The 57,671-nt window shown below is 58.9% G+C and carries 48 protein-coding genes and 1 riboswitch (1 of these 49 running past the window's edge); of the genes, 18 read left to right on the top strand and 30 right to left on the bottom strand.

Annotation, left to right across the window (positions count from 1 at the left end):
* Window positions 1–1,407 carry the 5' portion of a 2-succinyl-5-enolpyruvyl-6-hydroxy-3-cyclohexene-1-carboxylic-acid synthase gene (gene menD / locus HMPREF2975_RS01625; RefSeq protein WP_070725361.1) on the bottom strand. Its footprint begins 270 nt before the window's first position, so the window shows 1,407 of its 1,677 coding nt (coding positions 1–1,407); its start codon is at window positions 1,405–1,407; its stop codon lies off the left edge, out of view.
* A complete protein-coding gene (locus tag HMPREF2975_RS01620) occupies window positions 1,404–2,507 on the bottom strand; it encodes an o-succinylbenzoate synthase (protein WP_070725359.1) in 1,104 nt (367 codons plus the stop codon). The genes menD and HMPREF2975_RS01620 overlap by 4 nt, the downstream gene beginning before the upstream one ends.
* Before the next feature lie 26 nt (window positions 2,508–2,533).
* Between HMPREF2975_RS01620 and HMPREF2975_RS01615 the strand changes: the two genes are divergently transcribed.
* A complete protein-coding gene (locus HMPREF2975_RS01615; protein ID WP_070725357.1) occupies window positions 2,534–2,878 on the top strand; it encodes a hypothetical protein in 345 nt (114 codons plus the stop codon).
* Here the strand turns inward: HMPREF2975_RS01615 and argF are convergent.
* Window positions 2,835–3,845, bottom strand: coding sequence for an ornithine carbamoyltransferase (gene argF, locus HMPREF2975_RS01610; protein WP_227469112.1), 1,011 nt, complete (start codon window positions 3,843–3,845; stop codon window positions 2,835–2,837). The genes HMPREF2975_RS01615 and argF overlap by 44 nt on opposite strands.
* A gap of 52 nt (window positions 3,846–3,897) precedes the next feature.
* Between argF and HMPREF2975_RS01605 the strand changes: the two genes are divergently transcribed.
* Window positions 3,898–4,878: a 1,4-dihydroxy-2-naphthoyl-CoA synthase gene (locus tag HMPREF2975_RS01605; RefSeq protein WP_070725408.1), complete on the top strand. Its 981-nt coding sequence runs from the start codon at window positions 3,898–3,900 to the stop codon at window positions 4,876–4,878.
* 99 nt (window positions 4,879–4,977) lie between these two features.
* Here the strand turns inward: HMPREF2975_RS01605 and HMPREF2975_RS01600 are convergent, their stop codons facing one another.
* The 5 genes from HMPREF2975_RS01600 to HMPREF2975_RS01580 form a co-directional block, all read right to left on the bottom strand.
* The gene (locus HMPREF2975_RS01600; protein ID WP_070725356.1) at window positions 4,978–5,634 is read right to left on the bottom strand and encodes a TenA family protein; all 657 of its coding nucleotides are present in this window, start codon (window positions 5,632–5,634) and stop codon (window positions 4,978–4,980) included.
* Window positions 5,631–6,431, bottom strand: a complete 801-nt coding sequence (gene thiD, locus HMPREF2975_RS01595; protein WP_070725354.1) for a bifunctional hydroxymethylpyrimidine kinase/phosphomethylpyrimidine kinase — start codon at window positions 6,429–6,431, stop codon at window positions 5,631–5,633. The genes HMPREF2975_RS01600 and thiD overlap by 4 nt, the downstream gene beginning before the upstream one ends.
* Window positions 6,432–6,560: 129 nt before the next feature.
* Entirely contained in the window at window positions 6,561–7,244 is a 684-nt protein-coding gene (thiE, locus tag HMPREF2975_RS01590; RefSeq protein WP_070725352.1) for a thiamine phosphate synthase, read from the bottom strand.
* Between the two features lie 13 nt (window positions 7,245–7,257).
* Entirely contained in the window at window positions 7,258–8,058 is an 801-nt protein-coding gene (gene thiM, locus HMPREF2975_RS01585; RefSeq protein WP_070725350.1) for a hydroxyethylthiazole kinase, read from the bottom strand.
* A riboswitch (TPP riboswitch) is annotated at window positions 8,048–8,135 on the bottom strand. (Overlaps the previous gene by 11 nt.)
* A 55-nt stretch (window positions 8,136–8,190) precedes the next feature.
* Window positions 8,191–9,663 (bottom strand): L,D-transpeptidase family protein, encoded by a 1,473-nt coding sequence (locus HMPREF2975_RS01580; RefSeq protein WP_083314338.1) that lies wholly within the window; start codon window positions 9,661–9,663, stop codon window positions 8,191–8,193.
* A gap of 127 nt (window positions 9,664–9,790) precedes the next feature.
* Here HMPREF2975_RS01580 and HMPREF2975_RS01575 point away from each other — a divergent pair, with 127 nt between their 5' ends.
* From HMPREF2975_RS01575 to HMPREF2975_RS12715, 3 genes are read left to right on the top strand one after another with little or no spacing between them, the layout of a single operon-like run.
* On the top strand, window positions 9,791–11,107 hold the full coding sequence (locus tag HMPREF2975_RS01575; RefSeq protein WP_070725347.1) for an AMP-binding protein: 1,317 nt from the start codon (window positions 9,791–9,793) through the stop codon (window positions 11,105–11,107).
* The gene (locus tag HMPREF2975_RS01570) at window positions 11,108–11,989 is read left to right on the top strand and encodes a 1,4-dihydroxy-2-naphthoate polyprenyltransferase (protein ID WP_070725346.1); all 882 of its coding nucleotides are present in this window, start codon (window positions 11,108–11,110) and stop codon (window positions 11,987–11,989) included.
* 41 nt (window positions 11,990–12,030) lie between these two features.
* On the top strand, window positions 12,031–12,744 hold the full coding sequence (locus tag HMPREF2975_RS12715) for a hypothetical protein (RefSeq protein WP_070725343.1): 714 nt from the start codon (window positions 12,031–12,033) through the stop codon (window positions 12,742–12,744).
* A gap of 429 nt (window positions 12,745–13,173) precedes the next feature.
* On the opposite strand, the gene HMPREF2975_RS01560 is transcribed toward HMPREF2975_RS12715, so the two are convergent.
* From HMPREF2975_RS01560 to HMPREF2975_RS01555, 3 genes are all read right to left on the bottom strand, one after another.
* Complete coding sequence (locus HMPREF2975_RS01560; protein WP_058237213.1) at window positions 13,174–13,842, bottom strand: histidine phosphatase family protein; 669 nt, start codon at window positions 13,840–13,842, stop codon at window positions 13,174–13,176.
* 97 nt (window positions 13,843–13,939) lie between these two features.
* The gene (locus tag HMPREF2975_RS11870; protein WP_003792170.1) at window positions 13,940–14,038 is read right to left on the bottom strand and encodes a 30S ribosomal protein bS22; all 99 of its coding nucleotides are present in this window, start codon (window positions 14,036–14,038) and stop codon (window positions 13,940–13,942) included.
* Window positions 14,039–14,132: 94 nt separating this feature from the next.
* Window positions 14,133–14,351 carry a helix-turn-helix domain-containing protein gene (locus HMPREF2975_RS01555; protein WP_070725342.1) on the bottom strand — a complete coding sequence of 73 codons (219 nt, stop codon included), beginning with the start codon at window positions 14,349–14,351 and terminating at the stop codon, window positions 14,133–14,135.
* 161 nt (window positions 14,352–14,512) lie between these two features.
* Between HMPREF2975_RS01555 and HMPREF2975_RS01550 the strand changes: the two genes are divergently transcribed.
* The 6 genes from HMPREF2975_RS01550 (at window position 14,513) to disA (ending at window position 22,287) form a co-directional block, all read left to right on the top strand.
* Window positions 14,513–15,586 (top strand): LacI family DNA-binding transcriptional regulator, encoded by a 1,074-nt coding sequence (locus HMPREF2975_RS01550; RefSeq protein WP_070725340.1) that lies wholly within the window; start codon window positions 14,513–14,515, stop codon window positions 15,584–15,586.
* Window positions 15,587–15,809: 223 nt separating this feature from the next.
* On the top strand, window positions 15,810–17,465 hold the full coding sequence (locus HMPREF2975_RS01545; RefSeq protein ID WP_083314337.1) for a glycoside hydrolase family 32 protein: 1,656 nt from the start codon (window positions 15,810–15,812) through the stop codon (window positions 17,463–17,465).
* Window positions 17,466–17,512: 47 nt separating this feature from the next.
* The gene (locus tag HMPREF2975_RS01540; RefSeq protein WP_083314336.1) at window positions 17,513–19,054 is read left to right on the top strand and encodes a TrkH family potassium uptake protein; all 1,542 of its coding nucleotides are present in this window, start codon (window positions 17,513–17,515) and stop codon (window positions 19,052–19,054) included.
* A 40-nt stretch (window positions 19,055–19,094) separates the two neighbouring features.
* Entirely contained in the window at window positions 19,095–19,763 is a 669-nt protein-coding gene (locus HMPREF2975_RS01535; RefSeq protein ID WP_058237217.1) for a potassium channel family protein, read from the top strand.
* 44 nt (window positions 19,764–19,807) lie between these two features.
* Complete coding sequence (radA, locus tag HMPREF2975_RS01530; protein ID WP_070725338.1) at window positions 19,808–21,178, top strand: DNA repair protein RadA; 1,371 nt, start codon at window positions 19,808–19,810, stop codon at window positions 21,176–21,178.
* A gap of 38 nt (window positions 21,179–21,216) precedes the next feature.
* The gene (gene disA / locus HMPREF2975_RS01525; protein ID WP_070725337.1) at window positions 21,217–22,287 is read left to right on the top strand and encodes a DNA integrity scanning diadenylate cyclase DisA; all 1,071 of its coding nucleotides are present in this window, start codon (window positions 21,217–21,219) and stop codon (window positions 22,285–22,287) included.
* Between the two features lie 18 nt (window positions 22,288–22,305).
* Here the strand turns inward: disA and HMPREF2975_RS01520 are convergent, their stop codons facing one another.
* The 10 genes from HMPREF2975_RS01520 to dacB form a co-directional block, all read right to left on the bottom strand.
* Window positions 22,306–23,019 carry a hypothetical protein gene (locus HMPREF2975_RS01520; protein ID WP_141757246.1) on the bottom strand — a complete coding sequence of 238 codons (714 nt, stop codon included), beginning with the start codon at window positions 23,017–23,019 and terminating at the stop codon, window positions 22,306–22,308.
* Between the two features lie 56 nt (window positions 23,020–23,075).
* A complete protein-coding gene (locus HMPREF2975_RS01515; RefSeq protein ID WP_070725333.1) occupies window positions 23,076–23,564 on the bottom strand; it encodes a DUF3180 domain-containing protein in 489 nt (162 codons plus the stop codon).
* A complete protein-coding gene (folB, locus tag HMPREF2975_RS01510) occupies window positions 23,561–25,660 on the bottom strand; it encodes a dihydroneopterin aldolase (protein ID WP_070725331.1) in 2,100 nt (699 codons plus the stop codon). Before folB ends, HMPREF2975_RS01515 begins: the two co-directional genes overlap by 4 nt.
* An 8-nt stretch (window positions 25,661–25,668) precedes the next feature.
* On the bottom strand, window positions 25,669–26,493 hold the full coding sequence (gene folP, locus HMPREF2975_RS01505; protein ID WP_227469103.1) for a dihydropteroate synthase: 825 nt from the start codon (window positions 26,491–26,493) through the stop codon (window positions 25,669–25,671).
* Window positions 26,490–27,059, bottom strand: coding sequence for a GTP cyclohydrolase I FolE (folE, locus tag HMPREF2975_RS01500; RefSeq protein ID WP_058237224.1), 570 nt, complete (start codon window positions 27,057–27,059; stop codon window positions 26,490–26,492). Before folE ends, folP begins: the two co-directional genes overlap by 4 nt.
* On the bottom strand, window positions 27,056–29,161 hold the full coding sequence (gene ftsH / locus HMPREF2975_RS01495; RefSeq protein WP_070725328.1) for an ATP-dependent zinc metalloprotease FtsH: 2,106 nt from the start codon (window positions 29,159–29,161) through the stop codon (window positions 27,056–27,058). The genes folE and ftsH overlap by 4 nt, the downstream gene beginning before the upstream one ends.
* A 54-nt stretch (window positions 29,162–29,215) precedes the next feature.
* Complete coding sequence (gene hpt / locus HMPREF2975_RS01490) at window positions 29,216–29,782, bottom strand: hypoxanthine phosphoribosyltransferase (RefSeq protein ID WP_070725326.1); 567 nt, start codon at window positions 29,780–29,782, stop codon at window positions 29,216–29,218.
* A gap of 136 nt (window positions 29,783–29,918) precedes the next feature.
* Complete coding sequence (gene tilS, locus HMPREF2975_RS01485) at window positions 29,919–31,163, bottom strand: tRNA lysidine(34) synthetase TilS (protein ID WP_070725324.1); 1,245 nt, start codon at window positions 31,161–31,163, stop codon at window positions 29,919–29,921.
* The gene (locus HMPREF2975_RS01480; protein WP_083314334.1) at window positions 31,153–32,040 is read right to left on the bottom strand and encodes a zinc-dependent metalloprotease; all 888 of its coding nucleotides are present in this window, start codon (window positions 32,038–32,040) and stop codon (window positions 31,153–31,155) included. The genes tilS and HMPREF2975_RS01480 overlap by 11 nt, the downstream gene beginning before the upstream one ends.
* A gap of 93 nt (window positions 32,041–32,133) precedes the next feature.
* A complete protein-coding gene (gene dacB, locus HMPREF2975_RS01475; protein ID WP_227469101.1) occupies window positions 32,134–33,567 on the bottom strand; it encodes a D-alanyl-D-alanine carboxypeptidase/D-alanyl-D-alanine endopeptidase in 1,434 nt (477 codons plus the stop codon).
* 173 nt (window positions 33,568–33,740) lie between these two features.
* Between dacB and HMPREF2975_RS01470 the strand changes: the two genes are divergently transcribed.
* Complete coding sequence (locus HMPREF2975_RS01470; protein WP_058237230.1) at window positions 33,741–34,247, top strand: inorganic diphosphatase; 507 nt, start codon at window positions 33,741–33,743, stop codon at window positions 34,245–34,247.
* 21 nt (window positions 34,248–34,268) lie between these two features.
* On the opposite strand, the gene HMPREF2975_RS01465 is transcribed toward HMPREF2975_RS01470, so the two are convergent.
* Window positions 34,269–35,645, bottom strand: a complete 1,377-nt coding sequence (locus HMPREF2975_RS01465; protein ID WP_227469098.1) for a C40 family peptidase — start codon at window positions 35,643–35,645, stop codon at window positions 34,269–34,271.
* A 515-nt stretch (window positions 35,646–36,160) separates the two neighbouring features.
* Here HMPREF2975_RS01465 and HMPREF2975_RS01460 point away from each other — a divergent pair.
* Genes HMPREF2975_RS01460 through HMPREF2975_RS01450 form a run of 3 tightly spaced genes read left to right on the top strand, consistent with a single transcriptional unit; the run spans window position 36,161 to window position 39,851 of the window.
* Complete coding sequence (locus tag HMPREF2975_RS01460; RefSeq protein ID WP_070725321.1) at window positions 36,161–37,531, top strand: O-acetylhomoserine aminocarboxypropyltransferase/cysteine synthase family protein; 1,371 nt, start codon at window positions 36,161–36,163, stop codon at window positions 37,529–37,531.
* 3 nt (window positions 37,532–37,534) lie between these two features.
* The gene (gene metX / locus HMPREF2975_RS01455; RefSeq protein ID WP_083314333.1) at window positions 37,535–38,683 is read left to right on the top strand and encodes a homoserine O-acetyltransferase MetX; all 1,149 of its coding nucleotides are present in this window, start codon (window positions 37,535–37,537) and stop codon (window positions 38,681–38,683) included.
* Between the two features lie 4 nt (window positions 38,684–38,687).
* On the top strand, window positions 38,688–39,851 hold the full coding sequence (locus HMPREF2975_RS01450) for an alpha/beta hydrolase (protein WP_227469095.1): 1,164 nt from the start codon (window positions 38,688–38,690) through the stop codon (window positions 39,849–39,851).
* Between the two features lie 59 nt (window positions 39,852–39,910).
* Here the strand turns inward: HMPREF2975_RS01450 and HMPREF2975_RS01445 are convergent, their stop codons facing one another.
* Window positions 39,911–41,041, bottom strand: a complete 1,131-nt coding sequence (locus HMPREF2975_RS01445; RefSeq protein WP_070725319.1) for a hypothetical protein — start codon at window positions 41,039–41,041, stop codon at window positions 39,911–39,913.
* Between the two features lie 243 nt (window positions 41,042–41,284).
* Between HMPREF2975_RS01445 and HMPREF2975_RS01440 the strand changes: the two genes are divergently transcribed.
* Together HMPREF2975_RS01440 and mscL are read left to right on the top strand one after the other, a co-directional pair.
* Entirely contained in the window at window positions 41,285–41,917 is a 633-nt protein-coding gene (locus HMPREF2975_RS01440) for a hypothetical protein (protein WP_070725317.1), read from the top strand.
* Between the two features lie 34 nt (window positions 41,918–41,951).
* Window positions 41,952–42,365, top strand: a complete 414-nt coding sequence (gene mscL, locus HMPREF2975_RS01435; RefSeq protein WP_058237234.1) for a large conductance mechanosensitive channel protein MscL — start codon at window positions 41,952–41,954, stop codon at window positions 42,363–42,365.
* A 39-nt stretch (window positions 42,366–42,404) separates the two neighbouring features.
* On the opposite strand, the gene HMPREF2975_RS01430 is transcribed toward mscL, so the two are convergent.
* The 6 genes from HMPREF2975_RS01430 to HMPREF2975_RS01405 form a co-directional block, all read right to left on the bottom strand.
* Window positions 42,405–42,614, bottom strand: coding sequence for a hypothetical protein (locus HMPREF2975_RS01430; RefSeq protein WP_058237235.1), 210 nt, complete (start codon window positions 42,612–42,614; stop codon window positions 42,405–42,407).
* 3 nt (window positions 42,615–42,617) lie between these two features.
* Entirely contained in the window at window positions 42,618–46,952 is a 4,335-nt protein-coding gene (locus HMPREF2975_RS01425) for a prevent-host-death family protein (RefSeq protein WP_141757245.1), read from the bottom strand.
* 298 nt (window positions 46,953–47,250) lie between these two features.
* Window positions 47,251–50,268 (bottom strand): beta-galactosidase, LacZ type, encoded by a 3,018-nt coding sequence (locus tag HMPREF2975_RS01420; RefSeq protein WP_070725314.1) that lies wholly within the window; start codon window positions 50,266–50,268, stop codon window positions 47,251–47,253.
* The gene (locus tag HMPREF2975_RS01415; protein WP_058237237.1) at window positions 50,265–51,074 is read right to left on the bottom strand and encodes a carbohydrate ABC transporter permease; all 810 of its coding nucleotides are present in this window, start codon (window positions 51,072–51,074) and stop codon (window positions 50,265–50,267) included. The genes HMPREF2975_RS01420 and HMPREF2975_RS01415 overlap by 4 nt, the downstream gene beginning before the upstream one ends.
* The gene (locus HMPREF2975_RS01410) at window positions 51,067–51,858 is read right to left on the bottom strand and encodes a carbohydrate ABC transporter permease (RefSeq protein WP_227469093.1); all 792 of its coding nucleotides are present in this window, start codon (window positions 51,856–51,858) and stop codon (window positions 51,067–51,069) included. Before HMPREF2975_RS01410 ends, HMPREF2975_RS01415 begins: the two co-directional genes overlap by 8 nt.
* A 280-nt stretch (window positions 51,859–52,138) precedes the next feature.
* Window positions 52,139–53,449: an extracellular solute-binding protein gene (locus tag HMPREF2975_RS01405; RefSeq protein WP_070725312.1), complete on the bottom strand. Its 1,311-nt coding sequence runs from the start codon at window positions 53,447–53,449 to the stop codon at window positions 52,139–52,141.
* Window positions 53,450–53,871: 422 nt separating this feature from the next.
* Here HMPREF2975_RS01405 and HMPREF2975_RS01400 point away from each other — a divergent pair, with 422 nt between their 5' ends.
* Entirely contained in the window at window positions 53,872–57,411 is a 3,540-nt protein-coding gene (locus HMPREF2975_RS01400) for a glycoside hydrolase (RefSeq protein ID WP_083314331.1), read from the top strand.
* A 7-nt stretch (window positions 57,412–57,418) separates the two neighbouring features.
* Here the strand turns inward: HMPREF2975_RS01400 and HMPREF2975_RS12430 are convergent.
* The coding region (locus HMPREF2975_RS12430; RefSeq protein WP_227469091.1) for a hypothetical protein at window positions 57,419–57,671 on the bottom strand (253 nt) is incomplete at its 5' end.

The raw sequence follows: 57,671 nt of genomic DNA, 5'->3' as shown, positions 1-57,671 counted from the left end.
CTGATCGTCCAGAACAATGATCGACAGCGCTCCACCACCGCGAAGCGCCAGTGCCGACGCATCATGGAAAAAAGTCAGATCCCCCATCACCGCGCGCACGCGCGCACCGTTGGCACTGCACCCCCACGCCGTGGCAATCGTGCCGTCAATCCCGGCCAGACCGCGGTTCGACACGACGCTCGCCTGGGCAGGCGTACGGATCGCCAGGTCGAAAGCACGCACAGTGTTCGATGCTCCCAGAACCAGTACGTCGGTTCCAGTGTCGCGCCAGATCAGGTCCGCCACAGTGAGCATAGAGAACTGCTCGGGATCGAGCGCATCATCGGCATACCCTGAACGCTCACGCAGAGAGTCACGCCACTCGCCCCCCTCGCCCAGAGGCACATCACACAGCGAGGGCACAACACTGCTCGCCCTGCCTGCAACATCTGGCCATTCCGTATGCTCGCTGACCACTACGATGCGAATATCATCGCGCGCAAGAAGCCTGGAAACAGGGCGCGACAGCGTCGGTCGCCCCGTCACGATGACCTGCTCGATCTGGCTGAGCACGTCACTGTCACTGAGAATGCTTTGCTGATGCGGAATCCACGCGGAGCTTCCCGTCAGCCCACTGGTCGGCTCAGCGAGCAGCGGGATCCCGGCGCGTTCAGCCCATGCGGCGCTGTCGCGATGCGCACCGTCGCCGGCAATCATCACAGTACGCAGATTCGGATCCACCACCTGCCGCCACGCGACCGGCTCACGCTCACATAAGAAGAAGCGGGTCGCAGAAACGGCGGGGTCACCCTCGTCCATCAGGATTTTCTCAACGTCACCCGCACTGGCAGGTGCAAGAGGATCACGAAGTGCGACATTGAGGTGGACCGGGCCGCGATCGGTGGCTGACCATCCGCGAGCGGCAGCGACGAGGCGTCCAACGCGGGCCGTCAAAGCCCGGTCAGCAGTGGTATCAGCGGGAATGTCACACGTCATCGACACGTGCGAGGCAAAGATCCCCGCCTGCGTCGTCGTTTGCGAAGCTCCCACGGATCGCATTTCGAAGGGACGGTCAGCGCTGACCACGATCAACGGCAGATGGGAATGGTGAGCTTCGGCGATGCCGGCGTGCATCTCGGCAACGGCTCCACCTGACGTCATGATCAGCGCAACGGGCCGAGGCTCATGTGCCGCAGGAGTGAAGTCAGGTGTGGCCAACTCGTCGGCGCGAGACAGGCCGCCTGCAAAGAAGGCGGCATCACGCTCATCGAGCACAATCCACGTTCGGATATCGAGGTGGCGCTCACACGCGTCAAGCGCATAGGCGAACGGGGCTGATCGCGACCCGGGACTGTAGACGAAGTCACGCACACCGTGAGCTGCGAGCGCACGAACGATTCCAAGAGCAAGGCGAAGTGACTGAGTCATTGGCGTTCCTCATTCAGCACGGCGCACATGGCGTCTAATCGGTCGATCCACCTGTCCCGGCATCCGGCCGGCAGGGGGCATGCGTCAATCAATTTCTCATCCACTCTCATGTCATGCACCTGAATTCGGCCTGACTCCACTTTGAGCGGTTCGCGCACGGTGTCAGCAGCGAACAGTTGCGCAGTTGCCAGTCCGCACGCCGTTTCGACAGGCAGGCAAGCCGCCAGTTGGAGGCCGCGCGCCAGCCCAATGGATGATTCGAGGGCGGAGGAGACCACTACTTTGATGCCAGCTCGTTCAGCAATCTCACGTGCTGCGCGCGCCCCTCCCAGCGGGGCAAGCTTGATGATCGCCACGTCGGCAGCGTGGGCACGAATAACGGCATAGGGATCTTCGGCACGTCGGATCGACTCGTCAGCGGCTATTGGCACGTCAACGCGGGCCCGCACGCGCGCCAGCTCTTCGACTGTGCGGCACGGTTGTTCCGCGTATTCCAGGCCACCGGCGCTGGCCGCTGCTTCGTGCAGCGCAGTAATCGCCGCGATAGCAGTGGGCACGTCCCACGCCATGTTGGCATCGATGCGCACATGCGGATCATCGCTGATGCGGGCAAGCTCGCGGGCAACAGCGGCAACGCGTTCACAGTCCTGGTCCACAGTCATCCCCGGGTCTGCCACCTTCACTTTGGCGGTCGCACATCCTCCGCTGGCTTGCACACGCTCGGCTGCCTCAGCTGGCGTTCCGACAGGGATCGTGACATTGACGGGGACGCTGGTGCGCCGGGCCGTGGGCGGCGTCTGCGTTGCAGCTTCGAGGGCGGCCATCAGCCACCGTGAGGATTCAGGCGGGCCATAATCCCAAAACGGCGCCGCTTCTGACCAGCCTTCAGGGCCGTGCAGCAGGAGGCCTTCTCGCTCCGTGACTCCACGAAAGCGCGTGATGAGCGGCGTGTGGTAGATCAGGACGGTGTCGATAGCGTCCAGCGTGCGGCGCGTGGCCGGTGCCAGCTCAGCGATGCGGACCTGTTCGATCGCGCATGAAGCGCCCGATCTTTCGCGAAGCGGATCGCCTGAGATTTGAGAGTGGTCATTATGTAACATCGCAGCCCTCCACGTAGGGTGGGATCATGATTCTGATTGCCTTGCTCTTCGGATTGGTGGTGCTGGCAGCGGCACTGTGGCTGCGTACCGATTCTCCGCGTTCACGATGGTGGCAGAACGCGAACGGACTGGTGGATGAGAAAATGGCGTTCGCCACGATCCCGGGCCTGGCTGGCGTGCTGCTCGGCATCAGTATCCTCGCATTGGGGTCGATGATTCCCAACCCCGCTGGCCGCTGGATTACAGGCGCGGCAGGTGCTCTGCTCCTCATAGCCGGTATTGTCGTCTCCATGATGGCCTTTGGACGAAAGCCGTTGCCGTCGTGGCTCACGCCTTCGTGGTATCACTCCGACCCAAAGCGGCGACCATAACAGCTTTAATCGTGTGCATGCGGTTCTCGGCCTGATCGAAGACGATAGAGCGCGGCCCCTCAAACACCTCGTCGGAAACTTCGATTCCATCCAGGCCAAACTCGTCAAAGATCTGCTGTCCGACGGTGGTCTTCAGATCGTGGAATGACGGCAGGCAGTGCATGAATTTCGCATCGGGACCGGCTTGTGCCATGAGCGCTTCGTCAACGCGGTAGCTGCGCAGCAGGTCGATGCGGTGCGCCCACACATCCTTAGGCTCCCCCATCGACACCCAGATGTCCGTGTGGACAAAGTCGACGCCAGCGACTGCGTCCACATCCTCGGTAATGGTCAGACGCGCACCCGACTCGTCGGACCGTGCCTGAGCCGCCTCGATGACGTCCTGCGGTGGCCATAGTTCCTTCGGTGCAATGATGCGGGTGTCCATGCCGAGGATCGCGCCGTTCACCAACAGGGACCGCCCCATGTTGAAACGCGCGTCCCCGACGTAGGCGTAGGCAATGTCGTGGTCGTCCACGCCCTCGCTGTGTTCTCTCATCGTGAGTGTGTCAGCCAGCATCTGCGTGGGGTGCCATTGGTCGGTCAGGCCGTTGAATACCGGAACGCCTGAGTACTGTGCCAGCGTGTCCACAACTGATTGGTCGTCACCGCGGTACTCGATCGCGTCGAACATACGTCCCAGCACACGAGCGGTGTCCTCGATGGATTCTTTGTGTCCCATCTGTGAGCCTTGCGGATCGAGGTAAACGGTGTGGGCTCCCTGGTCTGCTGCCCCGACCTCGAATGCGCAGCGCGTGCGTGTCGATGTTTTCGCAAAGACGAGGGCGACGTTGCGTCCACTCATGAGTTGTTGTTCAGTGCCATTCTTCTTGGCTGCTTTCAGCGCTGCTGACAGGCATAGCAGGTTGTCCCATTCTTCGCGCGTGAAGTCAAGTTCACGAAGCAGGGATTGTCCGGGGCGCAGCATGGATGACAGATCTGTACTCATGGCTTCCAGATTAGCCGCTAGTGTGGAGGTCATGAGTGCTCTTCCATTTGTGTCCGACACCTTCGATCCTGATCGCTGGCGTGTTGTCGAGGGGTTCGAGGACCTGACCGACATGACGTATCATCGCGGAATTTCGCGCGGATCTTGCGACGGAGCGGCAGCCGGACAAGATCTGCCCTGGGTTCGTATTGCCTTTGATCGCCCAGACATTCGCAATGCTTTTCGACCGCTGACTGTCGATGAGTTGTACCGCTGTCTGGATCATGCGCGGATGAGCAGTGATGTTGCCGCGATCATCCTGACTGGCAACGGGCCGTCTGCCCGTGACGGTGGCTACGCGTTTTGTTCGGGTGGTGATCAGCGTGTTCGAGGCAACGACGGGTACCGCTACGAGGTGGATGGTGCTGACGCGGACGCCGATGTGTCGAGCCGGCGTGAGCAGATCGATCCGGCTCGGGCGGGACGTCTGCATATTTTGGAGGTTCAGCGCCTGATCCGCACCTGTCCGAAAGTCGTGATCGCTGCAATTACCGGGTGGGCTGCCGGTGGCGGTCACTCATTAGGAGTCGTGTGTGATCTGGCGGTCGCTTCCCGCGAACATGCTCAGTTCATGCAAACGGATGCCAACGTGGGGTCCTTTGATGCGGGGTACGGTTCGGCGCTGCTGGCCCGTCAGGTCGGTGATCGGCGCGCACGCGAGATTTTCTTCCTGGCTCGCCGCTATGACGCGGCTGAGGCGCAGGCGTGGGGAGCCATCAATCGTGCGGTGCCGCATGAGGATGTGGAAAACGTGGCGCTGGAGTGGGCGCGCACGGTTGCCGGCAAGTCTCCACAGGCGATCCGCATGTTGAAGTTTGCGTTCAATCTGGCTGACGATGGTCTTGCCGGGCAGCAGGTGTTCGCCGGGGAGGCAACCCGGATGGCGTATATGACGGCGGAGGCTCAGGAGGGGCGTGACGCGTTCCTCGAGCACCGCTCCCCCGACTGGTCGACCTTCCCGTACTACTACTAAAGCCGGCCGGCTGACAGCTGGCCATTCATACTGCTGACGCGTGGCCCGTTGTCGGGTGACCTCACTGCGCCGGCCGACAACTGTCGGTGGCCTCGCGCATTACAGTGGCCACTGCTGACCTGTCCACGCAGCGTCGAAGAACATCCACTCATAGCGCGACGCAACTTCACATGCTTCGGCCATGCGCTCACGACCCGCTTCGTCGCTGGCCTGCGCATACTGGTCCGCGTAGTCCTTTGCGCGCCGTGTTGCTTCCTCGAATTCTGGCCCCGTGTAGGTTCTGATCCAGTCACCGTAGGGGTGTGCGTCCAGCTCATCCTCGGAGTGGACACCCTCGCGGAGCCGATGCCCGACGAAATCGTAGAGCCAAAAGCATGGCAGCACTGCTGCAATGCCAACCCCCTGCGTCTCGGCATGCGTGCTGGCCAGCAGGAATGACATGTAGGCGCGACATGTGGGGTTCATGGTCGCCCCCTCGAGGACATCCACATGCGAGGCGTGCAGCGAACGTTCATCCACCATTGTCTGATGCGCACACCCCGACCAGAACGTCACTTCGTCAGCGTCACTGGCGCCGGCTGCCAGTGCGGACAAGGCGCGCGAATAGTCGATCAGGTACAACGCATCTTGGCGTAGGTACTCGTGGAATGTCTCCAGCTCAAGCGACCCGTCGGCAAGTGCGCAGACAAAGGGATGCTCACTGATCGCGTTGCGCACCGGTTCGATGCGCTGCCATACCTGGTCGGTAAAACTCATGATTCCTCCTTCCACAGGTCGACAAAGTGATGAACGGGACCGTGCCCCCTGCCCACATCGAGCGAGTCGGCAGCCAGGAGCGCGCGCGTCAAGTAATCCTTCGCCTGAGCAATCGCATCAACCCAGGTGTCTGTGCGGGGGCGTCTGGCCGCTATGGCACTGGACAGCGTGCATCCGGTGCCGTGAGTGTTCTGTGTGTCAACACGCGTCCCCTTCAGGAATGTGACCCCGTCACCATCAATCAGCACGTCTGTGGACGTGTCGGTCAAGTGTCCGCCTTTGATGAGGACGCGGGTCATGCCGCGCGCGAGAAGTTCCTTGCCCTGGTCGGTTGCTTCGTCCAGCGTTGTCGCCACATCGCAATCCAGCAGCACGGCTGCTTCGTGCAGATTCGGGGTAATCAGGTCAGCTTTCATGCACAGGTCGTGTACAGCGTCAACTGCGTCCTCGTCAACCAGTCGGTCACCGGAGGTCGCCACCATGACGGGGTCAAAAATCGTGTTCGAAAGGCGTGGCAGATACTCACCGATTGCGGCCGCAAGTTCCGTGCTTGCCACCATTCCCACTTTCGTGGCGTCCGGAGTGATGTCGTCCAGCAGGGTGTCCATCTGTTGGCGCACGAAGTCCACCGGGACGGGGAACACGCCTCGCACTCCTTGCGTCGATTGGGCGGTCAGCGCCGTAATGACACTCATTCCGTAAGCTCCTGAGGCGCTGAACGATTTGAGATCTGCCTGAATGCCTGCCCCACCGCTGGGGTCCGATCCGGCGATTGTTAGGGCTTTGACTGTTTTCATAAAATGTTCTCCTTCATCGCATGGATGATGCATGTGCTGCCATTCGGGGCTTGGATCATGAGCTGGCGGGAGCACTGGGTACATGGCCGGCAAGTGCTGAGTCCCTTCCTCGGGGTCTGAATTGGGTGGTTAGTGACCCGCGCTGCGCAGGCCTTCTGCCCATTGATCTGCCAGTTCGCGTGCAGCTTCGCGCGCGTCGGGTGCTAGGCAAATTGCGGACACGACGGCCGCTCCGTCCAATCCTTCACGTGCCAGCGGTGCCATATCCGGTGCTTTGATGCCTCCGATTGCCACCGACGGCAGGTGTGTGCTGCGTGCGATCTGTCCTGTTCCATCGATGCCATGTTCCTCGGGAGCATCGGTTTTCGTGGAAGTATCACGCACGACGCCAATGCCGATGTAGTCGACGCGCCCCGGGTTCTCTTCGGCTTCCTTCAGTTCCTCAGGGGTGGAGGCCGACAAACCGATGATGGCCTCGGGGCCGATCAGCTTGCGGACAAGGGCAACCGGCAAGTCGGTTTGTCCAACGTGAACGCCTGCAACGTTCGCACCTGCCAGGCGTGCCGCCAGGAATACGTCCACACGATCATTGATCAGGAGTGTGACCGAGTCAGCGACAGCGTCGGCCACTTCCATCACTTCGTTGAAGAAATCCAGTGACTCAGCGTCTTTACACCGAAGCTGCACGCATGTCACTCCTCCGGCGACAGCTTCTGCCACCGTTTGCGCAACGGTGCGTCCCGCAGCGTGGCACATGTCTGCGTCCGTGACAAGATAGATGCTCAGGTCGAGGGATGAGACAGCCTTGTTCATCACTGCCCTGGCCTCACTGCGCGATGATGGTGACGCGTTCAAAGTCCTCATCGCGGAAGTTGTCCAGCGCGTCGAGGAACTCCATTTGGAACGTGCCGGTTCCGCGTGCACGCTCCGCCGCGATTTCCGAGGCCGCCGCATACAGTGCGTGAACAGCAACCAAACCGTCAAGCTGGGTCCGAGCCACAGAGGCGAACGCGCCGGCCAGCGCGCCAAGCGAGCATCCCGCCCCAGTGATGCGGGTCAGCATATCTGAGCCACCCTCGACACGCACGATTGCGTCGGCTGAGACGATCGCATCGGACTTGCCGGACACAGCCACCAACGATCCATATTCGCTGTTGATGTGGCGGGCGGCATCGATGGCGGCGTCCACCGCATCAGCGGAGTCAACACCGCGGCCGCCTTCTCCCAGCCCTGCCAGAGCAATGATTTCCGACGGGTTGCCTCGCACAATTGACGGGCCGAGGGCGACCAGCTGATGCGCGAGCTGCGTGCGCACCGGCAGTGGCCCGATGGCAACCGGGTCAAGAACCCAGCACGTGCCCGCTTCGTTGGCGCTGGTGGCGGACTCCAGCGCGGCTTCGCACTGAGTCGGCGTCGGGGTTCCCAGGTTGATCAGCACAGCATTGGCAATTGCGGCAAAGGGGCCGGATTCGCCGGGAATATCGACCATTGCCGGTGCTGCCCCAATGGCAAGCAGGGCGTTGGCCGTAAAGTTCGTGACCACCGAGTTGGTGATGGCTCCAACGAGCGGGTGGTGTGTTCTGACAGCGTGTAAAGCGTCGACGCATTGGGTATGGAAATTCTCCATCGGACATTCCTTCGTCAGCATTATCTGGACAGGTTCAACGGGTTTGATCTCAGCGTGAAGCACCCCGTGTCACTGATCACAATGCTATCAGGTTTATACGAAAAGGTCGAACTGCAATGATGAGCCTGCTGCTCAGTAGTGTGACACCACCACTGTGCCGACAGGGGCCCAGTTATAGATCCACTGCGCACCATCAACCGGCATATTGACACAACCGTGCGAGCCGCCTTCACCTGACCAGCCAAAAGAGCTGCGTGAGGGCGCGCCGTGCAACGCGTAGTCACCGTGGAAGTATGACACCCACGGTGTGTATGTGCAGTAGTCGTAGCCGGGGCTGCAGCCCATCATCTGGTCCTGATGCTTGAGGTAGATGCGGAACGTTCCGGTAACGGTTTCCCACCCGGGCTTGCCGGGAACCATCGGGATCGGGCCCTGGACAACAGTTGCACCTTCGTAGGCGGTCACTGATGCGTTCGACAGGTCCACGTCGATCCACTTTTCACCAGGAGCTGCCTGATACACCTTGTCGCCAGCACCATCCGCAATCTCGCGGGTGGTGAATTCGGGTTCGGTCTGGTCGTAGTCAAAATCGCCTTCGTAGGCGGTGCCGTCTTTGAGGGCTGCGAGCAGCTCATCGGCCACCTCGCCAGCGTTGTTGACGGTCCATCCGCTCTTACCTGGATCCGCGACCGCGACAACGTCCCCACGCGAATTGACGTTCTTGACACCCTTCGTGGGCTCTTCGTTGGTGGACAGCGCGGTCGATTCAACCCACGCGCGAACCGGTTTCTCATTCCACGTGACATCAAGTGCGCCTGTGTTGGCAGCAGCACCCTTGCCACCAGCTCCGCCCGCGGCGTTCAGATCCGGCAGCGCGATCCACGTCGAGCGTTCACGCGCATCGGGTGAGTAGGTGTGAATACCGTCAGTAATCGATACAGGAATTTCCAGCATCGTGTTCGCCTTGTCTGCAAGTTGCTGAGCAATTTGCGTGGTCACCGTCGGGCTGACGGCGATCATCGGCAAGTCAATGTCCTGGGTAGTCAGCGTGCGCGCAGCTTCATCGCATGCACTGGCAAGCTGCTCGAGGTCGACACTGTGCCCCTCCTGTGCTTCAATCACGCTGAATGCGCCACCGTCTTCGTTGAACTGGATGGAACCTTCGCGTACGGGCTGGTCAACAGAGGCGGAAACTTTCTGGGTCAATGCCTGCGCAGCCGCATCATCTCGCGAGGTCACCACCTGGACATCCCGCGAGGTAAACAGTGAGGAGATGCGTGACAGGATCGAACCGTTGGGAGCGAACACATCATCCAGCGTGGCGTCGGTGTCGATGGTGATTCCCGCTTCTTCCAGCGTCGCGCTGGTCAGCGTACCGTCAACCGTCACATTGATGCTGGCGTGTGAGGCTCGCTCCTGCAGACCTTGGGCAATTTCGTCGCGGTTTTGTCCGGACACGGACTGTCCGTCGACAGTGGTTCGCGGCAAGGCGCGGTCAGCGAAGTAGGCCGCGTACGCACCCACACCGATCACTGCAACGAGCAGTGCTCCTAGTAATGCGATCAGCGCCCATGAGGCTTTCGCTGAGAGCTTCCCAATAGTCATACCTCGATAGTAACGAGGCTATCGGTGCAATTCCATGTCGACTTGCCCACGATCTCATCTCCGCACACGTTAATTGACCGATTGGGCATTACGATGGTTCAGAAAAGCCGTTTGTAAAGGAGGACAAGTGCAGACCCCTCGTGTCTTAGTCGTTCCGGGAGGCACTTCCGTTGGAGCAGCGGCTTTGGCTTACGCCTCGCTCAGCAAACTGGCTGAACAGGCACGCACAGCATCAGACGGCGCCATGGACGAGGCACCCTCGTCGCACAAGCGAACAGTCGTGGTCATGCGTCCTCCCAGCGAGATCCCCCATACGTCCTTGCGCCATCTTCAAACCGATGTGTCACACGCTTTTCCTGAACTACCCGAAGATGTCCGCAATGACCCGGCTCTTCTGGACGGCGTCGACGTGGTGATTCCGACGTCGGGGTCATCAACGGGAACGCCTCACCTCGTTGGCCTGTCCACCGAGGCATTAATCGCATCCGTGCACTCCACTCACGCGGCGCTGGAGGGGCCGGGGCGTTGGATTCTTGCGCTTCCTGCCCATCACATCGCCGGTGCTCAGGTCCTCATGCGCAGTGCAGTCGCCGGTTTCAGCCCGATGGTGGCGGACACGGATTCAGGTTTCCGCCCCGCTGACCTGCTCTCTTCCATCGCGGGTGCCACTCAGGATTCACAGGTGCCAGGGTATCTCTCGCTGGTACCCGTGCAGCTGCGAGCGTGTTTGGATGCCGGTGAGGAAGTTATTCGCGCACTGGCCTCGCTTGCCGGTGTCCTCGTCGGCGGTTCTTCCATAACCAAGGAACTCCTGCAGGCTGCGCGCAACCACGGCCTCCGGGTGGTCACGACCTATGGCATGACTGAAACGGGTGGCGGCTGCGTGTACAACTCGCGTCCCTTGCCGGGGGTAACGGTCCGCGCTGTCGACGTTGACGGGCAATCACGCCTGGCAATTGCCGGGCCCATGCTCATGACAAAGTACCTGGACGGCCCCTCCCCCTTCATTGACGAGGGTGGCGCACGGTGGCTGCTGACAGGTGATATCGGTCGAATTGCCTCCAATGGCGACGTTCAGGTGCTGGGGCGCAGCGATGATGTCATCGTGACGGGCGGCCTGTCAGTGGCACCTGGTCCGGTCCGTGATGCCGTGTTGTCAGCTCCGGGTGTGCGTGACAGTTGGATCCTCGATCTTGAAGACGAACGCTGGGGGCACGTCGTCACCGCCGCGGTGGTGCGCGATAGCTCGCACAGTGCGGATCTGGATTCATGGGCGCGCTCCATTCGCGATCACGTGGGAGCGCGTCTGGGCCGAGCGCAGGCTCCACGCGTTGTCGTACCGCTTCACACACTGCCCATGCTGGAATCCGGGAAAGTTGACCGGAGCCGTGTGCGGGCACTGGTGATGGAACAGATCGAACACGGGGAGCACTGGCGACGCTAAATGGCAACTGTTCAAGACTGGATTGAGGGCGCCCGCCTTCGCACACTTCCGGCCGCTCTTGCGCCCGTGATTGTGGGAACTGCGGCTGCAGCTGAGCTGGATCAGTTGCACTGGGGGCGCGCATTGCTCGCACTGTGTGTGGCGCTGGCTTTGCAAATCGGTGTGAACTTTTCGAATGACTATTCTGACGGCGTGCGTGGAACGGATGACTTTCGCACCGGCCCGCCACGTTTGACGAGCGGCGGCTCGGTCTCTCCGCGCGTCGTCCTGGCAGTGGCGCTGGCTTGTTTCGCTGTGGCAGGCGTGGCCGGTCTGGTTCTGATCGCATTGTCTGGCCAGTGGTGGTTGCTGGTGGTGGGCGTCGCGGCAGTTGCCGCCGCATGGTTTTACACTGGTGGACGCAATCCGTACGGGTATATGGGTGTAGGGCTGTCCGAGCTGATGGTGTTCATTTTCTTCGGGTTGGTCGCAACTGTGGGCACCACATGGACGCAGACTCTGGGTGCTCCCTGGTGGGTGTGGTGTGCCGGAGCAGGCATGGGGTTCGAATCGATCGCCTTGCTCATGGTGAATAACTTACGTGACATTCCCACGGACAGGGCCTCTGGGAAGATGACGCTGGCTGTACGTTTGGGTGATCCCGCTTCGCGAGCGGCGTATTGCGCGCTCCTCGTGGCCGCAGTTGTGGTGCTGGCGATCAGTGTGCATTCCCCGTGGTGGGCGGTGTGTGTGGCCGCTGTTCTGATGGCCGGCACCGTCATTCCCGGTATTCGAATCGTTCTTAGCGGTGCGGTTGGCCGCGATCTGATACGCGCCTTGAAGTACACGGGGATCGCGACACTGGCGTGCGCCGTCATCGTTTCAGTGGCCATCGTCATCTAAGTCGTGTCGAGGCATGGTCGTTCCTGACCTAAAATGGTGGGATGGTTCGTATTCTTGCCGTTGTCCTGTGGATTGCCGTCACTATTTACGCAATCGCTGACTGGGCACGCACTCCTGATGATGAAGTGCCTGGTCGTATCGGCCGTATGTGGTGGCTGACGATCATCGTCATCACGATGCCGTTTATTTCCATCGGGTCAATCGTGTGGATCCTGCTACGAACCATCACGCGCGCCGAATCCGGGGAAACCACGGGGTTGTCGGACTTGACATCAGAATCGAATCCGCTGCGTTCTGGATGGTCCCGGCGACCTGACCGTTCGCAGTCCTCGCAGCGTCGCGAACCACTGGCACCCGACGATGATCCGGATTTCCTGTTCCGCCTGGAACGTGACATTCAGCGCCGCCGACGCGAGCAGGCTCGCAATGAGGAAGCGCACGGAGATCACGCGAAGCCCGTTGACAGCGACTCGAGTTCTCCTGACGAGCCTGGATATCGCGTGCCGCCAGCCGGTTCCACATCAGTTTCTGATTCCGACCAGTCAGATCCGGCTGATTCATTTTCCGAAGAAGCAGACGCGACAGAGCCCGATTCCGACACCGATGCGGATCCAACAAGCCCTGATTCCTCAACCAATGCAGACGCGCCAGGGCCTGATTCCACTAGCGATGCGGGCCCAGCAGGTCGCGATTCCTTCACCGACGAAGATACGTCCGAGACTGGCGACCCGTTGGATGAGGACCCCGAGCTCTAACACTCACTGTCACTCATCACAGACATCTCCGAGCACTCTCGTCTGCTCCGTCTCGCACCATCTGCTCCGTCTCGCCCCTCTGTCCGTTCTCTCCCCATCTGTCACTCCCCTCCCCATCTGTCGATCTCGAGCTCGCTCGCGAGTTCCACACCGATGTGTCGTCACCGTTTGCGCAGTTCAGGCGGGTGCTAGTGAAAATCCCGCCTCGCAGACTGCCTTCAGATCGACAGTTGGGTGCAGAAAGAGACAGGCAGGTGCGGGAGGGGACAGTTGGAGGCAGAGGTACGCGCTAGACCGTTTATTGCGGTGCTGCCGCCCGCGCCTGACCGACTAGACATAGCCACGCACCGCCCGCACTCGAACAGGCCGACATCAAAGGGCCGGTACCGATAGGCTGCCCCAACCAGCCGGATACGCAGATGTCAGTTACTACCGTTTGAGCTGAGCTTCCGACGCACCTGGAGTCATGTCGGCCGCATGAGCCAACATGTCCTTGCATGGTTCGGAATAGTCGAGACCCACCAGCGTCGAGCCGCTGAAATGGAAGCTCGTCACCGATGCCAGGGAACACACACGAGACAGTGGCGAGTGTGCCAACATGCGACCCTGCACGAAACGAGTCAGCGCTGTGATCGGCATTTGGTGAGAAACCACCAACGCTTCATGCCCACGGGCCTTGTCCAGGGCTGAGGAAACTGCCGCACTCATTCGCGACGCAGCATCAGCATAGGATTCTCCCCACGAGGGGCGTAACGGATTGAGATAGAGGTGCCAGTAACGCGGATGCAGTAAGAGTGCACGGTTGGCGTTAATGGGCAGACCCTCGAAAGCTGAATCTGCTTCGATCAGGCGCACGTCCGCCTGGACAGGTACGTCAAAGGCCCGCGCGGTCGGAGCAGCGCTCTGCTGAGCACGTTTGAGTGGCGATGCAATAATGGCCGTGACATCGGCGCCCTCGTCAATGAGGTACTGAGCGACCCGTTCCGCCATCGCGTGCCCGAGCTCAGTCAGGCCGAATCCAGGGAGCCTTCCGTACAGAACACCGTCGGGATTATCGACTTCCCCGTGACGCATCACGTGGATCGTTGTCAGTTCCATGGTTGCCACCCTTCGATGGGTTTGTGCCGCTGGTCGGCTACTCAGGTTGATCAGATATAAAACGAGACCCGACCACGATGGCCGGGCCCCGGTCGCGTCACTTCTTGTTACGACGCTGGTGCCGTGTCTTGCGCAGCAACTTGCGGTGCTTCTTCTTTGCCATGCGCTTACGGCGCTTCTTGATAACGGAACCCATAGGGCCCTCCCTCGTCATTCACAAATTGAATGCAGTCATGATGGTGCATGACAGCTACGGTCTGGGGTACCTCGAAAGATACAACCCCACTATCCTACCCGCTTATTCCACTTTGACGTTCATCGGACCATTGCGCAAGGCCGGCATCGATGATGTGACTCACTGCAGCCTCGGGCACTCTGAAGCTGCGGCCGACGCGAAGAGCAGGCAATTCACCCTTGTTAATCAAGCGGTAGACAGTCATTTTGGACACACGCATGAGATCTGCCACTTCCGCAACCGTCATAAAACGGGGCGCAGGTGAAGAGTCCATTGCGTCTCCCAAAAACAAAGAGGCGGGCAGGTCTGATCACTGCTCCGAGAAGCCTCGAGCCCTATCTTAATGCCATTCAGGACTTTTTCAGCAACTATCGACGAAAAACCTCCTCATCCACTTTCACTCTTTTATATACACAGAGGTTTATTCTGATCCACATGGAAAGCCGCATTACGATCGCTGATATCGCGCAGCATGTCGGGCTGTCCACCGCGACAGTCAGCATGGCGCTCAATAGCGTTCACAAGTCACGCATCCCTGAGGCCACCATTGAACGCGTCCAGCAGGCTGCTCGCCACCTTGGCTATGTACCCAATCTCACAGCGCGTAATTTACGTACCGGCACGACATCGACGGTTGGATTCGTTTCCAGTGGAGTGACCGTTACTCGATTCGCATCGCAGATGATCCGTGGAATCCTCGACACCGCAGACGAGCATTCCTTCTCAGTCCTCATGATGGAAGTCGACCGAAGCCCCGACGGCATGGCGCGCGCACTGAGCGGCCTCAGGTCCCGCGCAGTCGAAGGATTTGCAGTCGGCCTGATGTCCCCACGCCTGGTCTCCTTGCCGCATTTGACGTCAGGATTGCCCGGGGTAATCATTAACGGCCAGGCCGACGGGTGGCATTCGATCATGCCTGACGAGGAAGACGCGGGCCGCCGTGCCATTGCCTACCTGCGAGCGCATGGGCACCGTCGCGTGGCTCTGATCGGGCGCTATCCGACTGAGCCCGCACCCGAAGTATCCATCTGCATAGGAGCTCGCTTGCGCGGTATTGACGCAGGATGCGCTGCGTCAGGCGTACAGATCGTTGATGAGGCTCCTGGGGAAGCATGGGAGTCTCCGCTGGGCTTCGAAGGTGCGAATGCGATCCTCGATCGACTGGATCGCAGCGGCGCAGCGGCCATCGTTGCAGCCAACGACCGAATCGCGATGGGCGTGTACCAGGCGCTCTGTGATCGGAACCTGCGGGTGCCTGACGACATGTCGGTGCTCTCGTTTGACGATGAGCCACTTGCCAACATGATGCGCCCGCCGGTGACGACGCTGCATCTGCCGTACCTGGAGATGGGCGCCCTTGGGATGGAGTTCCTGGTTGACTGTGCCCGCTCACATGGGCGGGCACAGAAGAATGCAGATAATCAGTCATCGCAGTCGGAGCCCCACTCGGAACCAACCCTTGTTCATGTGCCGATCGTGGAGCGGGACTCCGTTCGCACAATTGGGTAGCGCCCTGTGCTGGGCACGGCCTGGCGCCCTCTGCTGGACAATGACTCGCGCCACCAGCGAGGCGGCGCTACCTGGCGCCTTATGTGAGAGCTGCCTCGCAGCGTCAGGTGAACGCTGGCAGGCATCGCCTTGAAGCGCGCCACCGATGCTGTTTACAGTGACGGGGACAGCTTGGATACCTTTTCGCGCCCATTACTGGCGCATCACAGGAGGCTGACACCTGATGAGTACGCCGACGGATTCGCACAGTATCGAGCCGACCAATGAAGGCGCGCAGATCCCCGAACAGGAAGATCACCTGAACGCTGGGAATACGCATGCCTTGGCACACGAGCAGCCTCCCCTGCCCCACGCACCGCTCACCCTCACACACGAGCAGGCGCTGGAACGCGCTGAAAGAGCCTCTGACCAGCTTGAGCGCGCACGCAACGACCGCTGGTACCCCACCTTCCACATTGCTGCTCGAGCAGGGTGGATCAACGACCCGAACGGACTGTGCTACTTCGACGGTCGCTATCACGCGTTCTATCAGCATCACCCCTACGGCTCCGCATGGGGTCCGATGCACTGGGGCCATGTCTCATCTGCTGACCTGGTGACCTGGCAGCGCGAACGAATCGCCCTCGCCCCCAGCATTCCGGCAGATCAGGATGGCGTTTTTTCCGGCTCCGCCGTCGAGGGGCCAGACGGCCTGCTGTATGTGTTCTACACCGGAAATCGCTGGCTTGACGGCCACGCGGACGGTCGCAACGAGCAGACGCAGTGCCTGGCGGTATCCGAGGACGGCCTGACTTTCCACAAGGAAGGCGTCATTATTGACGCCCCTGGCCTCCCGAACTTCCGTGACCCGAAAGTGTGGCGTCAAGGCGACACGTGGTGCATGGTGCTGGGCGCGACCTCTGAAGCTGATCGAGGCCAGGTTCACCTGTATACCTCACCGGACCTGCGCACCTGGAGCTTCGACCGCGTCCTGTTCGAGGATCCTGATCCGCGCGTCTACATGCTTGAATGCCCTGACCTGTTCCCCTTGGGTGGCCACTGGGTACTGTGCTACGGGCCGATGACCAACGCACGCGCATCCGGCTACGCCATGCGTAACGGGCATAACGCCGGTTACGTCGTTGGCGATTGGACGCTGGGCAGCGATTTCCATCCATTGACCGATTACGCCCTGTCTGATTGGGGCTCAAACTACTACGCTCAACAGACCTTCGAGGCTCCTGATGGCCGACGCATCGCACTGGCATGGATGGGAGGATTCACGCTGCCTCTCGCACCCCAGTACAGCGACAACTGGTCCGGCCAGTTCACCGTGCCGCGCGAGTTGACACTCACCGAGGACCTCAAGCTGGCCGCCACTGCCCTGCCTGAACTCAACAGGCTGGAATGTGGTCGGAACACCCTCGGCACTTTTGTTCTTGACGCGAACCGCGACAGGCTCCTGGTTGACGACGGGGACGCATTCGCCATTGACATGGTTGTTGACCTGTCTGCCACCACCTCTGAGCAGGTTGGATTGCGTGTCAACGAAACATCGGACGGATCCTACACGTGGGTGGCGTACGACGATCTGGCGCGCCGCATCGTTGTCGACAGGCGTACGAAGGCAGGAACTGATCGCGGCTACCGCAGCGCCCCCATCGACATGGACGAGGGTGACTCCCACCTGCGGATGACTGTCCTGGTTGATCGCGGATCGGTGGAAGTGTTCGCGGGGCGCAACACGGCGACTCTTTCTGCTTGTGCTTTCCCTTCTGAGGGTAAACGCCGTACCTCGTTGTCCAGCATCTCCGGGATCATCAGCGTTGAGGAGCTGACCGTGCGCCACTTCGACTCCATCTATTCTGATAACGGGTCCAACCCGCGTACGATGGGCTAGCATCACAGTGCTGACCCGCCTCACGTGATCTGCTTAAAGGAGTTGTTATGGTCCGTTCCTCGCGCCCGCACCGGCGCTCGCTGAAACGGATCAACCGGCCGATCACCACTACATTACTCAGACGGCGACGCTCCCCTATTCGACCGGGTGAACCGCCGAGCCTTGAGTCATCATCAGCGGCACCCCTGGTTCGGCGTGTGGACGGCCCACAGCTCACGCTCCTGCGCAAATCAGGCTGGGACCACCTGCGCGAATGGGTTGAGCAGCGAGCGCGCACGTCACCGGCGCGCCTGGCGATCGCCGTGTTCGCCACGATCGCGATAATCATCACATTGCTGTTACTCTTGCCGTTTTCTTCTGCGACGGGACGGCCCGCGTCATTTGTGGACGTGCTGTTTACCGCAGTGTCGGCAGTGTGTGTCACAGGTCTGACAACGGTCGATACTGCAACGCAGTGGTCCTCTTTCGGGCAGGCTGTCATCGCCACCGGTATTGCGATCGGTGGCCTCGGCGTCATGACCCTGGCTTCCATCCTCGGCTTCGCCGTGTCGCGTCACCTGGGGCTCACGCAGCGCATGCTCGCCGCCATGGAAACAAAGTCGTCCGGTATGGGGCAGGTCGGTTCCCTGCTGCGCGCAGTTGTGGGCACGTCGCTGATTGCCGAGGCAATCCTATTCGTCATATTTCTGCCACGTTTCCTGCAGCTGACGGACTCCGTGGCAGGTGCAATCGGACACGCATTGTTTCTGTCGATCTCCGTATTCAATAACGCCGGATTCGTCATCATTCCAGGTGGTCTTGCGCCCTTCGTGTCCGACTGGTGGATGCTGTTCCCCATCGCACTGGGCACGGCTGTAGGAGCGGTAGGTTTCCCCGTTGTCACCGATGTGGTCGCGCGGTGGCGCACGCCTCGCCGCTGGACGCTCCACACTAAATTGACCATCACGATGTACCTGCTGCTGCTGGTAGTCGGCTCAGTGCTGATGGCTCTGACGGAGTGGGGCAACCCGCAAACCCTGGGGCCGCTTGATACGAGTTCAAAGGTTCTCAATGTGTTCCTGGCGGGAGTCAATAGTCGCTCTTCAGGTCTGTCCGCCCTGAATGTGGGCGGTATGCAGCCTCAGACACACTTCGTCCAGGACATCCTCATGATGATCGGCGGCGGTTCGGCTTCAACTGCAGGCGGTATCAAGGTCTCCACATTTGCCGTCCTCATGCTGGCTGTCGTGGCAGAAGCTCGAGGCGATCACGATATTGAAGCGTACGGCCGCCGCATCCCGCACTCAGTGGTACGTCTCGCCGTTGCCGTGGCGCTCATCGGCTCAGCAATGGTGGCGACCGCAGTAATCATTTTGCTGTCCGTGACGAACTACTCCCTGGACGTCGTCCTCTTTGAGACGGTGTCCGCATTCGCCACGGTGGGTCTGTCCACTGGTATCACTCCGACCCTGCCGACTTTCGCCAAGTATGTGCTCACTATCCTCATGCTCGCCGGACGTATGGGCACGATGACGGTTGCTGCAGCTCTGGCACTGCGTGAACGACGCCGCGTGATCAGAATGCCGGCTGAGCGGCCCATCGTCGGATAGGTCTGCCTCGTTCATCCCGACGCTGTGGGACAATACCACTATGGCAGAAGAAAAACCGCTCGCGTCCGGCACGTTGGTGATCGGGCTGGGACGCTTCGGATCAGCCGTTGCCGCCACGTTGGATCGGCTCGGGCACGAAATTCTCGGTGTGGAAAAGGATCCACGACGCGTCCAGCAATTTGCGGGTCGTATCCCGCTGGTTGAAGCTGATGCGTCCAATGCGGAGGCGCTCGAACAGCTCGGCGCACGCGAGTTTGCGTCGGCAGTTGTCGGGATCGGCTCTTCGCTGGAAGCGTCCGTGCTCATCACTGCCAACCTGGTTGATATTGAGATCCCCTCGATTTGGGCGAAAGCCATCTCACGTGAACACGGACGCATCCTCAAACGCATCGGCGCACACCACGTGGTCTACCCCGAATTTGATGCCGGTCAGCGCACTGCGCACCTGGTGGGTGGCCGCATGCTTGACTACATCGAAATGGATAAGCAGGGCTTCGCCATCATGAAGCTGCGGCCGCCTCAGGAAATTCAGGGATTCACCCTGGCAGAGCTGGATCTTCGCGCACAGTACGGCGTCAACATGCTCGGTGTGATGCGCCCCGGTAAGCCCTTCGAATACGCCGACTCGTCCACACGCATCAACCCGGAGGACATCATTATCGTGTCCGGCGATGCGATGCTGCTTGAGCACTTCGCCCACAGGCCCTGAGCGGTAGGTCTCCAGATGCACATGACGACCTTTATCGTGTGACCATGGCGAAAGACAAAACCACCTTCGAATGCACTGAGTGCGGATGGACGTCCCCGAAGTGGGTCGGTCAGTGTCGTCAGTGCCATGAGTGGGGCACACTGGAAGAAGCTGGCCGTCCCTCCGCGCTGCTGCCGGCTACCGCCACGCCTTCGCGTCAAGCTCAGCCCATTGTGCAGGTGGACGCTCACGCCGCTGACTGCCGATCGACAGGCGTCAGTGAGCTTGACCGTGTCCTTGGCGGTGGAATTGTCCCCGGTGCGGTGGTGTTGCTGGCCGGTGAACCTGGGGTGGGTAAATCGACGCTTTTGCTCGATGTTGCCTCACGCGCCGCCACGCTGGCGCGGCGCAATGGTGACGGGCCGGTTCTGTACATCACGGGTGAGGAGTCCGCTTCCCAGGTGCGCAACCGCGCAGCCCGTATCGGCGCACTGGATGATGCCCTGCTGCTTGCTGACGAGGCTGACGTGGCCGTGATCGCCGGTCACGTTCAAGCGCAATCTCCTTCACTGCTGATTGTGGATTCCGTTCAGACGGCTTACTCACGCGATGAGCAGGGTGCGGCAGGCGGTGTCACGCAGGTTCGTGCGGTCACTGCGGCGCTGATCAGGCTGGCCAAGGAACGCAACATGCCTGTGCTGTTGGTCGGGCACGTCACCAAGGATGGCGGCATTGCCGGCCCACGCATTCTGGAGCACCTCGTTGATGTGGTCTGTCAGTTCGAGGGTGACCGGCACAATCGCCTGCGTCTGCTGCGCGCTGTGAAGAACCGCTACGGGCCGACCGATGAGGTCGGATGTTTTGAGCTGACCGATACGGGCATCCGCGGGCTTGCTGACCCGTCCGGCCTGTTCTTGTCATCGAACGGGCTGCATGTGCCTGGCTCGTGCACCACGATCACGCTGGAGGGGCGCCGACCGATGCCATTGGAAGTGCAGGCGCTGGTCGCTGCGAGCGCGGGCGGATCACCACGCAGGACAACCGCCGGAGTGGATCATTCCCGTGTCGCCATGATTCTGGCGGTTTTGCAGGCGCGCCTGGGGTTGGACACGTCGTCGGAAGATGTCTACGTGTCGACGGTAGGTGGCGCGAAAGCCAGCGAGCCTGCGGTCGATTTGGCGTGTGCACTGTCAATCGTGTCGGCCTACCGTGGCGAGCCGCTGAGAGATAACCTCGTCGTTTTCGGTGAGGTGGGTCTGACCGGTGAGGTACGCGCGTGCGTGGGAGTACAACGCAGATTGCAAGAGGCAGCGCGTCTGGGTTTGACGCACGCTGTTATCCCTGCGCGCGGAGCTGACGACGTTCGGCCCGTCGACGGTATCGAAATCTTTCCGGTCAGTGATCTAGCCACTGGCGTTCGTGTCGGACTGCCGTAAACTGCAGGTAGGGTGACTTGAAAGAAGGAAGGTGCGCGATGACATCCGATGAGGCGACGTTGCGTGGCGCGCTTCAGGCGATCGCTCCTGGCACCGCTTTGCGTGAGGGGCTGGATCGTATCCAGCGTTCACACACCGGTGCTCTCATTGTCATGGGGATGACTCCTGAGATTGAAGCGATGTGTTCGGGTGGTTTCGAACTCGATGTCGAGTTTTCCGCCTCGGCACTGCGCGAACTGTGCAAGATGGATGGCGCAGTGATTCTCGAGGCCGATTCATGGCGCATCAAGCGAGCCAACGTTCAGTTGCTTCCTGATCCGTCCATCCCCACCAATGAATCAGGTATGCGTCATCGCACTGCGCAACGCACCGCACGCCAGACTGGCGTGCCCGTGCTGTCACTGTCGGCATCCATGCGTCTGATCTCCATCTATGTCGGCGCACTGCACCACTCGGTCGACGAACCGGAAACACTGTTGTCGCGAACAAATCTGGCTGTGGATACTCTGGACCGCTATTCGCAGCGCCTCGACGAGGTCCTGCAGACCCTGACGATTTTGGAGATGCGCGATTCTGCAACGGTGCGTGATGTTGCCACGGTGATGCAACGCATGGAGATGATCAGGCGCATCACCTCTGAAATCAACGGGTACCTTGAAGAGCTGGGCTCCAATGGGCGTCTCCTCGCCCTGCAGGTGGATGACCTGGTGCGCGGCTCTGCCTCTGAACGTGCATTGGTTTTGCGCGACTACATCCGGCACACGTCAGAAATTGCGCGCGCCGAATCACACCTGTCCACCCTGGAGGGTGACAAGCTGGTCGATCTGACTGCCATTGCAAACGTTCTGGGACTGCACGTTGCCGACATGTCTGACCTGGATAACGCCATTCAGCCGCGCGGCATACGCGCACTGTCGATGGTTCCCCATCTGCCGTGGAGCATCATTAAGGTGATCGCTTCAGAGTTCACATCGTTGTCAGAACTGCGCGAAGCAAGTACGGAAGATCTTCAACGCATTGAAGGCATTGGCCCGTATCGCGCTGGTCTGATCGTGGAGAATCTGGAACGTCAGCAGGCTATGGCACTGTCAGGAATCGTCGGCTGGTAGCACCAGGAACATCGGCACTTACTCATAGCGCACCTCGAACGTCAAGGGTGTCTTTGTCAGGACGCGACCTGCGAATGAGAGTCGCGCCGTGTACCCGCCGGCATCCGCGATATCTGCTTTCCCATCGGAGTCAGTGTCCACGGCCTGGCAGGATGCGTCGTAGATTCGCCCATCCCAGGCTATGTGCCCCGTCCATGACTGATGAGGTCCGAACAGCAATGGGACCTGCCCTGACTGGGATTCACATGAGGTCGTGTCGTATACCGTGTACCCACCTGTGTCGACCAGCAGACCTGCCTGATCGAAAGTCGTGAAGCACTGACGGTTGCTCTTGTTGGTGAACGTGACGTCGAACGAGGTGCCCTGCCCGATCAGGACTGGCGATGCGCCAAGGGCGATGGTGGCCTGAAATGACTGCGGGTCGCACACAGGCACACCGCCGACGGTGGCACCTGACTGTGAACCCTGGCCCGACTGTGCATATGTGTCGCCCGATTGCGCGTGTGCGGTCTGACCGGACTGCACCGCTGTTTGCACCTGCCCTGCCCGCCGGCTTTCCGGTCCGATCGCTCGAGAGATGAGCGTCACAAGGCCCGCGACAAGCGCCACAACGATCAGGAGCAACACCGTGGTCGAAATGATGCGGCGCGGCCACGGATTACGACGGCGACGCACAGATGACTTCATAAATACGACGCTACCGTTCCAGGCTCGATGGGAAGCCGGTGCCACGCCGGTTCGTCACTCATGAGCGTGCCTGCGCGGCGCTTGCAGTGCTCGGTGTGTGTCTACGCGGGGCTTGCTGACCGTGAGGCCTGCGACGCATTTGAATCGTCGTCATCTGACATGTCCACAACACACCAGCGTTCAACAATCAATGCGATCACAGTCAATACCAAGGCCGCCACTGCGGCGACCAGTGATCGCGTCACACACATCTGCATTGCGGGTGCGTCGATGCGCGCCAGGCACGGCAGAAGGATGCCAACAAAAATACCCACAGAACCTGACCCCACATATGCGCAGGAGCGGGCTGTGACGGCCACGCGAGCAGCGGTCAGTGCGTCGATCCTGTCACTCTTGCGTGCGCGCCACCGACGCACCAACACACCGTAGTAGCCCAGTAGTGCGGAGATCAGCAGATACAGGATCGCCAGGAAGTAGGACACCAGAAGGGGTGAGAGCCCACGTTGGATGAGCAGGGAGTTGACCACCGCACCACATACAGCCGAAACCACAGCGATAACGATGAGGTGAGCGACTGACACAGGTTTCATTGAGCCTGTCCCTCATCGCGCCTGATGACAGGGATATGCCCCGTCACCGTCGGTCGCACTGTTCGTCCACGCACCACCGAAGTGGTCGTTGTCTCATCGTCTGGCAGTGGCCCATGTGGGAACTGGTCAGCGATATGTGGATCGAGGATTGAACGGCGCCGCACGGGCGCCTCGTCCGCATCGTCGATAATGCGCGCCGGGGAGGAAGACTGGAAATTCCAGTCCGGCAGCGCAGGAACATGCGCCTTCCCGCGTCGGCTCGTACTCCGAGAGGCTGCGCCTCGTCTACCACGAGTATCGCCCTCAGGCACAGGATCATCGGCGCCGGCATCAGGGTCAGATTCAGCGTCGGTGTAGGCGCGCTTCCCCTCGCCTGAGTTGTGCTCCGAACGCACAGGCACCCACCGTACAGAGCGGCGCCGAAGCAGGGATGAAGGGATCATGATCTCCGATGTGTCCGACATATCCTCACGCGTGGAGGCAACGGGTGGCTCCGGCAATTCGTATCCGCCCTGCTGCGACCCGGCCACTGGTTCGTCGGCGGCAAGCGGCTCATCGGCTGACTCGTTGATTGGCTGGTCGGCCGGCAGGTCGGCTGGCTCGTCGACTGGCGCTTCAGCGGGCACGTCGTCCTGCTCGCGCCTTGCTGCGTCACTGGGCGCAGGCGGCGTTGGTAAAGCGTCGGCTGACACGTCGGTGGGCACGTCGCTTGACGCTTGGGCAGGCGCTTCGGCCTGTTCATGGCGTTCAGAATTGTCGAGGGGCGAGCTTTGCCACTGTTTCCACAGATTGCGCCACAGGACATCCGTACCGGATTCGCTGGGACGCAGCCCGATCTTGGATTCCGGTGGCAACAGATCAAGTTTCGACAGCGGTTCATCCACCTGTGAGGCAAGGACACGATCCGATTCGTCCATGACGCTGGCTGGATCGTCCAACCAGTCTGTCACCGCATCGCGTATTCCGTTGCGATCCGGTGCAGCTAATGCGAGTTGAGCAACGGATGTGGCATTGCCGTGCGCATCCACCAGTTCCGCGAGCGGATCGGCCATATTCCAGGGAACAAGGACAAACGCGCGCTGATGTACGTATGGATGAGGCAGGGTCAGCGTGGGTGTATGGCACGTCGTGCCTTCCACGGTGACGATGTCGATGTCCACTGTGCGCGGCCCCCAGTGTTCGTGGCGCACTCTGCCCAACTCGGCTTCGAAGCCCTGGCACCGTAAGAGCAGCTCTTCAGCGTCGAGCGTCGTGCGTCCAAGCACAACGGCATTCCAGTAATCGCGCTGCGGGGCTGTCCCCTCGTCAATGACTGCCTGAGTACGCAGCAGCGGCGACACGTTATCAACTTCAAAACCGTCCAAGTCAATGAGCTTGCCGACGGCGGCGGCCAGCGTGACGGGCGCATTGCCTTCGTTGCCGCCCAAAGCAAGGACAACGTGACGAGTTTGCGCGGCATCATCCAGTCCGTGAGGCTGGTAGGTGGAGGTGCGACGCGGTGGCAGCACTATCGCGTAGTCCACTCTCCTGTTAGAGCTGCCGGCTGTCTTAGCCTCGCCCGGATGCTCACGTACAGCGGAGGTGTTGTCAGCTACCGGACGCTGCACCAACGATGCGGGCACCGGTGGCAGGGGCGGCAATGTCGGACTGGATTTTTCGAGGGGGCCGCGAGCATCCTCAACTTCATCGGCTCGCTGCAACGTTTCGACATGCAGCGGTGCCTCATCGCACGTGCCGCGGCGAATCGTGACAAGGACATCCGAGAATTGCTGGGCCAGCGGTGCCATCGGCTTATGGACGGTCACTTCCACGCCTTCGACGCGCGGATGCGCCAGAGCGGCATCGGCTACGCGCTGCGCCAGTGTTTCGAGCAGGGACACGGAAGGCCCGGACAAAACGGCGACTGCTTCTTCAGCTATGTCCGCGTAGGACACTGTCTGGTCGATGTCGTCGGAGTGGGCTGCTTCAGTGGTGTCTACCCACAGGGAGATGTCAACGTGGAAAGGCTGTTCTGATTCGCGTTCGGAGTCGAATACTCCGTGCCGTCCGGCTGCGCTCAAGCCTCGTAAGGTGATGATGTCCAGCTTCCGTGCCATCTCTCCTCCTAGCGGCAAGTGCTTCGAACCATCGTGGCATGATCGTCCACGTGATGCACGCGCACCGCCCACATATTCGCCTCAATCGCCTGACGCGTCACCTCAAGGGTAGCTGCGTCCGGCCCGTCTGGATGTGAGTGGGCGAGGAAACGCTTGCGCGACGCTCCGATGAGCACAGGATAGCCGGATTCGTTCAAGCGCTCCATATGGTCGACGATGAGCCATGATTGCTCGTTCGTCAATGAGAATCCTAAACCTGGATCGAAGATGATTCGCTCGGGTGCCACCCCTGCAGCCACAGCCTTGTCGATCTGTGCGCACGTTTCAGCGATAACGTCCTCGACCACATTGGTGTAGTCGAATGATTCACCAGTGGTACCCGGCAGGCCTCTCCAGTGCTGGACGATATACGCGCAGCCGGTGCTGGCCACAACGTCATTCATATCCGGGTCGAAACAGCCTCCCGACACGTCGTTGATAATGGCTGCCCCCGCCTCGCCGGCACGCCTGGCAGTTGCGGCGTGGAGTGTATCCACGGAGACAACGACCCCCTCGGCGGCCAAAGCAGTAATGACCGAGCCGATGCGGTCCCATTCTTCGTCAGCTGAGATGCGCTGAGAGTGCGGCCGTGTTGATTCTCCCCCCACGTCGATGAGGTCTGCACCGGCGTTGAGCATGGCGTGTGCATGATCGAGAGCACGGTCGGTGTCGTTCCACTGGCCGCCATCTGAAAAAGAGTCGGGCGTGACGTTGAGGATCCCCATGACGAGGGTGCGGTCGCTCGGAAGTGTCATCCCATCTGAAAGTATAGGAGTGCGCCCGGTTTCAGTCATGGCCGCCCCCTCATGACCAGCGCCATCATTTCTGAGCGGGTGGCGGCATTGTTCATGACGCCGCGCATCGCTGATGTCACGGTGGAGCAGCCCGGCTTGGAAACTCCGCGCATTGTCATACACATGTGTTCGGCCTCGAGGATGACGGTAACGCCCTGCGGGTGCAGGATCTCCACCATTGCGTCGGCAATTTGACTTGTCAGGCGTTCCTGCACCTGGGGCCGGCGTGCGTACCCCTCAACAAGGCGTGCCAGCTTCGACAATCCGGTGACTGTGCCGTCAGAGGGGATGTAGCCAACGTGGGCCTTGCCGTGGAAGGGCAGCAGGTGGTGCTCGCACAGTGAGAAGAACTCAATGTCACGGACGAGCACCATTTCATTCGTCCCGGTTGTGAAGGTCGTGCGCAAGTGCTCACGCGGATCTTCAGCCAGGCCGCCGACCAGTTCCCTAAAGGAGCGGCCCATGCGTGCAGGTGTGTCTTTCAACCCGTCACGCTCTGGGTCCTCCCCAATTGCCACCAGAAGGTCACGAATTGCCTGTTCGACACCAGCTTGGTCATACATCAGTGCTGCGTCCCCGCCTCTGGGCCGGCTGCTGGGCCCGTCGAGGGTGGTGCCACGGGTTCACCCGCAGTGGTCGACCCCGGCGTCGGGGTTGACGAGGCAGGCTCGCCGTGAGTATCAGGGGCGAGGGTGGGAGCCTGCTGGGTGGGCGGCTCCTCGGTGTTCACGCCGATCGGATCACCAAAACGGGCACCTTCGATCGCAGCGTCCGCCTGGTAGTTCCAGACTTCTCGCTCCGGCTGCTTGATAACAGGTTCGAAGATCTGAGCCAGCTCCTTTTCGTTGAGAGTTTCCTCGTCGAGCAGGCGCTGCGCCAGGTCGTCAAGGACGTGACGGTTCTTCGTCAGGATCTGCCACGCTTCACGCGTCGCGTCATCCAGGAGCCGGCGCACTTCCTCGTCAATGATGCCCGCCAGTGTTTCGGACACGTCGCGTCCTTCACCTCGTCCCATCTCGCGACCCACGAACGGGTCCGTGTTAGACTGGCCGAGTTTGACCAGGCCGACACGATCCGACATGCCGTAATCCGTCACCATCGCACGCGCGGACTGCGTTGCCTTCTCAATGTCATTGGCGGCACCTGTCGAGGGGTCACGGAATACCAGCTCTTCAGCAACGCGGCCACCCATCGAGTACACGAGGTCGTCAAGCAGCTGGTTGCGTGTCTTGTTGAAACGGTCCTCAGTCGGCATCACCATCGTGTAGCCCAGTGCGCGTCCACGCGGCAGGATCGTCACCTTTGTCACCGGATCCGTATAGCGCAGTGCCGCCGCGCACAGCGCGTGGCCACCCTCATGGTAGGCAGTGACTGCCTTATCGTGATCATTCATCACTCGGGTGCGCTTTTGCGGGCCGGCGATGACGCGGTCAATGGCCTCGTCGATCGCGCGATTGTCAATGAGGTCCGCATTCGAGCGGGCCGTCAGCAATGCGGCCTCGTTGAGCACGTTCGCCAGGTCAGCGCCGGTGAAACCGGGGGTGCGTTTGGCGATCTGCTGAAGATCCACATCGTCCGTCATCGGCTTGCCGTGAGAGTGAACCTCCAGAATTGCAGCGCGGCCCTTCAGATCCGGTGCCTCCACTGCGATCTGGCGATCAAAACGCCCCGGACGCAGCAAAGCAGGGTCGAGGACGTCAGGTCGGTTCGTCGCGGCAATCAAGATGACGTTGGTGCGTTCATCGAAGCCGTCGAGCTCAACCAGCAGCTGGTTCAGTGTCTGCTCACGTTCATCGTTTCCACCGCCAATGCCGGAGCCGCGATGACGCCCAACTGCATCAATCTCGTCGACGAAAACGATGGCAGGAGCCGATTCTTTGGCTTTATCAAACAGGTCGCGCACACGCTTGGCACCCATGCCGACATACAGTTCCATGAACTCCGAGCCTGCAATGGAGAAGAACGGCACGTTGGCCTCGCCGGCAACTGCCTTGGCAAGCAGTGTCTTACCTGTTCCGGGAGGCCCGTACAGCATGACGCCACGCGGAATTTTCGCACCGACCTTATGAAACTTTTCTGGTGCGACCAGGAACTCACGGATCTCTTCAAGTTCCTCAACGGCTTCATCTTCACCGGCCACATCATCAAATGTGATATCAGGGCGTTCCTGGTTGATTTCGCGCACGCGGGACTGGCCGAAACTGCCCATCATGCGTGTGCCCATCATGCGTGATGCGAAGAACCAGATCAGAGCGAAAATCAGCAGGACCGGCAAGAAGAGCTGCAGCATCGTCATCCAGGCGCTGGGCTGCGGGTAGTACGCGTTCCACCCCTTCGTCGGCTCCAGATCCTTCACCGTTGACAAGATGTCATCAGCCTGGGCACGCACGTAGGTAAAGGAGATTTGGGTCCCGAGGTTGCGCTCGCGGTCCATCTCGTCCACTGCCTTGTGCGTGTACGGCTCGGACAACGTGAGGTTGATCTGCTGGGTCGAGTCATTGACCACGACGCGTTCAACAGTGTTGCCTTCAAGGATCTTCAGCCCTTCAGAGGTGTCAACAGTTGACGGTCCGAAAAGTCTTCCGAGCATGGAGGCAAGAATGATGACCGCGAGCACGGGAATGATCACGTACAGCCAGTTGATTTTCTTCTTTTTCTTTTCAGCCACTGCAGTTGCCTTTACCGAATATTCTTGTCAGTTCCGTGATGGTCGCGCGCGGCCTCAGTGCCGTTCGGTCCCGCCGTACACGTGAGGTGCGAGGGTGCCGACGAAGGGCAGGTGGCGGTAGCTTTCAGCAAAGTCGAGTCCGTATCCCACGACGAACTCATTGGGAATATCGAATCCCACATATGTCACATCGACATCGACTTTCATCGCGTCCGGCTTGCGCAAAAGGGTTGCGATTTTCACCGAGGCCGCGCCTCGCGTCTCCAGGTTGTCCTTGAGCCACGACAGTGTCAGTCCAGAGTCGATGATGTCTTCAACGATGAGGACGTGACGGCCGTGAACATCAGTGTCGAGGTCTTTGAGGATCCGCACCACACCCGATGATCGAGTACCGGAACCGTATGACGACACTGCCATCCAGTCCATTTCGAGGGGGCAGTGAATCTTGCGTGACAGGTCCGCCATCACCATGATGGCGCCGCGCAGCACACCAACCATCAAGATCTCTTCGCCCTCATAGTCGGCGTCAATCTGCGCCGCCATTTCCTCGAGCCTGTCGCTGATCTGCTGCTCGGTTAAGAGAACCTTCTCGAGGTCTTCACCCATGTCTTGAGCGTCCACGCGCCTGGTCTTCCTCTCGGTTACACGACTAATAGTCCAAGAGTGCCACATTTCGCGCTCAAGGTGACACTCAACGTGGGCAGTCTCGCTATCGGCTGACTTGCTGCACCGCCCCAGCGGTGATGGCGATTCGCCTTCACTCGACACGTTCCACGATCAGGCGTCGCATCGATCGACGAGGTCCGAACCGCTCCACCCTCGCGTGCCCACCCGGCACGTCGATACGGGTCCCGTGAGCGCCGCTAAGCGCCATCCCGTCAAGCTGCCTGACGTGGACAGAAGAGACGGAACCTGGTGAGTTCGACACCTGAGCCAGGAGTCGGTGCAAAACGCGCCTGCGGATAGGAGCTGCCAGGTCTGCCAACTTGGTACAGTCAACGATCCAGTGTCGCCCGCGGCCACGCGAAGCTTTGCCGCGAGCACTGTCATTGTCCTCTGACTGCTCACAGGCATCTACCTGCCCGCGTTCTGCACCCCGGACGCCCTCAGCTTCCGACGACCGTCCGTCTCGAGCTCCCTCGCTTTCGCGCACACACGCATCGAACAGGTCGCCGGCCTGTGCGCTGAGATAGGCGTCATCTTCTCCGAGCATGTCGGCGCTTCGCGCAAGCGCCGGAATCGGATCAACTCCCAGCGCACGTTCCAGTGCAGGCAGTGCCCACTGGCGCACTGCAGCACGACGCAGCGCACTGCCATCAGATGCACGCCACGGCCCATCGACCGCATTGGTCGGATCATCGACCCACGCGAGCTTCAGATCCCGACACACCTGGTGAGTATCAACGCGACGCTGATCAAGCAGGGGCCGCAGCCACGTGATCGCTACCCCACCACATTCCATCAGGTCACGCCTGCGCATAGCAGATAAAGAATGCGCACCCGATCCGCGGGCCAGGCGCAGCATTACTGTCTCGGCCTGGTCATCCATTGTGTGACCGAGAAGAATCGTCGCTGCTGTCGTGCCGCTTTCTCGTGCCCATTGCGTCGCATAGCGGACAAGGGCGTCCCGCCGCGCCGAACGTGCACGAGCCTCTGGTCCGCCTTCGCGATACGCCTCCATGTCAGCATCCACAATTGCCGGATGTGCGCCCACAGACTGCACCACGTCATACACATGGCGGGCCTCGTTGGAGGATTCAGGCCGAATGTGGTGATCAACGTAAACACCGGCTACCGGGATATTCCACCGTCTGCACAGGTCGGTGGCGACTACCAACAAGGCCAGGGAGTCTGGTCCGCCGGATACTCCAACCACAACGGCGGTCGGGACGCCCTCGTTTATGATCTGCTGCAGGCAGCGGCGTGTTGCCAGCGACAATCGCCGGACGGCACCTGTCGGGGTCGAGCCAACCAGTTGTGAGGCGCGGGACTCACACGACACGGTCGCGCCACGATTCGTAGGAGACAAGCTCTTCGCGCGTGGGCATATGGGTACGGTCAGACAACAGTGTGGCGACCTGACCATCGAGGACGACGTGGCGGGCAAAGGAGAACGCTCCCTGGCGTTCTGCCTCAATGGAACGCACGGATGCGCCCAGGCGCCGCAGCTCCATCAACCCAGTCATGCCGGCAGACTCAGGCGCATTGTTGCGGATCCAGCGTGCCGAGGAGATCTGGCGCGGAGAAATCTGTTCCATCTGCGCGCGCACGATCCCGTCCATCATCATGACCAATCGGGCCAGCTGCGCTGTGGACGAGGGGAACTTCGCGGCAGTGATTGACAGCTCGTCACGCAGCCAGGGTGCGGCTGAGAAGAGGATGCCCCACAGTCCGGCACGGATCGCTACCCATGAGCTGAAATCCTTGTGGTCGAGTGTGCCGCGCTGGGCGGCTTCAAGAACGGAGGGTGCGATGAAGATGCGTCGCTGTCCGAATGGGTCCCAAATTCCTTTCACGTGCGGCGCAACGGTGCGGAGCACTCCGATTTCGCTCAGGGTAGTCAGAGGCGATGCAAGGAAGGATCGCGATGAGGGGGCCTGGTCAGTCAGGTCCAGTCCGGCGGTAATGAACTGGTCAGTGATCTGGGAAATGATTTGGACGGCGGCGCGGCGATCCACGATCAGCACGGGCGCTGAGGCCACGTGCTCGGCAGCTTCGGGAAGGCTGGATAAGCCAGCAAGCAGGGGGTTGGTGCGTGAAATTGCTCTGCGTAGTCTGCCTACTGTTGCCGCTGCAGCTGAATGGCTGACGGTCGGGCCGGCCAGGGTCGCGCTGGACATGAGGCGCCCCAAGCGGTGCCATTGTGCTGTCCGATTCATGGTGTCATCCTACCGACCTGGCGGCGCGCTGGCTAAAAGGTGCGGCATGTGTGCCGGCTGCATGCAATTTTCCGACGAGGCGAGGCGTCAGAATCACTGAGCTCGAAGAGCGGCCAGGCCGGCTACGAAGTCGTCCAGAATCGGTCGAGTGGAGTACGCACCATCGTTTGGAACATTGTCGTGCCCGATGGCGAACAGAAGCTGACGACCATCAGCAGTGCTGACCGCTCCTGCCAGCGTGGACACAGTAGACAGGGATCCCGTTTTGGCCTGCAGGTTCCCGCCTGCCGGGGTGTCGGGGAAGCGTGCCCGAACAGTTCCTTCCAGTCCTCCCCACGGTAGGAATCGAATGACGTCACGCACCTGAGAGTTTTCGGAGGTCATACTCGCGTGGAGCGTGTCGACCAAAATGTGCCCCGTCAAGCGGTCGTTGCTCGACAGGCCGGAGCAGTCCTCAAGGGACAGGCCGGTTGTGTCAATTCCCATCGTGGCGATCGTATCGGACACCATCTGCGTTGACCCTGTATAGCTCGCGTCATATCCAGCCCGGCGCGCTGCGATTCTACACAGTTGGTCGGCCAGCGTGTTGTCAGAGTCGTGCAGCATCGTGCGAATCTGCTGCCCGAGCGTCGCCGAATACACGACTGCCAGTTCATCGGACTTGCTTGCCTGAGCGGGTGCATCTGCTGTAGTGGTTCCCGACGACGCGGTGTCGGATGAGCTGACGGTTGGTGGCGGTGTGGAATCACCGTCAGATCCAAGTTCGACGGTAATTCCTTCGTCGCGTAGGTGCTCGGCGAACGTGGTGGCAACGTCCCGTCCAGGATCGAAGGTGGGATCAAATCGCGCATAGCCGTAGGCGCCGCGGTCGATCGCGAATGCGCCGACCTGACCTTCGTAGGAAGCCACTTCCTGCGTCGTCCACGCACTCAGGCGTGCCGGGCCGTCGAAAATGTCGTTGTTCCAGTTCAAGGTCACCGAGGTGACGCCGCGTTCCTTCAGGCCGTCTGCTGTCTGGCGAGCCAGGTCAGCCAGCCCTGCGTGGCCATCGATGACGGTCGGGTCGCCCTCGTCAGAAGACAGCAGCAGGTCGCCCTCGCCCCACAAGTGCAGTGTTGTGTCGGTCAGGAAGGTTTCGGTGCGCAGGCGGGTGTTCGCATCGATGTGCGTCAGGATTGTCGTTGCGGTGAGGATTTTTGCTGTCGAAGCTGGCACGTGCACGCCCGTGCCGTCAGCGTCGAGCAGCACCTCCCCTGTCAGCGCATCCATCACCACTGCCCACGCTTTCCATTTGCCCTCCTGCGCGGCCTGAGCAACTGGTGACCACAAGGTCTGGATCTGCGCGGCGGTGGGAGCGGGAGCTGAGGCAGAATCGGTGATGTTCAGAGTCGATGACTGGCCATCAGACTGGCCGGTGGCATCGGGAATGTTCAGCCCCGACTGGGATGCCAGATCTGGTGGCGCGACGGCCTGAACTGGCGCGGAGATCGTCAGGAGGCCCGGCACGACATCGTAGACATCGCCCACTGCGTACGCCCCACACGCTAAAGTGCATAGTGAAGCGCATACAATCGCACCTATAGTTCGACGTTGCACGCGCGTCTCCTTCGCCTTGGGTGAGTCGGTCTCGACCCACGGCTCCACAGTAGTGGACAATGGCGGATGAGACAGATACGGCCACTCAGGAGGAACACAAATTGATGGAATTCGACGTGACGATTGAGATCCCGAAGGGCAATCGTAATAAATACGAGATTGATCACGAGACCGGTCGTATTCGTCTGGATCGCATGCTGTTCACGTCGACCCGCTATCCCGATGATTACGGTTTCATTGATGACACGCTCGGCGAGGACGGCGACCCTCTGGACGCATTGGTGTTGCTCGAAGAGCCCACATTCCCGGGATGCGTGATCCGCTGCCGCGCTTTGGGCATGTTCCGCATGCGCGACGAGAAAGGCGGCGACGATAAGGTTCTGTGTGTTCCAGCTTCCGATCAACGCGCGTCGTGGCGCACAGAAATTGAAGACGTGTCGGAATACCATCGTCTTGAAATTCAGCACTTCTTCGAGGTGTACAAGGACCTCGAACCCGGCAAGTCGGTCGAGGGCGCACACTGGGTGGGCCGTGAAGACGCCGAGGAGGAAATCCGTCGCTCCTACGCGCGAGCCAGACAAGCCGAAGCTGGCGAGCACGCGCACGAGTAGCGACTAGCTCACCAAGCAGTTTCAGAGGCGAACGACGTACGGCATCAGGGAACCGCTCCAGCCATAGATGCTGGTGACGCGCACCGTGGTGCCAGGATACGGCGCTTCGATCATCTGGTCGCCGCCAAGGGCGATCGCCACGTGGTAAATACCGCTTTGGGAACCGTCGCTGGACCAGAAGAGCAAATCGCCCGGTTGACGCTGGCTCAGCGGAATACGGGTGCCATATCCATACTGTGAGGCAGAGTAGTGTGGCAGGTACACGCCCGCCTGCCTCCACGCCAGCATGACCAGGCCGGAGCAGTCCACACCGGCGTATGATTCGCCAGCCCATACGTAGGGGACGCCCAGGAAGCTATACGCAGCGTTGACCGCTGTCTGCGCTCCGCCGCTGCCGCCGTAGGACGGTGCGGGTGCCGGATCAGGAGTCGGCGCTGGGGTCGGCGTAGGAGTTGGCGTTGGGCGCGTCTCACGCGAAGGCGGAGTATACGTCTCTTCCTGTCGACCCTGAGTAGCCGCTTCTTCTTCCTGGCGCGCAGCCAAAGCCGCCAGGCGAGCTGATTCTTCTTCGGCCGCCTTGCGCGCTGCTTCCACGCGACGACGTTCCAGTTCGGCTTCACGCTGATTAATCAGCTCAACAGTGGTGTTTTCCTTGCGTGCCAGCTCAGCCACAAGTTCACTGCGGCGCGCTTCAGTGGCCTGCTGAGAAGCCAACGCCGAGTTGGCAGCATTTTGCGCAGCATCGGTGCGTTCCTGCACCTCGTTTGTCGCCTTTTGCTGACGCTGTTCGGCAGATTCAGCCGATTCCTTCATCACCGATGCTACTTTTTCGAGGGCGGCCACCCGTTGCATCTTCGTATCGGCATTATTGGCGAATGAATCGAGTGTCGTCTGTTTGAACTCAACGGAGCGCAATCCGTCGGCCTGCAAATATGCTGCAGCGGCATCAAGAGACGAACCTTCAGAGCGGTAGGCAGTCTGCGCTATAGCAGCCAGCTCCTGACGACCTTTGTCAAACTCAGCCTGAGCCTTATCCGCATCATCGCGAGCTTTATTTGCCGCAGCAGTTGCAGCATCAAGATCCAAGCGTGCTTTGTTGAGCTCTTCGCCGGCAATCTGCGCATTGCGCATGGCATCTGAAGCGCGCTGAGAGACCGCGGCCAATTCGACTTCGATCTGCCCCACTGACATCTTGGCGGCATCGGCTTCGGCACGCGCCTGGTTGATGTCATCTTGAGAGGGCGTGTCATCTGCATATGACGCCGGCATCGCAACGCCGGCACTGACAGCAAGCAAACCTGACATGAATAGAGCGGTCAGTGCGTATCGGCCAGATGCGCGACGCGGAGCCTTCTGGCCAAAGTGGCTCAACACCTTACCGTAAACCTGTCTTTTCACCTGATCCACCTAATGACACTCTGACTTTTCCCGCACGCTCCCCCACGCCATGTGGACATCGCGCACGACATATAGCACTTACACTAGCCCATCGTCGAACACTTTGGCAACAATTTCACCATTTTTCACGTTATTCACATCAGTCACAGTTTTCACATTCGTCACACCAGACACATCCCCCTCGTTCATCTTTCGCACACCCCACCATCCACATCGTGGACACGCCTCTGACCTCATCTTGCATGATCACGATGAATCTCTTACTGTGATGGACATGTTCCAACGAATGCGAATGTCCAACTGACTGCACGCTCGTCACACGACCAGCTGTGCAGCACCGCCCTCATCTAGCGCGGGACGTTGGACGCTGCCATTCGTTTTCAAGTTTCAGACATCTGTTGATTGCGTCAAAGACTGACTTGTCGACAACTGGCTCACCAATTCACCACACCACAAGTGTGAGTCCAGCTCATCGCGCCCCCAAAGATTCTTGACACTATTAAAGGAGCACACTCATGTCTGACCGCACCGAAATCGAACGCACCTGGGCTTTTGAAACCCGCCAGATTCACGCCGGATGGGATCGCGATCCTCAAACGGGCGCAACCAGCCTCCCCATTGTTCACAGCTCATCTTTCGCCTTCGAGACACCCGAACAGGCAGCGAACCGCTTTGCGCTGCGCGAACTCGGCCCCATTTATTCCCGTCTGACGAACCCCACCAACGACGCCGTCGAAGCCCGTATCGCCTCGCTCGAAGGCGGCGTGGGAGCACTGTTGGTGTCCTCGGGCCAATCAGCTGCAGCTCTGGCTATTCTCAACATCGCTCAGGCAGGCAATAACGTCGTGGCGTCACCCTCGCTGTACGGCGGATCGATCATCCTGCTGAAGAACTCACTGGGACGTTTGGGAATTGAAACACGCTGGGTGGATGATCCCGCAGATCCGGCTCAGTGGGAAGCACTTGCCGATGACAGGACGGTCGCATTTTACGGCGAGACGATCCCGAACCCCAAGGGCGACATCCTCGATATCGAGCCAGTCGCGCAGGCAGCGCACCGAGTCGGAGTTCCGCTGATTGTGGACAACACGGTGGCCACGCCTTACCTCGTGCGACCACTGGAATGGGGCGCCGACATCGTGATCCATTCGGCCACGAAGTACTTCAGTGGGCACGGCACCTCAGTGGCAGGCGTCATCGTCGATGGCGGCACCTTCGACTTCGGATCAGACCCTGCCCGCTACCCCGACTTCAATGAACCCGACGCCAGCTACAACGGCATAGTCTTTGCGCGCGATCTCGGAAAAGACGGGCAGTTCGGCGTGAACCTGTCCTTCATTCTTCGAGCCCGCACCGTCGGACTGCGTGACTTCGGTTTCACGCTCTCCCCGCTCAACACGTTCCTGATTGAGCAGGGCATCCAGACACTGTCACTGCGAGTTGAACGCCACGTCGACAACGCGCTGACGATTGCCCGATACCTGGAGGCACACGCAGACGTGGAATCGGTCAACTACGCAGGCCTCGACGCTTCGCCCTACCACCAGTTGCAGCTCAAGTATGCGCCGAGGGGTGCCGGTGGCTTGCTCTCCTTCGTCATCAAAGGTGGCGCCGATGCGGGGCGCACCTTCGCTGAGTCACTCGAATTGATTCCCACCGTCGCCAACATCGGCGACGCAAAGACTCTGGTGATTCACCCAGCCTCGACCACGCACTCGCAACTCACGGAAGAGGAGCTGCGCAAGTCAGGAATCGAGGGCGGCACGATTCGCCTGTCCGTCGGCATTGAAAACGTCGACGACATCATCGCTGATCTGGAGCGAGGTTTCGCAGCTGCTGACGCGGTGAGCGGCGAGGAGTCGAGTGCACGAAAGACACAGGAGTGACACATGAGATCCAAACCGACATGCCCTGGCGGGCGGCACCTGTGCGATATTGGGCCGCTGCGTCTTGAAAACGGAGACGCACTGCCACAGGCACATCTGGCATACGAAACGTGGGGCACCCTGAATGATGAGCGCTCCAACGCCGTGCTGGTCCTGCATGCACTGACCGGTGATTCTCACGTGACATCCTCATCCCACGATCCGACACCAGGATGGTGGGAGGGCATCGTCGGGGAAGGATCTCCTATTGACACGCGCGAGCACTTCGTGGTCGCTGCAAATATCCTCGGAGGCTGCCAGGGGTCCACCGGCCCCTCCTCCCCTGCTCCCGACGGCACACCGTGGGGGTCGCGTTTTCCTCTCATCTCCACTCGCGACCAGGTCCATGCCGAAGCGCGGCTGGCTGACGCACTGGGAATTGATCGCTGGTCACTCGTGATCGGCGCGTCGATGGGAGGTCACCGAGCGCTGGAGTGGGCCATCACCTACCCGCAACGCGTCGAACGCCTTATCGTCGTTGCCTCGGGTGCGCAGACAACTGCTGATCAGGCGGCATGGATTCACAGTCAGCTGGGCGCAATCCGCCTCGATCCCCTGTGGAAGGGAGGCGACTATTACGGTGGGCCGCCTCCCGCGCAGGGACTGGGGCTGGCCCGGCAGATTGCGCACACAACGTATCGCAGTGCGCCGGAGCTGCAGGAACGCTTCGGCAGGTTCCCGCAGCATGAAGAAGATGTGCTCGAGGGGGGCCGGCTGGCTATCCAGTCATACCTGGATCATCACGGTGTCAAGCTGGCCAACCGTTTCGATGCAGGCTCCTACGTCGCGCTATGCCACGCCATGTTGACGCATGACGTGGGGCGGGATCGTGGCGGCATTGCGCACGCGCTGCGTTCAGTGACGGCCCGCACGCTGGTGATTGCCGTTGATTCGGATCGTCTGTTCCATCCCAATGAGTTGTGGAACATTGCGGACAACGTGCGCGGCGCGTTCTATCGAGAGGTGCACTCCGACCACGGTCATGACGGTTTCCTGATTGAACGTGATCAGGTGGCACGACTGATCCGAGAGTTCATTGATCGGTATCGCGGCGGGCATGAGGAATACGAGCCTGGCTCTGCATCAAACCGATGGGTCCAGTCGATACAGTAGGAGTGTGAGTGAGCATTTGAACGATCGCGATGAACTGACTGAACAGGACGAACCCGTAGTTCGGGATCCCCTGGCACCGTGGGGCACAGACGGGCCACCGCCATCGGGCCAGTGGCGCACTGACGTGCTGGGCGAAGGATTTGTGTCACGAACCATCGATCTTCTGCCCGACGATGAAGGCCCGGTTGTGGCAACGTTGGTGCGTCACGATCCAGAAAACGACCCGAACGCAGATGACCTGCGTTTAGTCGACCGGCCGATTATCCGCCTCGAGAACCCCGTGACTGTCCTGTACCTGCATGGCCGAAATGACTATTTCTTCCAGCGGCACCTCGCACGCCATATTTCGGCGCTGGGCGGGCGCTTCTACGCACTGGACCTACGCAAGTACGGCAGATCACTGCGCCCGTGGCAAACAATTGGCTTCATCAGCGATATTGACGACTATGACGAGGACATGGGTGAGGCGCTCGACATTATCCGCGGCGAATGCTCTGACGGCCCGCTGATCGTGATGGGACATTCGACGGGCGGCCTGATCGCAACCTTATGGGCGTGGCGTCACCCCGGTGCGCTCGATGGACTGGTTCTGAATTCGCCGTGGCTGGAGATGCAGACGCTTGCAGCGGTGCGTTCGGCTGTCCAACCCGTCCTTGGCCGCATCGCTGCCCGCACTCCCCTGTGGGAAATTCCTGCATCAACAGGGCCGGATCATTATGGCCGTTCCCTCATGGAGGGCTGGTCGACTTCGGGTTTCGACCTGCCAGAAGAGCTGCGTGATTTTCCTGACGACGACCCTGCTTTCACAGGGTGGGACTACCTGCATGAATGGAAGCGCCCAGAAGGCTACCCGGTGTACGCTCAGTGGCTCGATGCCATCCTGGTGGGGCACGAGAAGATCGAGCATTCTGTCTCGATTGACTGCCCGATTCTGTCGATGATGTCCACGCACAGTTATTTTGACGAGAAGTGGAGCCCGGAAGTTTTCCGTTCTGACACGGTGCTCGATGCCGATGTGTTGGCTACGCGGTCAGCCCACCTGGGTTCTTTGGTGACAATCGCGCGCTTTGACGGGCGCCATGACCTGGTGTTGTCGGATCCTGATGTTCGTCAACGCGTCTGGTACACGATGGATTCCTGGCTGGAGTTCATGGCTCACGCACTGTAGCAGTGAACCGCGGCAGCACTGTCGGGCACACGTCAGGCGTTCCCTCGTTCGAGCGGCATTCAGCGAACGGCGCGAATTTCTGCGAGCGCTTCTGCCAGCGTCGGACCTTCAGCATTGTCGATATGCCAGGCGTGCCACCCGTCAATTCCGCTCAGACCCAAACTTGCCAACGCATCTGTCGGGTCGGAGAACTCCGCTTCAGCCATGACGATCACGCCCTGTTCGGTCAGGTGGGCACGCTCCTCGCTGACCTGCGTATCTGTAGCCAGCTCAGTATCCAGTACCAGTGCGATCTGTTCGCCCACCATGTGCGCAACGAGTTCGAGCGCTTCATCGTCTGCGCTCACGGATACCGCTTCTGAAGTGTCGTCGCGGCGTTGCTGCGCGTGCCTGGCATGACGTCGCTCGGATCGAGACGGCAGATGCGGGGCGATAATGCTGATCGCGCCGGTTTCGGGATCCTCCTGAGCAGTGGCGTCATCAAAATCAGCACGCAGGTAATCCTCGTCCCCTTCTGATGGGTCCCACGAAGTCTCGCCGCGCGCGTACAGCCCATTGTCTGCCGAGGGGGCCGGGCCGATCGTGGCCTGCGACTGAGCATCCGACACGAGGACATGCGGGACATGCCCGTACAAGCGTGGCCCCACTGTCTGAACGTCCAGGAAAATGCGGCCAGATGACAGGGCACGCATCGACAGTTCGTGCACTTCCACACCTGAGGAGGCGAGCACATCCAGGGCGGGCCGCACCTGGTCGTCGATGGATCCGACCACCAGGATGAGGCGTGGGCCAGCTGAAATGGTGGGTGGCATGGAATCGCGGAACCGTAGCCATCCGGTCCGGAATGCTTCCACCCCGCCTGCATATTCGCGTGCCAGGTCAGTCCACGACAATGCTGCCGAGTCTGACAGTCGCGAAAGGGAGGCGATCAGCAGATCTGAATCCAGATGTGAGGTAACTTCCACGCACACCACTTGGCCGGTTGCGTCCAGCGCAGTCAGGCGAGGGGTGCCGGCCGCGTCAGGATGGTGGGAGGTGTCTCGCCATGTAATCGGAAACAGTGGGCGCGAGACAATCTCCAATACCTGGTTGCGCACCGAGTCCAGCACATCCTCGCCTATCGGCCCCTGAACAGGATGGCCGAACTGTGCTGCCACCAGGCGCCCGTTTTCGACCTCAAACAGTGCCATTCAATGCCACCCCCGGTCCTCTGCTGCGTTCCGCTCGCCGCAGTGTTTCTTATGTCAGTCTACGGCAATCGTACAGTGATCTGCCTCGATCAACAGAACGGCCGCAGTGGCCCTGACAATGCGGCGGCATCCACAGGAGTGGGTCGAAACTGTGTTATCCACACTGTCGACGTGAATCTCGCGCGATCCACAAGTGGAGCCACTGCGCTTTGGGCGAGTGCACACCCATGATGAGGTGACCGTATGGATGATCTGACACGAATCCGACGATGGAACTGGGCCGTCCGTATCACAGTAGCTGTGAGTATGTGTCTGGCCTTGTGCGGAACACTGATGTATCTGCGTCCGCCTCCCCCAGGGGTTGACGTCCTCGTCACGTCAGCCCGTCTGACATCTGGAATGACGAGCAGTTCCGCAGTTCACACAGTCGCAGTGCCACCGGCTGCGGTGCCAGCAGATGCGCTGAGCGCTGACGCGGATATCCCGCCTCGATGGGTGGGTGCCGACATCGAGGCGGGGACGGTGCTGACTGAATCGAATGTGGCAGGATCTGCGGATTCTCGCGCTCTGGCAGATGACGAGGCTCAAGTCACGATCGAGCTGCCTGTCGATCAGCTGACTCGAGTGTCGGCTGGAGACACGGTGCAGCTGTGGGCATCTGACTCATTCTGCGCCGATGAACAGCGAAAATGCCCGGCGACCCTGCTTGCTGATGGTATCCGTATCGCCTCGATTTCCGACCATGATTCGGGGCCACTGGCCGATTCGCCCACCCAATCGGTATCGATCATCATGAAAGCAGACGAAACTGAGCGGATCGTCGGGCACGTTACCTCAGACATCATCACGCTCGTATTACGATCTCCTTCGGGGTAAGAATCCCCTTTGTCTATTTTTCAAGGAGACGATCATGATCCAGGGATTCAAGGAATTCATTTCCAGAGGCAACGTCGTCGACCTGGCAGTTGGTGTCATTATCGGCGCCGCGTTTTCACAGATTGTGACCGCCCTCGTTGATGGCGTGATCAATCCGCTGATTGGCGCCATCTTTGGCCAGCCGAACTTTGACGACGTCCTCAAGTTCACCATCGGCACGTCCGAGATCAAGCCAGGACTCGTTCTGACTGCCCTTGTCAACTTCCTGCTCATCGCATTCGCCATCTACTTCTGCATCGTGATGCCCATGAATAAGCTGGCAGAGCGTCGTCAGAAGAAGACCGAACAGAATGAAGCCGAAGAGCCCGCTTTGACCGATGAAGCAAAACTGCTTGTCGAAATTCGCGACCTGCTCTCCACAAATGGCTCAACGCCATCCGTACGCTAACCTCGCTTCTGACCCTGGTGGCGGCCTGATGGCCATCACCTAGGAATCGGATCGCACCTGCCAATGCGGCGGGACATTGTCAAGGAGCCTGGCGTCATTTTCATGATCATTATGACGCTGGGCTCCTTCGCGTTCACGGTCACGTGAGGTTACTTTCTCGTCCCACGAGGGTGCCACGCCGTCATCGATCAGCCGCTGATCAGTCGGGCTGATGCGTATGACGCGCCGACGTCTGGAGTGCTCTGCCATCGCCTATTCCTGAGTTGGCTGGGTACGCCTGACAACGTTACGCAACACTGCATCGGTTTGCGCTCCACGACGGGTTAGCCCCACAGCGAAACGCAGTTCATCAATCAGCTCGTCTTCCGTGCGTTCCTCACCATCAGCGCGCACCCAGTGTGCCAGCTCATCGAGCTGATCATCACCGTAGGCGGCCAGCGGAAGGCCTTTGGCGATAGCTGGTCGCGGTCCACGCTTGTCAGCATCCGCCGATTCCTTCGCCGCTTCAAGATCGATTCGGGAAATCTCTGCGGTCAGTCCCAGCTCGATTTCGTCAGCTCGGGCACGAGCCCGATCCTCACTGCTCATTGCCGGTGATGGCGAGTCCAGTGCTCGCGCACCTTCGGAGCCTTCCGTCCCGCTCTCGACGCGCGTACCACCAGCATCCTCATCATCAGTGATGCTGCCGGTTTGACCATCTGCGCCGGGCGCGCCGGAATGGGCACCGCGGCCAGACTCTGAAGAACCGTTAACTGGCTCGGACGAGGCGTCAGCGTTCAGTGAGCGATCCAGACCAGGCGCGTCATCGGAGCCTGCCTCGTCGATATCAATGATGTCGGGCACCGTGATATGCGCTGCCGGCCCGTTGGCCTCATCAACTGCATCAAGGACGAGCTGCACAATCGCGTCAGTTTCGCGTTCGGGATCAATGAAGACTGCCATGGACAGTTCGGTTCGTACTTTCCATCCCTGGGCCTCCAGGAGTTTAGGCCAGATCCGATCGCGCACCCGCAGTGAAGGCTCGTTGACATATGCATCATCATCAGTAAGCACTGCGACGAGCAGGCGACCAGGTACTTCGGGATGACCGATTGCCAGCGGAATACGCATTCCTCCGGGCACACCCACGTTCGGTACCACTTCCAGACCGAGTGAATACAGCCGCTCAGCCAAGTCGATCAGCAGCGGATCGGGGGCATCCTGCAGGGTCGGCCATGTTGCATCTCTTTCGTCCTCTTCTGCCCCTTCAGCTACTTCCAACAGATCGAGCAGCAAGTGGGCTCCCTCGGACGTGACACGTGAGCGATCAAATTCCTCGGGACGAATTGACGAGAATACGGTCAGTTCCGAACGCACCGTGCGCAGCACATCAATAAGGACGGGCAGGCCCGACGCAGCGCTGATCTGGCCAAAATCGTGCAGGACGCGACCGTGTGGTGTCTTCGCGTAGCCCACCGTGAGCATAATGTGATCCCGGCTCAGGCCACGCGCGTCTTCGGGACTCACCACGACGAAAGGTTCAAGAGCATCAGGATCAAAGAAGGATGTCAGCCCCGGAGACGATGCCACTTCCCGTTCGAGGGCGGCGCGGATACGTGTGGCATGCCGTTCATTGAGCGCGATCACAGCAAGGGAGCGGTCGGGGTGCTCGAGTGCGTGGCAAATGACCTGCTCGACAACTGCGTGGACTTCGGCGGCCGACGACTCGACTGCAGCTACACCCGGTGCAGGCATACCTGAGCCATCGGGCCAGATCGCCTTGATCGGTGAACTGGTCGTGCTCCAGGGAACCGGGATACCCATTTGAGCTGAATCGTATTGGCTCACCAATTTGGCAACACGGTCATTGAGATGACCCGGCAGCACGCTCAAACGCGAGTGAGGCAAAATCTGAGCGAGCGCGCTCACGGCTCCCTGCGTTTTGCTGGAATCCGACTGCTCGGAAGCGGTGCCGCTGGTCGACAGGTCGGCGATCACCACGATCTGTCGCGCACGCGCGATGATGGGAATAAGTTCTGCCAACGGCAGGCTATCGACATCATCGAGCACAACGAGGTCAATGCGGTGTCCATGCGGCACAAGGAGCGGTACCAGAGTCGGGACGGTCAACACCAGCGGAATGAGGTGCGAGGACAGGAGGTGTCGCGCGAAGAGGTCAGTCCCGCTGGCTCCTGCTTTCAATGACGCAACCAAGTCGGCGTGCTGTTCAGGTCGCGTGGCAAGAGCCTGCTGGCGCAATCGGCGTGCACGCTGGAGCGCAATCGGAGCCAGCGATTCGATTTGTTCTTCGTCCAGCCGGCGACCTTCAACAATGAGGTCTTCAAGTTTTGTCGGGTCGAACCCGCCGAGTTTGGGTTCTTGTGCCAGCATCAGTCCAAGAACGGATGCCCACCACGCCAGATCGAGTTCACTATCCAGCATCTCATCGACGACACTACGTTTACGGAGGTCAGCGACGAGGTCATCCAGTCCGATCTGAGCCAGTTCCTTCAGAACAGCGACACGTTGCGGAAGTTCGCGAGCACCATCCGGATCTGCTGCAAGACGATCGAGCAGTCTGCCCAGATCGGTCATATTCATACGGGCAAGGTCAGGGTGAGAGGTGCCAAGAATCGGCGCCAGACGGTTCAGGTCAGCACGCACTGATGCGGCCAGCTCAATGATCTCATCCATGCGTTGCGGCAGTGTGGGCCAACCGTCGGAATCACAATGCTGTCGCCACACATCACGGCGCTCCTGCACGAGCAGAAGTTCACGGTGAAGGTCTTCAACGTGACGTCCGGGCCGCACATAGTCGCGTGCCTGTCGGATCAGGCGCTGACGCTGCGAATGTTTCATGGAGATGCCGTGCGAGCGACGCCATTGCTTCGACGCGGTTGCAATCACCATATCGGCTGCGCTGCGTTCAAAAATGGCCGGCTCGAACACGTCGAGGACATCGCGCACGCCTTCGAGCATTTGAAGCTGAGCTTCCCACTGCGTCAGGCTGGTGGCAGGGACAAGCCCCGTTTCGCCGGCAACCGTGCCCATCTGCACTCGCATCTCAGGCAGGGATTCGGTGGCGAGCCTCTTGACTCGTTTCAAGACATCGGGAACCTGTTCGGCTGCGTTGATGACCGCTCCGCGCCACGCGCCGCGCTGCGTGAATGATGAGAACAGATTCAGGCCGCTGGCTCGGTGCAGCAGCGTGCGGGCGCGCTGTCCCTGATCCTGCGCAATGTCTAGCAGGACATCCTCGCGCAGCCTGACGCGGGTGCGTGGAGCAGGGTGCATGCTGGTCAGATCTGTCAACACCTGTAGGGCATCGTAGGCGGATACGCCGAAACGGTCGAACGGCTTATGGAGGTAGGTCGTATGTGATGACAGGGCCTCCCGGACGCGACGCAGTCGCGTCCGCAGCGCTTCGATCTGCGTGGGATCGGTGATCACATCGGACGTGTCTGCCATGGCGAATTCGAGGCGTTCGCGCACAATCTGCGCCGACTGCGCACTGCCATCGACGCGCACGGAGATTTCACTGACTCCGTGCTGGTCAAGATACGTTTCCACTCGCGTGGTGCGCGACGGGGATCCTGCAATATGCATGGTGGAACGCCCTCGTGACGCAGCATCTGTCATGATGGCAGCAATCACGGCGGTATCGTCCGCACCGTGCGGAATATCGATCATGAGGGATGCGCCGTCAGCAACTGCCTCGACGATGTCCTGCTGGGCAGGAGCCAGGTCACCGATGCCTTTTTCATCCCACGGGTCACGATCCGCGGGGTTCGCGCGAGGCAGTTCCTGGCCGATTTCTCTGACCGCTTCTTCATCGCCTGCCAGCGCTCGAATAATCGGGTGGTTCACCAGGTCTTGCTGGTGGACAAACTCGCGCAGCAGCACACTTGCCGGATGCTCAAAGATGCCGAGGACCAGGCCTTCCCTCAGGTCAAAGCGCTCCAGACTGGCACCGATGTCGCGTAGCTGCGCCAGTGCACGGGTGGGTGAAAACCCATGCAGCGACGTTGCGTCATCCAGGATCGCGTGCGGGTCCACGTCGAGATGAGCTGATTCAAATGCCTGCGACAGGCTAGGTCCAATCGATGCTCCCTCACGCAGGGAAATGACGATATCGCCGTCATCAGTTTCTTCAACAGTGACTGGTCGCAGCAATGCCGGGGAGCCTCGCCGTACCCCCGCATCTGTCCACGATGCCTGTCCGATCGCCAGGTGGATGGGGCCGATTCCGTGCGTCGCAGCCAGCTGGCGCGCGCGTCGTATCACCGTCAACGTTTTTTCGCGTGCCCGCTCGTACGCGCTTTTTTCCCGTACGAGGTTCGACAAGCGCGTGGGGTGCTCTGCGTACAGTTGCGCCAGACCTCCGGGGTGGGCCTGTCCGAGCGCAAGGCGTGGGGCTGCTTCGTTGGTTCCTGCAACGGTGGGTTCATTCACCGTGAGTGTGGAAAGATCCTGACGCCATTGCGCCAATGCGTCTGTCAGCTCGTCGGCGATCGGCGTGTGTTGGGCGCGCACGTCGTCCGCGGCTTCGGAGCGCCGGCGAGGGCGGGACGAAGCCGAATTTGAACGGGAGAAGATACTCGGAACCACTCTCCTAAGCTAATTGCTAATGGCCACGCTTTTGTGGAAGCGCCGCGGTATGCCCCCAATTGCCACGAGGATGACGCCGACGCATTCCGGAGCTGGCCAGCTGGCAGGAATCGCACGGACGGTAAGTCTCATGTGAGGGTCTACTCCGCTTGTCCGAGATTGATGTCCTTAGTCGCGGCAATGAGTGTGTCTTGAATCTCAAACCTGTTCGATATGACTGATGACCTGTGGTGCGTACCGAGGGCAGACACCACAGGTCATCAGGTCACAGCTTATCCAAGCCGGTGGATGCAGCCGTTCAGTACGAGGCGTTCACAACGCCACAGAAACTGAAGGTGAACTGGAGTTTCTCACCTCGCGGCAGCTCATATTCAGGGTGGGTGCGGGCACCCCATGAATCATCGCCGGCCACGCCGCGACGCATCAGCGCCGGTCGGGCAACAGTCTTGACCGGGGCGGGCAACTCGTTGGGATGGGCAGCGTTTTCGATCTCAAACGGGGTCCACGGCAAAGCGGAGAACTCCATCGGCTCGTCAGCCTCGAAACGGATGCCCCAGCCATCCTCGTCGGTCAATTCCGCCCAGCGCACGCCCGTGCGTGAGCCTGCTTCCTGCGGACGCAGGTACGGGGTCAACGCGTCGGCCACTTCCAGGTCGTAGACACCCAGGCGCGCCCCCTGACGACGGTCCACGTAGCACTCCTCAGGCCCTTCGCCGTACCAGCGCATGTGGGTCAGACGGTCCGACAGTTCAAACAGTGCACCATATTCAGGCATCGACGGCAGCTTCGCGTCAGGCGTTGTCGTCATCGTGACCGTGATACGACCGTTTCCGTCAACCCTGTACACCACGGTGAGCATGGCACCCGGGGTGGTCAGCAGGTCGTAGCGGAACGTGATTGTTGCCGATGTGGCGTCTGTTTCCACCTTCGCTTCCTCGTCGACCGGTCTTGCATACCGTGAGGCAATGAGCCAGGGAGCGCATTCGCGCTGCATGTTCCACCCGTTTTCATTCGAGGTGGGTGCGTGCCAGAAGTTCGGGCGCACTGTGCTGTGAAGCAGTTCGCGCCCGCCCTCGCTTGTCATGCCGTACCGGTAGGACGTCAGTCCACGCGCCGAGGTGAACAGAGCGGAGAAGTGTTCGCCGTGCACACCGATATTGCGCACGCCTTCCACTACTCGAGGTGCAGGAATGCCCGAAGCCGGAGCCGCAGCTCCTTCTACAGCGAAGACTCCCTGCCCGTAGGCGACGACGTGTCCGCGCTCGGCCCATGCGGTGTCCTCACGCAGGCGCATTTCCACGTTAATGACGTATTCGCCTGCTTCTTCAGGCAGGCTGAACGGCAGGTCGTAGGTGGCATTTTCTCCCGGTTCAACATGAGTGTCGAGGGCCCTCTGAGCCAGCATGGCACCTTCATGTTCTAGGCTTACCACGCATATGAACGCATCGGAGTTCGTGAACATGCAGCGGTTTTCAATTGTCACTTTCGCACGCTCAACTGTGATGTCGAAATCCTGGAACAGATAGCTGACTTCCTGAATCTTCGGGGTAGGCGTGTGATCAGCGAAGTAGATGCCGTTGCCGCAGAATTCGTAGTCCGTTGGCGCCTCGCCGTTGTCCCCGCCGTATCCGAAGAACGGGCGGTTGTATTTGTCGCGCATGGCGATTGCCTGGTCAGCGAAGTCCCAGATGAATCCGCCCTGGAAAAGTTCCTCGCGGCGCGCTAGGTCAAGGTACTTGTCAACGGCGCCGAACGAGTTGCCCATGGCGTGCGCAAACTCGCAGAGGATCATCGGCTTGTCGCGGTGCTGAGCCAAGAATTCTTCGACTGTTGCGGCCGGTGTGTACATCTCTGAGTGGATGTCAGTGGAGTTCGGGTAACGGTTGTCGTGAACGACGCCTTCGTAATGTACGACCCGCGAGTCGTGTTCGCGGAAATAGTCGGCCACCGCTGCGATCATCGAACCGCCGTAGGACTCATTGCCGCATGACCAGATTACAATGCTGGCATGATTGCGGTCGCGCATCAGCATTGACGCTGCGCGGTCCAACAGTGCGCCTCGCCACTCTTCACGATTACCCGGCAAGGTGTGATCGATCGGTTCACCGCGCAGCAACATCCTGTCCCACACGCCGTGGGATTCCAGGTTCATTTCGTCGATGACCATCAGTCCGTAGCGGTCACACAGTTCATACAGGAACGAGTTGTTCGGGTAATGGCTGGTGCGGATCGCGTTGATGTTGGCCTGCTTGAGCATGATGATGTCGCGTTCAGTTTGCTCGCGGCTCATCACGCGACCATCAAGGCCGAATTCGTGCCGGTTCACACCTGTAAAGATCACGCGTTTGCCGTTGAGTTTCATCACGCCGTCTTCGATGGCGAAGCGTCGAATGCCCACGGTCTGAGGGATCACTTCACGCAGTTGCCCATCGTTGTCACGCAATTCCAGCGTGAGGTCATACAGGTACGGATCTTCGTGGCTCCACAGGTGCGGCTGCTCAATGGTGATCTCGTAAGTGCCGTCGTCGGAGCGTTTGAGCTCCCCCATATCGTCCAGCGCCACGGTCAGGTCGCCCTCGCCAATGACGACTGGTTTGACGCGCACGATGGCACGTGAGTAATCGTCAGTCAGCTCGGCGCTTACACACAGGTCTTCGAGGTGGACAGCGGGCCGCCGGTAGAGCACGACGTCGCGGAACAGGCCGGAGAATCGATAGAAGTCCTGGTCTTCAATCCAAGAGGCGGCGCACCATTTGATGACCTGCACTGCAAGCTTGTTGCTCCCCTCGACCAGCGCGTCGGTAATGTCGAATTCACTGGGCGTGAAGGTGTCGGTGGCGTATCCGATGTATGTGCCGTTCAGCCACACAACCAGCGCGCTCTCAGCGCCCTTGAAGGAGACGGAAATTCGCTCCCCTTCTTCGAGCGGCCGGTCAAGGGTGAAGGTACGCACGTAGGAGGCGACAGGGTTGAACCGGGTGGGAGCTGTGCCCTCCGCAACGTCTTCCTGCCCATCCCAGGGGTATTGGGTGTTGACGTATTGCGGCTTGTCGTAGCCGCGCATTTGGATGTGCGCGGGGACTGGGATGTCATCCCACGCCGCGCAGTCATAGTCGGGTTGTTCAAAACCGGGCACGGTTGCCGCAGAGTTTTTCGCGTAGTGAATCTTCCACAGTCCGTTCAGGCACTGCTCGTATTCAGAATTGCCGAGGGCGGCGCTGCGCGCGCTTCCGAACCATCGGTGGTCTGAATGCGCAGGCATCCGGTTTTCAGCGAAACACTGAGGATTGTTGATCTTTTCGGAAATGTCGATCATTTAATGGCTCCCGTAATTCCTTCAGTAAAGCTCCGTTGGAGAACAAAAAACACAACCATCGCCGGAAGTGATGTCAGCAGAACAGCCAACATGAGAACACCATAATTAGTTACGTAACCAGCAGCCAAGTTCGATATCAGCATAGGCATGGTTTGATACGACGAATCAACCAGAATGACTTTAGGCCACAGGAAATTATTCCATGCTGTCATGAAGGTAATAACAGCGGCAGCGGCATACGTAGGCCGCATCGTCGGAATATAGATGCGTGCAAAGATCGAAAGCTCACTCAGGCCGTCAATACGTGCAGCCTCGATGATCTCATATGGAAAATTACGCGAGGACTGTCGAAAGAGCAGAATCAGGAACGGCGTAGAAATTGCAGGTAGGACGACAGCCCACGTTGAGTTGACCATTCCACCCTTTGCAAACAGGCGGAACAACGGAATCATGGTCGCCGCGAAAGGAATCATCATGGCGAGCAATAGAACCGCCATCAAGACATCCTTTCCTTTTGAGTGATAAATCTCAAATCCATACCCTGCAATCGAGCACACCAGCAACGCCAGAACTGTAGTGAGCACAGCATTCACAACCGAGTGCCACATTGCAGCTCCAACATTTTGCGTGGCAAGCAAGTCGCGAATATTAGCCATCAAATTTCCGCCAGGCGTGAGTTTTGACGAGAGTACGTCTCGCGACGTATTTGTTGCAGAGACCAACATGTAATACAGCGGAAACAACGAAAAAATCGAGAAAACTGTCAAGAAGAGGTATCCCGGAACACGGCGGAACGTCTTAGTCACGTTTATCACCGACCTTCATCTGCGCCAGCGCAAGTATTGCTACCAAAATCAAAATTACATACGATATTGCTGATCCATAACCGATATTCGGATTCTTTTGGAATGACAACTCGTATAAGTAATGCGACATCGTCATCGACGAGTAGGCGGGGCCACCACGAGTCAAGTTCCATGACTCATCAAATAGCTGAAGTGTGCCGTTCGTAGACATGATGGCTGTCAACAAAATCATTGGTTTGAGCTGAGGAACCGTGACATACCAGAAGGTTTGCCACGCATTCGCGCCATCAATACGCGCTGCTTCAAGACTGGATTGCTCTATGTTCTGCAGAGCAGCCAGATAAAACACCATATTGTACCCAGTCCAGCGCCAAATTAAGCCAAAAACAATGACGAATCTCGCTGTATTAGGCTGCCCTAACCAGTTCACTGGCGAGTCGATCAGACCGATTTTTCCAAGTACGTCATTAACAAAGCCATCATTGGCGAAGAGAGTACGAAAAACTAGCGAGTACGAGACAAGAGAGACTGCGCAGGGAAGGAAAATGGCTGTCCGCCAGAAACCCTTAAACCGTAGATTCCGATCGTTAAGCATGTTGGCAAGGATCATGGCCAATATCAGCATGATCGGAACTTGAATAATAAGATATATGAACGTGTTCTTGAGCGTCATCATAAAGATGTCATCATTAAGAAGACGTTGATAGTTCATATAGAACGGTTCAGCAAAATGCAGCCGAGAGCCTTTACCGGTTTTGAAAGACAAAATCAAAGCCTGCACCATAGGATAAAAGCTCATTATCATGATGAGCAACGCGGCAGGAATTAGAAATGACCATCCAGTTAAGTTGCGACGTCGATATGCGCGACTGGTAGTAGTCCTATTGTCATTTTTATTGTGAGAACGCCTACGAGTTTTCTGTGCCAACATTACAGATATTCTCCTGAATCAATGAAAGGCTTCAGAGTCGATAGCTTCCGCCGTCCTCGACTTGTCATTTCAAAGTCGAGGACGGCAATAGAGCTATAACGAGCACGAAGAATTAAAGTCTACGCAATTAGCGTTATTGCATAGCAAATTCAACGTTATCCTGAGCCTCTTGAAGTGCTTCATCCGGCGACCCACCTGCAATAATCTTGGTAACTGCCGCGCTGACTGCATCACGAGCCTCGTAGTAGTAAACACCGGGGTCAATTGCGGGGACATGCGATCCAAACTCGACAACCTTCTTGTAAACGGGGTCATTGCCGTAGAACTCAACCGGCTGGTTGTATACATCCGATTTACCAGCAGGAATCCAGTTCGCAATAGCGCCTGACGAGGAAAGAATTGTGTCATACAGTTCGGTCGAACCTGCGAAGGTGGACTTAAGGAAATCCGCAGCCAGTTCCACGTTGGCATTCGACGTAATTGCCCAGGACGAGCCACCATTAGTTGAGTAGTTTGTCGCTCCCTCCACGCCTTCCAGCTTTGGAACGTTCGTAATGCCCCACTTACCGGACTGGTCTTCCGAGGTCTGAATCGAGCCTGATATCCAGATACCTTGCAAGGTACCCGCTGCCGTGGAATTCGTAATTGTACCAATGTACTCGTCCCAGGAATTCACCTCGACAAGCAGGCCCTTTTTCACCATTTCTGCGTAGATATCAATGGCCTTGCGCAGCGCGTCGTTATTCACTATGTTGGCTTTGCCATCTTCGCTAAATAGCGATACACCGGCACTTTGCAGGATCATCATCAAGGTGTCCGACGAGCCAGCAACTCCGCTCATCATCGGTTTACCCGTCTTCGCCAGGACGTCCTCGCCCTTCTTAATGAAGTCACTCCATGTAATGTCAGTGAAGTCGTCAAGTGAATAACCAGCTTCCTCCAAGACATCTGTTCGCAAGGCATTTACTGCAGTCCCAGAATCAAAGGGAAGGCCGTAATTCACGCCATCAACTACCGAATACCCCACGACCGCTTCAGGAAATTCGGAGAAATCAATCCCTGAGTCGGAGTAATCACTAAAGAGGTCTGGGTAGTTAATGACATTCTTTTGGAAAGCCATATTCTGGACAAGCACGATGTCCGGCAACTGATCAAACTGCTGCGATTGCGCCAGCGTCGTCAGCTTAGCTTGTACATCATCCCATGGCACTTCAGTGACGTTAATATCAACGTCAGGGTGGTCCTTCTTGTAAATCTCTGCCGCCGTGTTCATTGCGTAGATGTTGAACGCAGGATCCCACGCCCACACGGTCAATGAATTCTCATCACCGCCAGCTGCAGAGCCTGATTCGCCGGAACCGCCACCAGATCCTCCACAAGCAGCAAGTCCCAAAGCTAGCGGAATTGTTGCTGCAGTTGCTAATAACTTCTTCTTGCTCACCATCGAACAACCTCCTATTTATTTCGAGCTGCGTCGACGCACCCCGAACAGTTGGAATGCGATTACGCTACCATACGCGCATCGTAGTGCAAAGTACATTGACACCTATTCGGCTGTGCACTTCATACCAACATAAGCTCCAAGAACACGTGAGCGCCATTCATTCTGCTGTCTGAAGCACGTAGGCCCTCGGCAGCACGATGCGGCTTCCGCCCACGAAACCATGCCAGTTTGCCATATTTCACTATCCGGGAGGTCACCGCCTTAGTGGTAGCCAGTTCGAATAGAAGCTCACTGGCACAGCAACCGGCACTGTCAGTCCTGATCGACAAAAACCTGTTGACTGAGCCTGACATCTGTTACCCTGTGGTTACGTAACCACAGAGTGGTGTCTGTGTGTTACTTGGACGAAGGGACTTTTGACGATGCGGTCAAAACTAGCGGCTTTTGGAGCTCTTATCTGCGCGGGCGGGCTTGGGTTGTCGACCATTCCTGCTTCAGCCATGGACGCCCATGCAGAAGCAAACGAAATTGAGAACGCAGCCCATATTCAGCCAAATCCTGCGTATCAGAGTGAGCCATTCGAGGGATGGGGCACTTCATTGGTGTGGTTTGCCAATGCGACCGGAGGATATCCAGATTCAGTCCGAAACGAACTCCGCGACGCGGTTTTTGGAGAAGACGGCCTCAATCTGAATATTGCCCGCTACAACATTGGAGGAGGCAACGCGACAGACGTCCCGCCATACCTACGTCCAGGAGGTGCTGTTCAGGGGTGGTGGCAGGATACTTTGGATGTCGGCGACGATGACGGCTCCGTTAGCTCTACCTACGAGGATCGGGAAAGATACCGAAATCATTGGAGCAGTAACGATGCATCACACTACAACTTTGAGGCGGACGCAAGCCAGCGATGGTGGATAGACGCCATCAAGAATAAGGTAACGAAATGGGAGGCTTTCTCGAATTCTCCCCCCTATTTCCTCACCGAGTCCGGATTTGTTTCAGGCGGCTTCGACTCAACACGCGAACAACTCAGCACAGAGAACATGCCAGCTTTTGCGGACTACCTCGTGAGAGTCGTCGAACACCTCGAAAAATCTCATGGCATTGAATTTGACACACTTGATCCTTTCAATGAGCCAAATACAAATTACTGGGGAACTCAAATAGATCCAGGCACGGGCTGGCCAACTACCGCCTCGCGACAAGAGGGTGCTCACATCGGGCCCACATATCAAGATGAAATGATACGGGTGCTTGGTTCTCGCCTCGCTAATGAATCTACGAGTACCTCCGTCAAGATCTCCGCGATGGATGAAACGAATCCTGGGACTTTCGTCAGGAACTGGCGCGATTGGTCTCCTGAAGCACGTAATTTGGTCAGTCAGTACAACGTTCATACATATGGCACAACTGACCGGCTTAAAGTGCGGGACATTGCGAAAGCGGATCAAACACCTTTGTGGATGAGCGAAGTTGAAGGAAACTGGTCTCAAACTTCGCTGGGATTCAACCAGGTCGATATAGCCAACGGGTTAGGAATGGCACAGCACATAATCGATGATCTGCGCGAGCTTGAGCCCAGGGCATGGGTCTTTTGGCAACCCGTTGAAGATCTTTACAACATGGAAAAGGTCGAAAAACTGAATTGGGGATCTGTTTTTGTTGATTTCGACTGCGACGAGAATGGGAATTCAATCCGAAGGATTGAAGATGGCGAACCAGATCCATCCTGTAAGGTTCTCACCAACTCCAAGTTCAATACCATCAGAAACTTTACCCATCATATTCGTCCCGGCGACCGTCTCATTCCAGTTGATGAGGTGCACTCAACTGCAGCCATCACTTCAGATGGCAATGGTTTGAATATCGTCCACGTAAATTCAAGCAATGAAACTCGCCAAGTTGCTATTGACCTATCTAACTTCGCCGACTTTTCGAATGCGGTAATTACTCCCATAACCACAACCGAATCCCCGCAAGACAACGTGACGGCGAATGCACTCCGTCGCGGCACTCCGGCTAAAGTCGATGCAAGCGGTGTCACGATGATGACTGTGCCGGCGCGTTCTGTCACAACATTCGAAATTGAGTCTGTCTCTGGAATTAGTCAGACTGCCCCTGCTTTTCACGATGGGGAGTCGTACGAGTTATTTGGCGTGCAGTCAGGTAAAGCTCTCACCGCCGGAGCAGACGAAACAGTCACAATCTACGATCCAACGACCGACCGCTCTACACGGCAAGCGTGGAAAGCGACTGTTAAATCGGGCGAAGGCACCAATCGGCTAGTGATAAACCTTGAAAATTCTCATGGTCAGAAACTTGCTCTCAATGGCGACCGAGTCATAGCTTCAGAATCGGCAGATCCTATCGATTGGATTATTTCGACCACTACGGGGAAGGATTTCACACTCCAAGCGGCAGGAGGCATTCAGGTCCTTGACGTCATAGACCAATCGCGCAACGATGGGGCGCGTGTCGGCATGTATGAATCGTCGGGAGGGGCAAATCAGCGCTGGTTATTACGCGACGTCGCTCGAAAAGGATTCATTGAAACTACGGTACGAACGAAACCAGGTCTTGCCCCGAGCCTTCCAGAACAGGTGACGCCGATCTTTAGTTACGGTCATGGCTTACCTGTCAACGTCACATGGGATACCGAAGGTATTTCTTGGCCTGACCATGGAACAGTCGATGTGCTCGGTCATGGAATAGATCAATACGGTAATGCTTTCGACGATGCGAGAGTCCACGTAGTAGTTGGGGCCACCGCATACGCCGATCCAAGTTCGATAACGGTCTATCCCCACATTTCAATAGAAGAAATCAAAAAGTCGGCTCCTCTGACAACGACAGGCACTGTTGCCGGATCTGAGAAACGCTTCGAAATGCCAGTTACATGGGATTTTTCCTCTCTACGACCAGAAGATCTCACGCATGAGGGTGTCACCAGCGTGTACGGAGAGGCGGAAAGTGTCGGCCAGAGCGTGCCTGCCATTCTTCACGTAATCGTCACCTCTCCTAGCGCTCACAACGTCGCGCCTCATTCAAATTCCTCTGCTAGCTTCACAGAACCGGGATACTCGGTAGGCGCGACGACAAATATGGTGCTCGATGATAAAGCGTGGTCGAATTGGAAGTCTGGTGACAAGAACTCAACGGACATGCTCACTTATGAATTAGAAAAAAGCGAGCTGGTATCGGAAGTTGGAATCTACACCTATAGAGATGGCAGCTACCTCTCTTACCCATCTCGATTGCATGTTGAATATAAAGATCCCGCCACTGACCAGTGGAAGGCGTTGCCCGAGGTCAATGTCGAGTCTTCAGACACAGGGGCTCCATTCGTAAAGGTTGATGTGAATCGCTGGACTCAAGGAATCCGAATCGTTTTGACAGCACGCCCACAGACCCACATGATTATTTCCGAGGTCGTAATCAATGCGACGAGAGCCACTGCATCGAGCCAATCTGGAATTGCACGCCTAACCGCTGATGGCGTGGATGTCCCTCACTTTGTCTCCGGCACGGGCGAGAGCACTTTAGCGATACCGCGGCTAGATCGCGAGAGTGGTAACTTTCCAGAAATCGGCGCAATTCCGCTCGATAGGGATGCGACGGTGACGATAACTCAGGCTTCTCTCGAAACCCCGTTCGCGGTCATCGATGTCTTGTCCGCGGACAAGCAGTCACGCTACCAGCATGTTGTCAGATTCGAGGTCGAGAATCCGGTTGACTCAGCTCAATCTCTCGATTCGTCTCAGTCAACTCGGGAAGAAGCCACGGAGTCCGCGGCATCCAGTCAAGAGCCAGAATCCACCTATCGCATAGTCCGGACTGGTTTCCCAGGAATGGCATGGTTTATCGCAACGAGTATCGTCACGGGATTAGGTATCTGCGCTTTCTTGCCGGCTCGGAAAAAGATGGCTTCATCGCACCTCGTGACCCCAATGCCCGACTAGTTCATGCTCAGGTATCCCCTTCTTCGGTGGGGATGCGCTTTGAAGGACCTGCAAATGGTAAAGCCAGCGCCTCGGCAAGATGACTCGATTCATTCATCTTGCCGAGGCGCTGGCGCGTTTTTAGGGTTAATGCCCGGATTGTGTGTACGTGGTGTTGGTTTTTGTTCGGTGTGTCAGGGGTTTTAGCGCTGTGTACATGCTTTGAAAGCATGTATGGTCCATGGTCTAGAAATCGGCCGCGTTGTGGTGTATGCGGCCAC

Source organism: Actinomyces sp. HMSC065F12 (assembly GCF_001814535.1).
Lineage (GTDB): Bacteria > Actinomycetota > Actinomycetes > Actinomycetales > Actinomycetaceae > Pauljensenia > Pauljensenia radingae_A.
The sequence above is the reverse complement of the archived record's forward strand: the minus strand, read 5'-3'. Positions and strand labels throughout refer to the sequence as shown.

Bases quoted from the DNA above. Each gene is read 5' to 3' on its own strand.
- HMPREF2975_RS01620 (WP_070725359.1), bottom strand. From the start codon at position 2,507: ATGTTACATAATGACCACTCTCAAATCTCAGGCGATCCGCTTCGCGAA.
- HMPREF2975_RS01615 (WP_070725357.1), top strand. From the start codon at position 2,534: ATGATTCTGATTGCCTTGCTCTTCGGATTGGTGGTGCTGGCAGCGGCA.
- argF (WP_227469112.1), bottom strand. From the start codon at position 3,845: ATGCTGCGCCCCGGACAATCCCTGCTTCGTGAACTTGACTTCACGCGC.
- HMPREF2975_RS01605 (WP_070725408.1), top strand. From the start codon at position 3,898: ATGAGTGCTCTTCCATTTGTGTCCGACACCTTCGATCCTGATCGCTGG.
- HMPREF2975_RS01600 (WP_070725356.1), bottom strand. From the start codon at position 5,634: ATGAGTTTTACCGACCAGGTATGGCAGCGCATCGAACCGGTGCGCAAC.
- thiD (WP_070725354.1), bottom strand. From the start codon at position 6,431: ATGAAAACAGTCAAAGCCCTAACAATCGCCGGATCGGACCCCAGCGGT.
- thiE (WP_070725352.1), bottom strand. From the start codon at position 7,244: ATGAACAAGGCTGTCTCATCCCTCGACCTGAGCATCTATCTTGTCACG.
- thiM (WP_070725350.1), bottom strand. From the start codon at position 8,058: ATGGAGAATTTCCATACCCAATGCGTCGACGCTTTACACGCTGTCAGA.
- HMPREF2975_RS01580 (WP_083314338.1), bottom strand. From the start codon at position 9,663: ATGACTATTGGGAAGCTCTCAGCGAAAGCCTCATGGGCGCTGATCGCA.
- HMPREF2975_RS01570 (WP_070725346.1), top strand. From the start codon at position 11,108: ATGGCAACTGTTCAAGACTGGATTGAGGGCGCCCGCCTTCGCACACTT.
- HMPREF2975_RS12715 (WP_070725343.1), top strand. From the start codon at position 12,031: ATGGTTCGTATTCTTGCCGTTGTCCTGTGGATTGCCGTCACTATTTAC.
- HMPREF2975_RS01560 (WP_058237213.1), bottom strand. From the start codon at position 13,842: ATGGAACTGACAACGATCCACGTGATGCGTCACGGGGAAGTCGATAAT.
- HMPREF2975_RS11870 (WP_003792170.1), bottom strand. From the start codon at position 14,038: ATGGGTTCCGTTATCAAGAAGCGCCGTAAGCGCATGGCAAAGAAGAAG.
- HMPREF2975_RS01555 (WP_070725342.1), bottom strand. From the start codon at position 14,351: ATGGACTCTTCACCTGCGCCCCGTTTTATGACGGTTGCGGAAGTGGCA.
- HMPREF2975_RS01550 (WP_070725340.1), top strand. From the start codon at position 14,513: ATGGAAAGCCGCATTACGATCGCTGATATCGCGCAGCATGTCGGGCTG.
- HMPREF2975_RS01545 (WP_083314337.1), top strand. From the start codon at position 15,810: ATGAGTACGCCGACGGATTCGCACAGTATCGAGCCGACCAATGAAGGC.
- HMPREF2975_RS01540 (WP_083314336.1), top strand. From the start codon at position 17,513: ATGGTCCGTTCCTCGCGCCCGCACCGGCGCTCGCTGAAACGGATCAAC.
- HMPREF2975_RS01535 (WP_058237217.1), top strand. From the start codon at position 19,095: ATGGCAGAAGAAAAACCGCTCGCGTCCGGCACGTTGGTGATCGGGCTG.
- radA (WP_070725338.1), top strand. From the start codon at position 19,808: ATGGCGAAAGACAAAACCACCTTCGAATGCACTGAGTGCGGATGGACG.
- disA (WP_070725337.1), top strand. From the start codon at position 21,217: ATGACATCCGATGAGGCGACGTTGCGTGGCGCGCTTCAGGCGATCGCT.
- HMPREF2975_RS01515 (WP_070725333.1), bottom strand. From the start codon at position 23,564: ATGAAACCTGTGTCAGTCGCTCACCTCATCGTTATCGCTGTGGTTTCG.
- folB (WP_070725331.1), bottom strand. From the start codon at position 25,660: ATGGCACGGAAGCTGGACATCATCACCTTACGAGGCTTGAGCGCAGCC.
- folP (WP_227469103.1), bottom strand. From the start codon at position 26,493: ATGACTGAAACCGGGCGCACTCCTATACTTTCAGATGGGATGACACTT.
- HMPREF2975_RS01480 (WP_083314334.1), bottom strand. From the start codon at position 32,040: ATGAATCGGACAGCACAATGGCACCGCTTGGGGCGCCTCATGTCCAGC.
- HMPREF2975_RS01470 (WP_058237230.1), top strand. From the start codon at position 33,741: ATGGAATTCGACGTGACGATTGAGATCCCGAAGGGCAATCGTAATAAA.
- HMPREF2975_RS01460 (WP_070725321.1), top strand. From the start codon at position 36,161: ATGTCTGACCGCACCGAAATCGAACGCACCTGGGCTTTTGAAACCCGC.
- metX (WP_083314333.1), top strand. From the start codon at position 37,535: ATGAGATCCAAACCGACATGCCCTGGCGGGCGGCACCTGTGCGATATT.
- HMPREF2975_RS01445 (WP_070725319.1), bottom strand. From the start codon at position 41,041: ATGGCACTGTTTGAGGTCGAAAACGGGCGCCTGGTGGCAGCACAGTTC.
- HMPREF2975_RS01440 (WP_070725317.1), top strand. From the start codon at position 41,285: ATGGATGATCTGACACGAATCCGACGATGGAACTGGGCCGTCCGTATC.
- mscL (WP_058237234.1), top strand. From the start codon at position 41,952: ATGATCCAGGGATTCAAGGAATTCATTTCCAGAGGCAACGTCGTCGAC.
- HMPREF2975_RS01430 (WP_058237235.1), bottom strand. From the start codon at position 42,614: ATGGCAGAGCACTCCAGACGTCGGCGCGTCATACGCATCAGCCCGACT.
- HMPREF2975_RS01420 (WP_070725314.1), bottom strand. From the start codon at position 50,268: ATGATCGACATTTCCGAAAAGATCAACAATCCTCAGTGTTTCGCTGAA.
- HMPREF2975_RS01410 (WP_227469093.1), bottom strand. From the start codon at position 51,858: ATGGTGCAGGCTTTGATTTTGTCTTTCAAAACCGGTAAAGGCTCTCGG.
- HMPREF2975_RS01405 (WP_070725312.1), bottom strand. From the start codon at position 53,449: ATGGTGAGCAAGAAGAAGTTATTAGCAACTGCAGCAACAATTCCGCTA.
- HMPREF2975_RS01400 (WP_083314331.1), top strand. From the start codon at position 53,872: ATGCGGTCAAAACTAGCGGCTTTTGGAGCTCTTATCTGCGCGGGCGGG.